General features: G+C 71.2%; 52 protein-coding genes (1 of these 52 running past the window's edge). 30 read left to right on the forward strand and 22 right to left on the reverse strand.

From position 1 onward, the window contains the following. Positions 1–325 precede the first annotated feature (325 nt). Together ABH941_RS26720 and ABH941_RS26725 are read right to left on the reverse strand one after the other, a co-directional pair. Positions 326–895: an O-methyltransferase gene (locus ABH941_RS26720; RefSeq protein WP_370132069.1), complete on the reverse strand. Its 570-nt coding sequence runs from the start codon at positions 893–895 to the stop codon at positions 326–328. A gap of 42 nt (positions 896–937) precedes the next feature. Then, positions 938–1531, reverse strand: coding sequence for an AAA family ATPase (locus ABH941_RS26725; RefSeq protein ID WP_370132070.1), 594 nt, complete (start codon positions 1529–1531; stop codon positions 938–940). Between the two features lie 122 nt (positions 1532–1653). On the opposite strand from ABH941_RS26725, the gene ABH941_RS26730 reads away from it, so the two are divergent. The 3 genes from ABH941_RS26730 to ABH941_RS26740 all read left to right on the forward strand — a co-directional run bounded on the left by ABH941_RS26730 (position 1654) and on the right by ABH941_RS26740 (position 2748). Beyond that, on the forward strand, positions 1654–2031 hold the full coding sequence (locus ABH941_RS26730) for a tetratricopeptide repeat protein (protein WP_370132071.1): 378 nt from the start codon (positions 1654–1656) through the stop codon (positions 2029–2031). Between the two features lie 103 nt (positions 2032–2134). Beyond that, entirely contained in the window at positions 2135–2353 is a 219-nt protein-coding gene (locus ABH941_RS26735; RefSeq protein ID WP_030265696.1) for a toxin-antitoxin system HicB family antitoxin, read from the forward strand. 14 nt (positions 2354–2367) lie between these two features. Further along, positions 2368–2748 carry a hypothetical protein gene (locus tag ABH941_RS26740; RefSeq protein WP_042409810.1) on the forward strand — a complete coding sequence of 127 codons (381 nt, stop codon included), beginning with the start codon at positions 2368–2370 and terminating at the stop codon, positions 2746–2748. On the opposite strand, the gene ABH941_RS26745 is transcribed toward ABH941_RS26740, so the two are convergent. Then, entirely contained in the window at positions 2749–3393 is a 645-nt protein-coding gene (locus ABH941_RS26745) for a hypothetical protein (protein WP_370132072.1), read from the reverse strand. It abuts the gene before it with no gap. A 288-nt stretch (positions 3394–3681) separates the two neighbouring features. Here ABH941_RS26745 and ABH941_RS26750 point away from each other — a divergent pair, with 288 nt between their 5' ends. Further along, a complete protein-coding gene (locus ABH941_RS26750) occupies positions 3682–4992 on the forward strand; it encodes a hypothetical protein (protein ID WP_370132073.1) in 1311 nt (436 codons plus the stop codon). A 65-nt stretch (positions 4993–5057) separates the two neighbouring features. Here the strand turns inward: ABH941_RS26750 and ABH941_RS26755 are convergent, their stop codons facing one another. Further along, entirely contained in the window at positions 5058–5594 is a 537-nt protein-coding gene (locus tag ABH941_RS26755) for a hypothetical protein (protein WP_370132074.1), read from the reverse strand. Positions 5595–5904: 310 nt separating this feature from the next. Here ABH941_RS26755 and ABH941_RS26760 point away from each other — a divergent pair, with 310 nt between their 5' ends. After that, positions 5905–7698, forward strand: a complete 1794-nt coding sequence (locus tag ABH941_RS26760; RefSeq protein WP_370132075.1) for a phosphatidylglycerol lysyltransferase domain-containing protein — start codon at positions 5905–5907, stop codon at positions 7696–7698. Positions 7699–7737: 39 nt separating this feature from the next. Here ABH941_RS26760 and ABH941_RS26765 read toward each other — a convergent pair whose 3' ends face one another. Together ABH941_RS26765 and ABH941_RS26770 are read right to left on the reverse strand one after the other, a co-directional pair. Then, positions 7738–9000 (reverse strand): sensor histidine kinase, encoded by a 1263-nt coding sequence (locus ABH941_RS26765; protein ID WP_370132076.1) that lies wholly within the window; start codon positions 8998–9000, stop codon positions 7738–7740. Positions 9001–9021: 21 nt separating this feature from the next. Next, a complete protein-coding gene (locus tag ABH941_RS26770; protein ID WP_370132077.1) occupies positions 9022–9684 on the reverse strand; it encodes a response regulator in 663 nt (220 codons plus the stop codon). Between the two features lie 146 nt (positions 9685–9830). Here ABH941_RS26770 and ABH941_RS26775 point away from each other — a divergent pair, with 146 nt between their 5' ends. Next, positions 9831–10652 (forward strand): trans-aconitate 2-methyltransferase, encoded by an 822-nt coding sequence (locus ABH941_RS26775; RefSeq protein ID WP_370132078.1) that lies wholly within the window; start codon positions 9831–9833, stop codon positions 10650–10652. A gap of 42 nt (positions 10653–10694) precedes the next feature. Here the strand turns inward: ABH941_RS26775 and ABH941_RS26780 are convergent, their stop codons facing one another. After that, a complete protein-coding gene (locus ABH941_RS26780; RefSeq protein ID WP_370132079.1) occupies positions 10695–13250 on the reverse strand; it encodes a DEAD/DEAH box helicase in 2556 nt (851 codons plus the stop codon). A 160-nt stretch (positions 13251–13410) separates the two neighbouring features. On the opposite strand from ABH941_RS26780, the gene ABH941_RS26785 reads away from it, so the two are divergent. From ABH941_RS26785 to ABH941_RS26825, 9 genes are all read left to right on the forward strand, one after another. Continuing rightward, positions 13411–15240 carry a bifunctional UDP-sugar hydrolase/5'-nucleotidase gene (locus ABH941_RS26785; protein WP_370132080.1) on the forward strand — a complete coding sequence of 610 codons (1830 nt, stop codon included), beginning with the start codon at positions 13411–13413 and terminating at the stop codon, positions 15238–15240. 131 nt (positions 15241–15371) lie between these two features. After that, positions 15372–16085 (forward strand): molybdopterin-dependent oxidoreductase, encoded by a 714-nt coding sequence (locus ABH941_RS26790; RefSeq protein WP_370132081.1) that lies wholly within the window; start codon positions 15372–15374, stop codon positions 16083–16085. Continuing rightward, positions 16066–16728, forward strand: coding sequence for a cytochrome b/b6 domain-containing protein (locus ABH941_RS26795; protein WP_370132258.1), 663 nt, complete (start codon positions 16066–16068; stop codon positions 16726–16728). Before ABH941_RS26790 ends, ABH941_RS26795 begins: the two co-directional genes overlap by 20 nt. A 33-nt stretch (positions 16729–16761) precedes the next feature. Further along, on the forward strand, positions 16762–17148 hold the full coding sequence (locus tag ABH941_RS26800) for a hypothetical protein (RefSeq protein WP_370132082.1): 387 nt from the start codon (positions 16762–16764) through the stop codon (positions 17146–17148). A gap of 213 nt (positions 17149–17361) precedes the next feature. Next, entirely contained in the window at positions 17362–17634 is a 273-nt protein-coding gene (locus tag ABH941_RS26805) for a hypothetical protein (RefSeq protein ID WP_084715467.1), read from the forward strand. Between the two features lie 250 nt (positions 17635–17884). Next, a complete protein-coding gene (gene glgA / locus ABH941_RS26810) occupies positions 17885–19105 on the forward strand; it encodes a glycogen synthase (protein ID WP_370132083.1) in 1221 nt (406 codons plus the stop codon). Positions 19106–19171: 66 nt separating this feature from the next. Then, positions 19172–20389, forward strand: coding sequence for a glucose-1-phosphate adenylyltransferase (gene glgC / locus ABH941_RS26815; RefSeq protein WP_134010768.1), 1218 nt, complete (start codon positions 19172–19174; stop codon positions 20387–20389). 109 nt (positions 20390–20498) lie between these two features. Continuing rightward, positions 20499–21026: a hypothetical protein gene (locus tag ABH941_RS26820; protein ID WP_370132084.1), complete on the forward strand. Its 528-nt coding sequence runs from the start codon at positions 20499–20501 to the stop codon at positions 21024–21026. An 83-nt stretch (positions 21027–21109) separates the two neighbouring features. Further along, positions 21110–22531 carry a glutamate decarboxylase gene (locus ABH941_RS26825; protein WP_370132085.1) on the forward strand — a complete coding sequence of 474 codons (1422 nt, stop codon included), beginning with the start codon at positions 21110–21112 and terminating at the stop codon, positions 22529–22531. A gap of 6 nt (positions 22532–22537) precedes the next feature. Here the strand turns inward: ABH941_RS26825 and ABH941_RS26830 are convergent, their stop codons facing one another. Beyond that, positions 22538–23194, reverse strand: coding sequence for a pyridoxal 5'-phosphate synthase (locus ABH941_RS26830; RefSeq protein ID WP_370132086.1), 657 nt, complete (start codon positions 23192–23194; stop codon positions 22538–22540). Between the two features lie 172 nt (positions 23195–23366). Further along, complete coding sequence (locus ABH941_RS26835; RefSeq protein WP_370132087.1) at positions 23367–23999, reverse strand: TetR/AcrR family transcriptional regulator; 633 nt, start codon at positions 23997–23999, stop codon at positions 23367–23369. Positions 24000–24185: 186 nt separating this feature from the next. Between ABH941_RS26835 and ABH941_RS26840 the strand changes: the two genes are divergently transcribed. The 11 genes from ABH941_RS26840 (at position 24186) to ABH941_RS26890 (ending at position 38177) form a co-directional block, all read left to right on the forward strand. Continuing rightward, on the forward strand, positions 24186–25046 hold the full coding sequence (locus tag ABH941_RS26840) for an ABC transporter permease (protein WP_370132088.1): 861 nt from the start codon (positions 24186–24188) through the stop codon (positions 25044–25046). An 88-nt stretch (positions 25047–25134) separates the two neighbouring features. Next, positions 25135–25926 carry an ABC transporter ATP-binding protein gene (locus tag ABH941_RS26845; protein WP_370132259.1) on the forward strand — a complete coding sequence of 264 codons (792 nt, stop codon included), beginning with the start codon at positions 25135–25137 and terminating at the stop codon, positions 25924–25926. 234 nt (positions 25927–26160) lie between these two features. Then, complete coding sequence (gene hpnC, locus ABH941_RS26850; RefSeq protein ID WP_370132089.1) at positions 26161–27111, forward strand: squalene synthase HpnC; 951 nt, start codon at positions 26161–26163, stop codon at positions 27109–27111. An 8-nt stretch (positions 27112–27119) separates the two neighbouring features. Further along, positions 27120–28022, forward strand: coding sequence for a presqualene diphosphate synthase HpnD (gene hpnD, locus ABH941_RS26855; RefSeq protein ID WP_370132090.1), 903 nt, complete (start codon positions 27120–27122; stop codon positions 28020–28022). 107 nt (positions 28023–28129) lie between these two features. Continuing rightward, positions 28130–29527 (forward strand): hydroxysqualene dehydroxylase HpnE, encoded by a 1398-nt coding sequence (gene hpnE / locus ABH941_RS26860; RefSeq protein WP_370132091.1) that lies wholly within the window; start codon positions 28130–28132, stop codon positions 29525–29527. Between the two features lie 22 nt (positions 29528–29549). After that, positions 29550–30728: a polyprenyl synthetase family protein gene (locus ABH941_RS26865; RefSeq protein WP_370132092.1), complete on the forward strand. Its 1179-nt coding sequence runs from the start codon at positions 29550–29552 to the stop codon at positions 30726–30728. Between the two features lie 4 nt (positions 30729–30732). Then, complete coding sequence (shc, locus tag ABH941_RS26870; RefSeq protein WP_370132094.1) at positions 30733–32874, forward strand: squalene--hopene cyclase; 2142 nt, start codon at positions 30733–30735, stop codon at positions 32872–32874. Positions 32875–32902: 28 nt separating this feature from the next. After that, a complete protein-coding gene (locus ABH941_RS26875; protein WP_370132095.1) occupies positions 32903–33580 on the forward strand; it encodes a 1-hydroxy-2-methyl-2-butenyl 4-diphosphate reductase in 678 nt (225 codons plus the stop codon). Beyond that, entirely contained in the window at positions 33577–34734 is a 1158-nt protein-coding gene (gene ispG, locus ABH941_RS26880; RefSeq protein WP_370132096.1) for a flavodoxin-dependent (E)-4-hydroxy-3-methylbut-2-enyl-diphosphate synthase, read from the forward strand. The genes ABH941_RS26875 and ispG overlap by 4 nt, the downstream gene beginning before the upstream one ends. Before the next feature lie 55 nt (positions 34735–34789). Then, positions 34790–36736 carry a 1-deoxy-D-xylulose-5-phosphate synthase gene (dxs, locus tag ABH941_RS26885; RefSeq protein ID WP_370132098.1) on the forward strand — a complete coding sequence of 649 codons (1947 nt, stop codon included), beginning with the start codon at positions 34790–34792 and terminating at the stop codon, positions 36734–36736. A gap of 82 nt (positions 36737–36818) precedes the next feature. Further along, positions 36819–38177: an aspartate aminotransferase family protein gene (locus ABH941_RS26890; protein ID WP_243876920.1), complete on the forward strand. Its 1359-nt coding sequence runs from the start codon at positions 36819–36821 to the stop codon at positions 38175–38177. A gap of 17 nt (positions 38178–38194) precedes the next feature. Here ABH941_RS26890 and ABH941_RS26895 read toward each other — a convergent pair whose 3' ends face one another. From ABH941_RS26895 to ABH941_RS26930, 8 genes are all read right to left on the reverse strand, one after another. After that, the gene (locus ABH941_RS26895) at positions 38195–38569 is read right to left on the reverse strand and encodes a hypothetical protein (protein ID WP_134010792.1); all 375 of its coding nucleotides are present in this window, start codon (positions 38567–38569) and stop codon (positions 38195–38197) included. A gap of 395 nt (positions 38570–38964) precedes the next feature. Then, positions 38965–39795 (reverse strand): phosphatase PAP2 family protein, encoded by an 831-nt coding sequence (locus ABH941_RS26900; RefSeq protein WP_370132099.1) that lies wholly within the window; start codon positions 39793–39795, stop codon positions 38965–38967. Positions 39796–40226: 431 nt separating this feature from the next. Then, positions 40227–40982, reverse strand: a complete 756-nt coding sequence (locus ABH941_RS26905) for an SDR family oxidoreductase (RefSeq protein ID WP_370132100.1) — start codon at positions 40980–40982, stop codon at positions 40227–40229. A gap of 25 nt (positions 40983–41007) precedes the next feature. After that, a complete protein-coding gene (locus ABH941_RS26910) occupies positions 41008–42123 on the reverse strand; it encodes an acyl-CoA dehydrogenase family protein (RefSeq protein ID WP_370132101.1) in 1116 nt (371 codons plus the stop codon). After that, entirely contained in the window at positions 42120–43313 is a 1194-nt protein-coding gene (locus ABH941_RS26915; RefSeq protein WP_370132103.1) for an acyl-CoA dehydrogenase family protein, read from the reverse strand. Before ABH941_RS26915 ends, ABH941_RS26910 begins: the two co-directional genes overlap by 4 nt. Before the next feature lie 172 nt (positions 43314–43485). Next, entirely contained in the window at positions 43486–44247 is a 762-nt protein-coding gene (gene fabG / locus ABH941_RS26920; RefSeq protein ID WP_370132104.1) for a 3-oxoacyl-ACP reductase FabG, read from the reverse strand. Between the two features lie 37 nt (positions 44248–44284). Further along, entirely contained in the window at positions 44285–45526 is a 1242-nt protein-coding gene (locus ABH941_RS26925) for an acyl-CoA dehydrogenase family protein (protein WP_370132105.1), read from the reverse strand. Further along, positions 45526–46569, reverse strand: coding sequence for a phosphotransferase family protein (locus tag ABH941_RS26930; RefSeq protein WP_370132106.1), 1044 nt, complete (start codon positions 46567–46569; stop codon positions 45526–45528). The genes ABH941_RS26925 and ABH941_RS26930 overlap by 1 nt, the downstream gene beginning before the upstream one ends. 141 nt (positions 46570–46710) lie before the next feature. Here ABH941_RS26930 and ABH941_RS26935 point away from each other — a divergent pair, with 141 nt between their 5' ends. From ABH941_RS26935 to ABH941_RS26950, 4 genes are all read left to right on the forward strand, one after another. After that, positions 46711–47310: a TetR/AcrR family transcriptional regulator gene (locus tag ABH941_RS26935; protein ID WP_370132107.1), complete on the forward strand. Its 600-nt coding sequence runs from the start codon at positions 46711–46713 to the stop codon at positions 47308–47310. Positions 47311–47570: 260 nt separating this feature from the next. Beyond that, complete coding sequence (locus ABH941_RS26940; RefSeq protein ID WP_370132108.1) at positions 47571–48452, forward strand: MarR family winged helix-turn-helix transcriptional regulator; 882 nt, start codon at positions 47571–47573, stop codon at positions 48450–48452. Positions 48453–48669: 217 nt separating this feature from the next. Next, complete coding sequence (locus ABH941_RS26945) at positions 48670–50469, forward strand: ABC transporter transmembrane domain-containing protein (RefSeq protein WP_370132109.1); 1800 nt, start codon at positions 48670–48672, stop codon at positions 50467–50469. Continuing rightward, positions 50466–52244, forward strand: a complete 1779-nt coding sequence (locus ABH941_RS26950) for an ABC transporter ATP-binding protein (protein ID WP_370132110.1) — start codon at positions 50466–50468, stop codon at positions 52242–52244. The genes ABH941_RS26945 and ABH941_RS26950 overlap by 4 nt, the downstream gene beginning before the upstream one ends. Positions 52245–52337: 93 nt before the next feature. On the opposite strand, the gene ABH941_RS26955 is transcribed toward ABH941_RS26950, so the two are convergent. The 5 genes in view from ABH941_RS26955 to ABH941_RS26975 are tightly spaced (at most 20 nt apart) and all read right to left on the reverse strand, a layout consistent with a single transcriptional unit that may run on beyond the window. After that, positions 52338–53339 (reverse strand): Gfo/Idh/MocA family oxidoreductase, encoded by a 1002-nt coding sequence (locus ABH941_RS26955; protein ID WP_370132111.1) that lies wholly within the window; start codon positions 53337–53339, stop codon positions 52338–52340. 15 nt (positions 53340–53354) lie between these two features. Then, the gene (locus ABH941_RS26960; RefSeq protein WP_370132112.1) at positions 53355–54131 is read right to left on the reverse strand and encodes an SDR family oxidoreductase; all 777 of its coding nucleotides are present in this window, start codon (positions 54129–54131) and stop codon (positions 53355–53357) included. Further along, complete coding sequence (locus tag ABH941_RS26965; RefSeq protein ID WP_370132113.1) at positions 54128–55087, reverse strand: NAD(P)-dependent oxidoreductase; 960 nt, start codon at positions 55085–55087, stop codon at positions 54128–54130. The genes ABH941_RS26960 and ABH941_RS26965 overlap by 4 nt, the downstream gene beginning before the upstream one ends. Continuing rightward, the gene (locus ABH941_RS26970) at positions 55080–56339 is read right to left on the reverse strand and encodes a Gfo/Idh/MocA family protein (RefSeq protein ID WP_370132114.1); all 1260 of its coding nucleotides are present in this window, start codon (positions 56337–56339) and stop codon (positions 55080–55082) included. Before ABH941_RS26970 ends, ABH941_RS26965 begins: the two co-directional genes overlap by 8 nt. Before the next feature lie 20 nt (positions 56340–56359). Further along, positions 56360–56819: the 3' portion of an HpcH/HpaI aldolase/citrate lyase family protein gene (locus ABH941_RS26975; protein WP_370132115.1), read on the reverse strand. The gene runs 320 nt beyond the window's last position; 460 of the gene's 780 nt are visible here — the last part of the coding sequence; its start codon lies beyond the right edge, outside the window; it ends in the stop codon at positions 56360–56362.

Genomic DNA, 56819 nt, shown 5'->3' on the forward strand with positions numbered 1-56819 from the left:
ACATAGCGGGCAGAATCCGTCGGACCAGTGACCCGAACGTATGGGCAGTGACCCCAAAACCACCCCCGGCCCCGGCAGGAACGTTTCTGCACGCCACACCCCCAACCGACCCGCCGCCCGGCAACGGTGCCCTGCCCCTGCCCCGGCTCCTCGTAGTCGCCGCGAGCGGAGCGAGCCGCCCCAGCCACGCACGGACCTCCGTGCCCCATGGAAGTGATGGTGGTTCAGCGGGAGCGAACACGCACCGGACACCCGGCCACAGGAAGGGGGCTCGGCAGCCAAAGGGATCCCGCACCACCACTCACCGCCCACCCACCACCACCTCCTACCGCCGCACCGCCAGCACCGCCGACGTCGTGGGGGTGGTGAGGATCTCGGTGGCCTGGAGGTCGGGGTGGGTGAGGTAGAAGAGCCTGAGTTCGTCGACCGTGCCGGCGAAGCGGGGTGGCCACTCAGGGGACGGGGTGAAGTCGTCGAGGAGGAGGATGCCGCCGGGGGCGAGGAGGTCGACTACCTCCTGTGGGGCGTCGCGTTTGCCGCCGCCGTCGCAGAAGAAGACGTCGAAGGGTGCGTGCTGTTCGAGGAGGCGCCAGTCGCCGGCGAGGACGTGTACGCGTTCGTCGTCGGCGAAGAGGGCGGCCGCGGTGCGGGCCAGGGCTTCGTCGCGTTCGGCCGTGACCAGACGGGCTCCGCGGCCGAGGCCGCTGTGGAGCCAGGCGGTGCTGACGCCGCAGCCGGTGCCGCTCTCCGCGATGGTGCCGGCGGGCTTGGCCGCGGCGGCCAGGCTGAGGAGTCTGCCGACCTCGGGTGTGCAACTGAGCTTGAACCCCGCCGTTGCGGCGGCACGCTCCGCGGCCGCTACGCGGCTGGGGATGGCGGGCGCGGTGGTGGCCATGGCATTCTCCCTGGCTGGATGGGTGATTGGACAAGGGGGGGCTCAGACTGCTGCTTTCGGCAGGCTGGCCAGGACGGCGGCGACGGTCTGTTCGGGGGTGTGGGCGGAGGTGTCCAGCCAGAGGCCGATGCGTGGGGTGTGGTCACGGAGGTGGCGGTCAAACGATTCGACCGTCCAGGGGCCGTATCCGGTCTTGCTGCGTTGGCTGTCCCTGGCGGCGACCGTCTCCGGTGACGGGGCGAGGACGACGACGTACAGAGGCCTGGTGCGGATGCGGTGCACCCATGCGGTGAGGTCGGGGCCCAGGACGATGTCCTGGACGACGGCGGTGAAGCCGTGGGCGGCGTACTCGTCGGCTGTGAGGGCGGCCAGGCGATGGCGGAGGACGAGTTGGGCGCGGGCCTCGCTGCTGAGGTCGGAGTCGGCGTCGGCGTCGGGGGTCATCTCCGCCCGGCCGGAGACGATCATGCGGCGGAAGGCGTCGCCTCTGATGTGGGCCGCGCGTGGCAGTCGCTCGGCGAGGAGTGCGGCGACGGTGGACTTTCCCGAGGCCATCACGCCGGTGATCAGGATGACGGCTGGGGTCGCGGGAGTGGGCATGGGGTCAGCAGATCGCTGCCGGAGGTGATCACGCAACGGCTTTTGAGCCGGCGCCAGGAACACAGGAATAGTTGAGTGCTCAAGGATGCTGAGGCGGGTGACCGGGTGACCGGTCGACCGGTCACCCGGACCGAGAGGATCCGAGAGGAGCAGGGCGCATGGCGATGCAGTACGTGGAAGAGGCTGTGGCGGAGAAGTGGCGGCGTGCCGGGCTGTTCTTTGAAGCCAAGGATTATGCCGAGGCCGCGCGGATCATCGAGGAGATCGTGGCCGAGCTGCCGGAGCAGGTGGACGTGCGGTTGCTGCTGGCACGGGCCTACTACCACTCGGCCCAGCTGCGGCGGGCCGAGGCGCAGTTGCGCGAGGTCATCGAGCGGGATCCGGTCGAGCACTATGCGCACCTGATGCTGGGACGGACGCTGCAGCGGCAGGGCCGGGCGGAGGAGGCGAAGCCCTGGCTGCGGATCGCGGATGCCTTCGCGGGTGAATTTCCGGAGTCGGTCAGGGCCGTGGACGAGGCCGATGCGGCGCTCTGACCGGTGGGTTCGACGTTTCCGGGCGGCGGTGGCCAGTGCCGCGGCCCGGAGCGGGGGGCCAGGGGGCGTCGACCGTACAGCACGGGCGCTGTACGCTGATGCCATGTCGAAGCACATCACCATTCGGGTGGATGAAGAGTTCCACGCCCGTCTGGCGGCGCGGGCGGCAGCTGAGGGGACGACGATCACGGCACTCGTGACGGAGGTCGCGAAGCGGGAACTGGACGCCGATCGCCAGCGATCGCTCGATGCGGCTGCGGAGTTCAACACGGCTGAGAACTGGGCCTACTTCCAAGAGCGGTTCGGACGTAAGACCGCGTGACGAGGGAACTGAGTGTGAAGGCTGACGAGGCATGGGCGTGGAACGTCCTGGCACACCACCTTCCCTCCGACCCGACCGTGTGGGATCCCTCGGGGATCAGCGCGGCGATAGCCCGCCATGCGACCGACGTGGTGCTGGTGGCTGATGAGGAGCCGCGCGACATCTGCTGGCGCGCGGCGGCCCTGCTGCACACGCTGGCGGTGTGCCCGCCGCTCGACAGCCCGATGAACGAGTTCTATGCGGCGACGCTGACCCGCTCGTACCTCGCGATGGCGGGGATCAAGCAGCTGCCCAACAGTTTCGCCCTCGCCGATCTGGTCGAGCACGCGAAGGAGCGCCGCGCGGATGTCTTCGCGACGGCGGAGGCGCTGCGGCAGCTCACCGACCTCGACTAGTCAGCGCGGGTCCGGACGGTCGACGTTCCAGTGGCGGACGACCTGGCAGAACCACTCGTCCTCGTTCGCGCCCTCGCGCTTCGACATGAAGGAGAACCGGCTGATGGTGCGCTGTCCGCCCTCGCCGTCGCCGTACAGCAGGTCGATGTTGACGCGGTCGCGTTCCTTCATCTGCGCCAGCAGCGTCGCGTGGTCGGGGTCGGTGGTCTCGCGTACCGCCGCGTGCCAGAAGCCGGTGTCGCCCGGGGCGATGTAGAGGTCGCGGGCCTGGCGGTGGAAGTCGTTGACGGGCGGGTGCTCGTGCTCCGCGAACTGGGGGCGTTCGCCGATGCGCCAGCCGTGGATGACGGCGAGGCCCGGGCCGACGTTGCGGATCGACGCTGCGAGGTAGACGGCCTCGTTCGCCAGGGCGAGGTACCCGGCACTGCCGAGCAGATGGGCCCACTGGCCGTCCTGCCAGAGCACCTTCTGCTTCGGCGCCTCGGCCCGGGAGGTGATCAGCAGCGGCCGCAGGGAGGCCTGGACCGAGCGTTCGGCCGCGCGCGCGGAGCGCTCCGCCGAGCGGACCGCCGAGAAGGTGGCGGCGGCCAGGACGAGCGTGCCTGCTGCCGTGCCCAGGTTGGAAAGTGTCGCCCAGTCAGTCATGGGGTGCCCCCGCCCGGACCGGAGGGTGAACTCCTGGGGGCGACGTGTGTGCGATCGGCGAGGTGAAGACAGGCATAAAGGCAGGGTAAAGGAACACGAGGCGGGCCACCGACGGGTTTGGGTGCTCGGTACAGCGATTCTATGTGCGTACTGTGGGGTCCGAGTGAGATCGTCGGCCCGCAATCCGGGACGAAACCGGCTGGCTGTTCTCTGCGTCTCAGCCGTCAGACTCCTCCCAGTAATCGCACAGCAATGCAGTCGAACTAGCCGGAAGGCCTGGTGACCCCCATGGGCGCTCTGTCCCGCAGGAACGTACTCTCCGGAGGTGCCGTCGCGGCGGCCACTGCTCTGGGGGTGACCGCCTGCGCGGACGGTTCCGGTTCGGCGAGAGGTTCGGCCGGGGACGGCAAGCCCGGCGGGGCTACGGTCTCGGCGCGTCCCGGCTCCGCCGACGGTTCCGCGGGGCCCAGCTCCGCGGGCGCCGTTCCGATCGGTGACGGCTCGACCTCCGACACCGGGCCGCAGCCGCACCAGCCGGTCGCCGAGCGGCTGAAGCCCGGTCAGCGGCCGCCGCAGTTCGTCATCTTCTCCTGGGACGGCGCGGGCGAGGACAGCAAGAAGCTGTTCTCGCACTTCCGCCAGGTGGCCCAGGAGACCAAGGCGACCATGTCGTTCTTCCTCTCCGGCATCTACCTCCTGCCCGAGAGCAAGAAGGATGTCTACCTGCCGCCCGGCCACCAGCCGGGAGCGTCCGACATCGGCTACCTGGCCGACGACCACATCCGGATGACGCTGCAACAGGTCGGTGCGGCCTGGCTGGAGGGCCATGAGATCGGGACCCACTTCAACGGCCACTTCTGCAGCCCCAGCAACGGCGTCGGCACCTGGAACTCGGCCCAGTGGCGCAGCGAGCTGGAGCAGGCCGTCGGCTTTGTCACCAAGTGGCGCACCAACACCGGCTTCCATGACCTGCCGGCGCTGCCCTTCGACTACCACAAGGAGCTGATCGGCGGGCGCACCCCCTGCCTGCTGGGCCGGGACGCGATGCTGCCCGCAGCCAAGTCCATGGGCTGGAAGTACGACGCCAGTTCTCCGGGCGGCAACCAGGTCTGGCCCGGGTTCTACAAGGGGCTGTGGGAGTTCCCGCTCCAGTCCATCCCGTTCCCCGGGCACAGCTTCCAGGTTCTGTCGATGGACTACAACATGCTCGCCAACCAGTCCAACGCCAGCGTCAACGGCGACCCGGCCAAGCGACCCGGCTGGCAGCAGCAGTCCTACGGCGCGTACATGGCCGGATTCAACCGCGCGTACACCACCAATCGCGCCCCCTACTTCATCGGCAACCACTTCGAGAGCTGGAACGGCGGCATCTACATGCGGTCGGTCGAGGCGGCGCTGCGCGAGATCGCGTCCAAGCCCGACGTCCGGCTGGTGTCCTTCCGGCAGCTGGTGCAGTGGCTGGAGGCGCAGGACCCGGCCGTGCTCGCGAAGCTGCGCACGCTGGACGTCGGGCAGACGCCGACCAGTTGGGCGGACTACACCACTCCCGCCGCGGCCAGGTCCAGCGCCTCGGCCAAGCCGTCGCCCTCGCACGCCTGACACGGTCCGCCCCGCACGCCCCGCACGCCCCGCACGCCCCGCACGCCCCCGCCCGGCCTGATCCGTCAGGCCGGGCCCGGGCCGCCCCTGCTGACTTGCACGAGGCCCGTGCCGTAGCGGGCGTCGAAGGCGCGCTGGTCGGCGCCGGTGCCCCGGACGGTGGTGACCAGGACCGCGCAGCGGACGCCGTTGCTGGCGGTCCAGGAGGTGATCCGGATGCCCTGGCGCCGCCAGTAGCCCAGGTCGGCGCCGATCCGGTCCAGCAGTTCGTGCTGGCGGCCGTAGGGGTAGTGGGAGTCCACGAAGAACAGCCGGGTGCGGCCCGCCACCGAGTGCGCGGCCGCGTCCAGAGCCGGGTCGGGGACGCGGTAGACGACCAGCCGGTCGTGCGGGCTGTCGATCACCACCGTGGTGTAGCTGCCGGCGAAGTGCCGCTCCAGATAGGGAGCCAGGCGCAGCACCACCGGGTCGAGCCGGCTCGGACGGCGGTCCCTGGAGTGCCCGCCGCGCGAGCCGCCGTCGGGGGACCCGCCTGCCGCGCCGGTGTGGGCGCAGGCGCCCGCGCCCATGGTCAGCAGAGCCGCGATGAGTGCTGCTGCCACGGCCCGTCTCGTCGTCCCCGGGTCGTCCATGCTCCCCCGTCCCTGTGTTCCTGCAGGCAGCGTCGAGCCCCCCGCGCCGCCTGTATCGCACTCCGGTTCGATGGTCGAACCGAGGCGAGTATGGGACGAATCCGCCGCCCCCCACGGTTCCGCCTGCCTGCGGTAAAAGCACTCAGGGGGTGCAGGACCAGCCGATCGGCGGGGGCCCGAGCAGGACTCTGGAGGGACGTCCGACCAAGATCGACGCGGCAGTATTCAACCTGACCGTCCTTCTGTCGCAGTCCAGTTGTGTCCGCTATGGAGCCGTAGCATGCATCGAGCCCCAGTCCCAGCCTCAACCCCGGCAGCGCCGCGCACGCGGCGCATCGCTGCCCGATCCGTCGTCTGGTACCTGAGAGCGGTCGGCTTCCTCAATCTCTTCGCCGCGGTCTCGGTGACCCTGCGGGAGCAGGTGCGGCACCACAACACAGGTGACTACTACACCCCCTACCTGCTCACCGCGGGGTTCACCTCCGGTGTGTTCGCGCTGCTCATGGCGGTGATGATGAACCGCCGCAAGCGCGCGGCCTGGATCGCCAACGCGGTGATCTGCGGACTGCTGCTGGTCGACCTGCTGGTCGCGATGGTGCGGCGCCCGGAGATCAGGGAACACGGCTTCAACTGGGCCACCGCGGTGGTCACCGCGCTGTTCGCGGTCGCGCTGCTGGTGGGCCGCCGCGAGTTCCGGGCCAAGGGCGACCGGGCCAATCCGCGGCTGGCCGCAGGGGTGCTGGTCGGCGGCGGCCTGCTGACCCTGCTGGCCGGCACGCTGCTGGTGGGCGCGGCCAACACCGAGGCCGGCTCCTCGCTGCCCGGCCGGATGCACTACGTGCTGCTGCGCGCGATCACCCTGGGCTTCAACAGCGACGTCGACCTGCATGTGGACGTGCCGGGCTGGGTGGACGTCACAGTCAACGTGCTGGGCGTGGGAGTGCTGCTGCTGGTGCTCTACGCGCTGTTCCGCTCGCCGAAGGGCAAGGAGTTCCTCGGCGACGAGGACGAGGCACGGCTGCGGGCGCTGTTGGAGCGGCACGGGGAGCGCGACTCGCTGGGGTACTTCGCGCTGCGCCGCGACAAGTCGGTGGTCTTCTCCCCGTCCGGCAAGGCCGCGGTGACCTATCGGGTGCTCGGCGGGGTGTCACTGGCCTCGGGGGATCCCATCGGTGATGTGGAGGCGTGGCCCGGCGCGATCGAGGCCTGGCTGGCGCAGGCGCGGGAGCACGCCTGGGTCCCCGCGGTGACCGGCGCCAGCGAGGAGGGCGGCACCGTCTACGCACGGCATGGATTTGACGCCCTCGAACTGGGGGACGAAGCCATCGTCGAGGTGGACCGGTTCAGCCTCGAAGGGCGCGCGATGCGCGGCGTGCGCCAGGCGCACAACAAGGTGCGGCGCGCCGGCTACAGCGTGATGCTGCGCAGGCACGGCGACATCGCCGAGGCCGAGATGGAAACCCTGGTCCGCCGGGCCGACCAGTGGCGCGACGGCCAGACCGAGCGCGGCTTCTCGATGGCCCTGGGACGACTCGGCGACCCTGCCGACGGCCAGTGCGTGATGCTGGAGTGCCGGGACGCCGACGGCGAACTGCGGGCGCTGCTGAGCTTCGTCCCCTGGGGCGAGCACGGCCTGTCGCTGGACCTGATGCGCCGTGACCGGGAGGCCGACAACGGCCTGCTGGAGTACATGGTCATCGAACTGCTCCAGGGCGCCGGGCAGTTGGGCATCGAGCGGGTGTCGCTGAACTTCGCGGTGTTCCGGGCGGTCTTCGAACGGGGATCCAGGCTCGGCGCGGGACCGTTCCTGCGGTCCTGGCGCTCGGTGCTGATGTTCTTCTCGCGCTGGTGGCAGATCGAGTCGCTGTACCGGGCCAACGCCAAGTACCGGCCGCAGTGGGAGCCGCGCTACGTGCTGTTCGAGCGCACCCGGGACCTGCCCAGGATCGCCATGGTCAACGCCTGCGCCGAAGGCTTCATTGCCGCGCCCCGGCTGCCATCGCTGCTCGGCCGCCGCCGTCGCGGCCAGGCCGCGCTGCCGGAGCCGGACCGGGAGCTGGAGCGAGTGGCCTGACCCGGCCTGACGGGCACCATCCCGCCAGTCGTCGGCCCGCTAGTCGTCGGCCCGCTGGTCGTCGGTCGGCTGGGCCGGGATCTGGCCCTCGGGGCGCAGCGGGAGGACGGCGCTGACCAGGTAGCCGCCCTCCTGGGTGGGCCGGGCCAGCAGGCTGCCGCCGAGCTGCTGGGCCCGTTCGCGCAGGCCCACCAGGCCGTGGCCGCCGCTCGGCAGGACCAGCGGCTCGGCCCCGGGCGCGGCCGGGCCGTTGCGGACCTCGACCTGCAGCCTGCCGCCGTCCGCCCGCACTCGCACGGTCACCGAGGCCCCGGGCGCGTACTTGCGGATGTTGGTCAGCGACTCCTGGACGGTGCGGTAGGCCGCCCGCTCCACCGGCTCGGGCCAGACCGCCAAGTGCTGTTGCTGTGAAACGGCGTCCAGGACTGCGGCGTCCAGGACCGCGTCCAGCCCGCTGGCGGCGACCAGCCGCGGCAGGTCGGCCAGGGTCGGCTGGGGCGAGAGCTCCCGTCCGTCGCCGCCGGCCGCCCGCAGCACCCCGACCATCTGCCGCAGCTCCTCCAGGGTCTTCACCGCCAGCTGGCGGATCGCCCGGGCGCCCTCGGCGGTGGCCGCCGGGTCGTCGGCCCGTACCTGCAGCGCGCCCGCCTGGATGGAGATCAGACTGACCTGGTGCGAGACCACGTCGTGCATCTCCCGGGCCAGCCGGGCCCGCTCGGTGGACAGCACGCTGTGCGCCAGCAGCCGCTGCTCGCGCTCCTGGCCCCGGGTCAGCTCGTCCAGCCTGACCGCCAGCTCGCGACGGGTCAGCACCAGCAGGCCGAGCACCACCGGGGCGATCGCGGTCATCAGCGAGTACATCGCCGCCAGCGCGGTGGTCCGGTCCCACTGCACCGGTACATCGCTGTACGGCCAGGGCAGGAACTGGGCCACGGCCAGCAGCAGCGCGCAGCCGCCCACCACCCAGCGCCGGCGTTCGGCTGCGGCCAGGGTGTAGAGCGCGATCATCGGGGCCAGCCAGATGTAGCTCAGCTGCAGACCGGGCAGGGTCAGCAGCATCACGGCCAGCGGCCAGCGGCGGCGGAACAGCAGCGCCGCCGCGGCCAGCAGGGAGGTCGACATCTGGAGCACGGAGGTGAGGTCGTTGGCGAGCAGCGCGTCGAAGACGGACAGCACCACGGGGACCGGGACGGTGAGCCAGGGACTCAGGTACCAGTGGCCCGGGTACTGGGGGTTCGGGTACTGAGGGTTCGGGGACAGCGGGTTCGGTGAACGACGGAGCGGCTCGGCGGTGGTGCTCATCCGGTCACATCACATCCGTGGTCATGCCCGCGGCGCTGATCCGCCGCCGAGCAGTCCGGCCTGGTGGGCGAAGACAGCGGCCTGCACCCGGTTGGAGGTGCCGAGCTTGGCGAGGATCGCGCTGATGTGGTCCTTGACCGTGCCGGTGCTGAGAAACAGCCGGGCGGCGATCTCCGCATTGGACAGGCCCTCGCCGAGCAGCGCGAGCACGTCCAGCTCCCGGGTGGTCATGGTGCCCAGCCTGGCCGCGGTCTGACGGTCGGGCCCGGCGTCCAGGTATCCGGCGATGACGGTGTCGGTCACCGCGGGGGAGAGCACCCGGCCGCCGCCGGCCAGCACCCGTACCGCGTGCATCAGCTGTTCCGGGTCGGTGTCCTTGAGCAGGAACCCCGCCGCCCCGCCGCGCAGCGCCGTCCCGATGTACTCGTCGGTGTCGAAGGTCGTCAGCATCGCCACGGCGGGCGGCCGCAGCAGCGCCCGCAGCGAGCGGAGCACGGTGATGCCGTCCACGTCCGGCATGCGGATGTCGAGCAGGACGACCTGCGGGGCGTGCCGGTCCACGGTCTCCAGGGCCTCGGCGCCGGAGCAGGTGGCGACGACTTCGATGTCAGCCGCCGAGCCGACGATCAGGCTCAGGCCCGACCGTACGAGTGTCTCGTCGTCGACGATGACCACACGGATCAACTCGGTGACCTCTTCTTCTGGATGGACCTCTGGGACGAGAGTACGAGAGGCAGGGGCTGCAGGGAGCACGGGCTTGCCGAACGCTCACCTGACCGGGGCGGCTATGTTGTCTGTCCATCGATCATATGGACGAACGGATGGTGGGGATGACGACGGAACAGCGGGACGACTCGGCGCGCAACACGGTCTTCGGCGAGGTCGCCGATCTCTATGACGCAGTCCGTCGCGACTATCCGGCCGAGCTGGTGAGCGAGGTGCTGCGCTACGCGGACCCGGGTGACCGGGGTGCGGTCGAGATCGGGGCGGGGACCGGGAAGGCCACCGTCGCCTTCGCCGAGCGGGGTGTGCCGATCGTCTGCGTGGAGCCGGACCCGCGGATGGCGGAACTGCTGCGCCGCAAGACCGCGGGCTACCCGGGGGTGCGGATCGAGCAGGCCGGGTTCGAGAGCTGGGAGCGCGACGGCAGGACCTTCGGGCTGCTCTTCGCAGCCACCGCCTGGCACTGGGTCCCCGAGGAGGTCCGCTGGGACCTGGCCTACGCGGCGCTGGCCCCGGGCGGTGCGGTCGCGCTCTTCTGGAATCACCACGGCGTGATGGACCCGGAGATGCACGCCGGGCTGGCGGAGATCGACGCGCGCTACGAGCTGACCTTCACCCCGCACACCATGGCGGGCTGGAACATGAGCGACACCATCGAGCCCCCGGACGGCGACGAGTCCGTCTGGTCCTCGCAGGAGGCGCTGATGCGGGGGCGCTTCACCGATCTGCGGGACCTTCGGTTCAAGACGCCGGTCCACTATCCGACAAAGCGTTATATCGACTACCTGACCTCGATCTCCGCCTACCGGATCATGAGCGCCGAAGCCCGCGCCGCCGTCCAAGCCGAGGTGGCGGCGTTGCTGGACGCCCATGGCGGCGGCATCGAGATGGTCACCCGTAGCGACCTGCTCCTGGCCAGGGTCGTCTGAATCCTGCGGCGACCCCGCCCGCCGTCAGCGCCGTCTGAACCGTCAGAGCCGGTTGACCCCGGTGACCCGCAGCACCGTGCGTCCCTCCTCGTCGGAGGAGGCGAGGTCGACCTCGGCGCTGATGCCCCAGTCGTGGTCCCCGGCCGGGTCATCGAAGATCTGCCGGACCAGCCAGGCGCCCTGCACCGACTCGTCGTCGATGATCAGCATCTTCGGTCCGCGGGCGTCCGGTCCGGTGCCCAGGTCCTCGTGCTCGTCCCAGTAGGCGTCCAAGGCGTCCGCCCAGGCGTCCTGGTCCCAGCCCCCGTCCTCGGCATCGAGCTCACCGAGGTCGTAGTAGCGCTCCAGCGCGGCCAGCTCCACCCGGCGGAACATCGCGTTGCGGACCAGCACCCGGAAGGCGCGGACGTTGGCGGTGACCGGCGCGGTCTTCTCGTCCAGCATCTGCTGCTCGCGCTCCTCCTCGTCCTCCGGGTTGGCCAGCTTCTCCCACTCGTCCAGCAGGCTGGAGTCGACCTGGCGGACCAGCTCGCCGAGCCAGGAGATGAGGTCGCGCAGGTCCTCGGACTTCAGGTCGTCCGGGATGGTGTGCTCCAGCGCCTTGTAGGCGCCGGCCAGGTAGCGGAGCACCAGGCCCTCGGTCCGCGCCAGCTCGTAGAAGCCGACGTAGTCGGTGAAGGTCATCGCGCGCTCGTAGAGGTCGCGGGCGACGGTCTTGGGGCGCAGCGGGTGGTCGCCGATCCAGGGGTGGACCCGCCGGTAGACCTCGTAGGCGTGGCCCAGCAGCTCCTCCAGCGGCCTGGGGTAGCTGATCTCCTGGAGCCGCTCCATCCGCTCCTCGTACTCGACGCCGTCGCGCTTCATCTCGGCGACGGCCTCGCCGCGGGCCTTGTTCTCCTGGGCGGCGACGATCTGGCGCGGGTCGTCCAGGGTGGCCTCGACCACGGACAGCACGTCCAGGGCGTAGGAGGGGGACTCCAGGTCCAGCAGTTCGAACGCCGCCAGGGCGAAGGTGGAGAGCGGCTGGGTGAGCGAGAAGTCCTGCTGGAGGTCGACGGTGAGCCGGACGATGCGCCCGGTCTCGTCGGGGGTGTCCAGCCGCTCGACCACGCCGCCCGCCAGCAGCGAGCGGTAGATGGCGATGGCCTCGCTGATGTGCCGGCGGCGGGCCTTCGGGTCGTCGTCGTTGTCCATCAGCAGGTGCCGCATGGCCTCAAAGGCGTTGCCGGGGCGGTTGATGACGGACAGCAGCATCAGATGGCTGACCCGGAACTTGGACACCAGCGGCTCGGGCTGGGCGTCGATCAGCTTGTTGAAGGTCTCCTCGCCCCAGGAGATGAAGCCGTCGGGGGCCTTCTTCCGGACCACCTTGCGCTTCTTCTTGGGGTCGTCCCCGGCCTTGGCCAGGGCCTTCTCGTTCTCGGTGACATGCTCGGGGGCCTGGGCGACGACCGTGCCGACGGTGTCGAAGCCGGCCCGCCCGGCCCGCCCGGCGATCTGGTGGAACTCCCGGGCCCGCAGCAGCCGGACCCGCTGCCCGTCGTACTTGGACAGGGCGGTGAACAGCACGGTGCGGATCGGGACGTTGACGCCGACGCCCAGGGTGTCGGTGCCGCAGATGACCTTGAGCAGCCCGGCCTGGGCCAGCCGCTCCACCAGCCGCCGGTACTTGGGCAGCATCCCGGCGTGGTGCACGCCGATGCCGTGCCGGACGAACCGCGACAGATTGCGGCCGAACTTGGTGGTGAAGCGGAAGTTGCCGATCAGCGAGGCGATGGCGTCCTTCTCGGCCTTGGAGCACATGTTGATGCTCATCAGCGCCTGCGCCCGCTCCACCGCGGCGGCCTGGGTGAAGTGAACCACATAGACCGGTGCCTGCCCGGTGGAGAGCAGCTGCTCCAGGGTGTCGTGGATGGGGGTGCGCTGGTACTCGTAGAACAGCGGGACCGGGCGGGTCACCGAACTGACGGTGGTGGTGGGGCGGCCGGTGCGGCGCTTGAGGTCGGCCTCGAAGCGGCGGACGTCGCCGAGGGTCGCCGACATCAGCAGGAACTGCGCCTGCGGGAGCTCGATCAGCGGCACCTGCCAGGCCCAGCCCCGGTCCGGCTCGGCGTAGAAGTGGAACTCGTCCATCACCACCTGGCCGACGTCGGCCTGGGCGCCGTCCCGCAGCGCGATGCTGGCCAGCACCTCGGCGGTGCAGCAGATGATCGGCGCCATCGGGTTCACGCTGGCGTCGCCGGTCATCATGCCGACGTTCTGGGTGCCGAACATCTTCACCAGGTCGAAGAACTTCTCCGACACCAGTGCCTTGATCGGGGCGGTGTAGAAGGTCCGCTGCCCGTTCGCCAGCGCGGCGAAGTGGGCACCCGCTGCGACCAGGCTCTTCCCCGAGCCGGTGGGGGTGTTCAGGATGACGTTGGACCCGGAGACGATCTCGATCAGCGCCTCCTCCTGCGCCGGGTAGAGGGTGATTCCGCGCTCCTCCGCCCAGCCCGCGAACGCGGTGAAGAGATCGTCGGGCTGGGGATCGGCGGGGATGAGATCAGTCAAGGTCACTGGTCCATCTTGCCTGGTTCCCGTCGGTCCGTGGTCCATCGGTGCGCCACGGGACGTTCCATGATCTGAAACCTGACGGCAACATCCCGGGTCTATCGCGGCGCAGGGGTGGCGGTGCAGACTTCTACGCGCGTCCATCTACGCGCGTCCGGCGAGATGGTGCCTACCTCATCCTGCCCTCCTCTCCTCTGGAGACCCAGTGCCCCTGAACCGCCGTGACTTCGTGGCCCGCTCCGCGGCCGTGGCCGCCGGAACCGCCGTCGTCGCGGGAGCGACCTCGGCCAGCGCCGAGGCCGCCTCCCCCGAGCTCCAGTCCGCGGGGAAGCAGCCCAAGCCCAACCCCACCTACAGCTTCACTGTGCTGGGCACCACCGACGTCCACGGCAACTGTGTGAACTGGGACTACTTCAACAACGCCGAGTACGACGACAAGGCCCAGAACGACGTCGGCCTGGCCAAGATCTCCACCATGGTGAACGGCCTCCGCGACGAGATCGGCCACCACCGCACGCTGCTGATCGATGCCGGCGACATCATCCAGGGCACCCAACTCAGCTACTACTTCGCCCGGGTCGACCCGATCACGGTCGGCGGCCGGAAGGCGCCCAAGCACCCGATGGCGCTGGCGATGAACCACATCCGTTACGACGCGGCGGCCCTGGGCAACCACGAGTTCAACTACGGCATCCCCACCCTGCGCGCCTTCGAGCGGCAGTGCGACTTCCCGCTGCTGGCCGCCAACGCCCTGGATCCCAAGACCAACAAGCCCGCCTTCCGTCCCTTCGTCATCAAGCGGATCTGCGTCCCGAACCTGCCGGACATCAAGGTCGGCATCGTCGGTCTGACCAACCCCGGCATCGCGATCTGGGACAAGGCCAATGTCAGCGGCAAGATGACCTTCGGCGGCATCGCCGAGCAGGCCGCGATCTACGTGCCCAAGGCGCGCAGCGCCGGCGCCGATGTCGTGGTCGTCTCCTCCCACACCGGGATCGACGAGGCCAGCTCCTACGGCGACCAGATCCCCTGGCCGGAGGACGCCGCCGCGGAGATGGCGCAGCAGGTGCCCGGCATCGACGCGATCCTGGTCGGCCACACCCACAAGGAGGTGGACCAGCGCCTGGTCACCAACACCGCGACCGGCAAGACCGTGGTGCTCTCCGAGCCGCTGAAGTGGGGCATGCGGCTGAGCCGCTTCGACTTCGAGGTCGAGCTGGTGCACGGCAGCTGGGAGGTCACCTCCTGCGTGGCCAGTGTGCTCAACTCCAACGCCTACGAGGAGGACCCGAAGGTCGTCAAGCTGCTGGCCGACGAGCACGCGGCCGTGGTCGCCTACGTCAACCAGGTCATCGGCACCTCCACGGTGGATCTCAGCATCGCCCGCGCGCCGTTCCAGGACGTGCCGATCGTCGACCTGATCGGCAAGGTCATGGTGGACGCGGTGACGACCGGGCTGGCGGGCACCTCCTACGCGAGCCTGCCGGTGCTGGCCCAGGCCGCGCCGTTCAACCGGACCGCCGACATCCCGGCCGGCACGGTCCGGCTGCGCGACGCCGCCGGCCTCTACATCTACGAGAACACCCTGGCCGCCATGGTCCTGACCGGCGCCCAGCTGGTGGACTACATCGAGTTCTCGGCGAACTACTACAACACCCTGGCGGTGGGCGCCCCGATCGTGGAGTCCGCGCTGACCAACGCCAACAACCTGCCCGACTACAACTACGACGAGGTGTACGGGCTCAGCTACGACATCGACGTGTCGCAGCCGGCCGGCTCCCGCGTCCTCAATGTGACCTACAAGGGTGCGGCGCTGGACCTGACCCAGCAGTTCGTGCTGGCGATCAACAACTACCGCGCCAACGGCGGCGGCAACTTCCCGCACGTGGCCACGGCCACGCAGATCTGGACCAGCTCGGACGAGATCCGCAACACGATGATCACCTGGGTCAAGGCCAAGGGGCAGATCAACCCGGCCGACTTCGCGGCCAGCCCCGGCTGGCGCCTGGTCCGCGCGGGCGTGCCGCTGTACTAGCCGTACCAGGGGACGGAGAGGTGTCCGGTCCTGCCTTGAACAGGGGCATGGCAGGACCAGACACCTTACCGAATCCTGAAAACGGCCCGTTTTTGCTGGTTGTGCCCGGTCCCGCGTGGTGAACTTGAAACATGAACAAGGACGGCAGGCCGGTCGGGCGCAGGGTCGTGCTCGGCGTGGCCGCGCTCGGGGCCGCCGGGGTGGCCTTCGGGGCGCGGTTCCAGAACGGCATCGACAGTGTCCTCGCCACGATCGAGACCAAGGACCCCACCGGACTGACCGGGCTGCTGCCCGGCGGCGGGGGCTTCCAGATCTACAACGTCGCGAACTCGCTGCCGCACAAGAGCGACCAGGACTACCGGCTCACCGTCGACGGCCTGGTGGACCGCCCCGCCACCTACACCCTGGCCGAGCTGCAGGCGATGCCGCAGACCACCCTGGTCAAGGATGTGCAGTGCGTGACCGGCTGGCGGGTGCCCAACACTGAGTTCGGCGGGGTGCTGCTGTCGCACCTGCTGGACACGGCCGGGGTGCGGCCGGAGGGCAAGGCGCTGCGCTTCACCTGCTTCGACGGCGTCTACAGCGAGAGCCTGACCCTGGACGAGGCCCGGCGCCCCGACATGATGGTGGCGCACCGGATGAACAGCGCGCCGGTCACCGACGCGCACGGCGGTCCGGTACGGCTCTACGCCGCGCCGATGTACTTCTACAAGTCGGCCAAGTGGCTGTCCGGCATCACCGTCACGGACCGGGTCATGCCCGGCTACTGGGAGCAGTACGGATATGACGTCGAAGCCTGGGTCGGGAAGTCCAACGGGCGTGACGATGCACCGACCTCCGGCTGACCCCGGCGAGCGCTATCGGTTCACCACCGTGGAGCGGTGGGTGCACCGGACCACCTCCACCCTGATGATGACCGCGATCATCACTGCCGCCTGTCTCTATCTGCCGTTCCTGGCCGAGATCGTGGGGCGGCGCCGACTGCTGGTGATCATCCATGAGTGGTCCGGGATCCTGCTCCCGGCGCCGCTGCTGGCCGGGATCTTCTTCCGCTCGCTGCGCGCCGACCTGACCCGGTTGAACCGGTTCGGCACACAGGACAAGGGCTGGGCCTGGCGGGCGGTGCGCCACGGCACCAGGGCGGCCGGACCGGCCGGGAAGTTCAACGCCGGGCAGAAGCTGTTCTCGGCCTTCATCGCCGGCGCGGTGCTGGTGATGGTCGGCACCGGTCTGATCATGTGGTTCCCGCACCTCTCCGCGCTGACGGTGCGGACCGGGGCCTCCTTCGTCCACGACTGGCTGGCGCTGGTCGTCGGCATCCTGGTCATCGGGCACATCCGGATGGCGCTCAAGGACCCCGAGGCCCGGTACGGGATGCGCACCGGGCGGGTCTCCCGCGCCTGGGCCAGGCGCGAGCACGCGCTGTGGACCGAGGAGGACGGTGAGGAGCGCGACTCCGACCGGACAAGCAGCAATGTCGACCTGTAGTCCTGCCGACATGTCGAAGGGCCCCAGGCCCGGGTGAGCGTCCTCAGCTCCTCACTGTTCATGGTGCTGATGCTGGCGGCCCTGCTGCTCGGCCGGGGCACCCTGCACCTGCGCTCCGGCGAGCTGGTCGGGGTGCTGGCGGCGTGGGGATGGCTGTCGGTGCACCTGGCCGCGCCGATGCTGGCGTCCGGTGCCGTGCTGGGCGGGCTCGGGGTCGCGCTGTTCGCGGCCCCGGCCGCTGCGGCCCGCCAGTGGCCTTGGCAGGTCAGCCAGTTGAACGTCCGGGCGCTCGGGGCGTGGCCGCTCCCCTTCGGTGCGGCGACGCTGCTGGACCTGCTGGGGCTGGGGCTGTCCGGATTCGGGATCTCCGCGCTGCTGTCGGGGCCGGAGCCCGCGCGTCTGCCGGCGAAGCGGGCGTGAACTTCCGGTCCGCACGCCCTGGGCGGAGGTCAAGCGCCCCCGCGCGGAGGGGTTTCCGCAGCTGGGATCGGGCCAGGATCCATGCCGAGGGGACCTCCCGACGCCGCCCTGGACAGGACGGGTAAGGTGCTCCTGGACGGAACAGTTGCACACCGACCTCACTAGGCGGATAGTCTTCGCTCCACGGCCCTGGTGCCTTCCAAGGGGTGGGATATGAATCAAATGCAGCATGCGCGCAGTAGGCCGCGGGTTCCCGCGGTCCAGTGCGGCGTTGGAGCGGCGAGCCGACGGCTCGACCGTCATCTCGCCGTACTCGGCGCGCCTGCGCTCCCGCAGGTGGATGTGGCGGAAGCGGTCGGCCTCATAAGGGAGCTGACGCCCCGTGGGGTCAGCACTCCGGCGGCGCGCCCCAATCAGGGTGCCCGTATGGTGCTTCTCGCGCCGCTCAAGCGTCTTACCCGCTCGCTCTTCGGCGGCCGCAAGTAGTTCGCCGTCAGCCCGGCCATGACCACTCAGGTCCTGGCCGGGTTTGGCATGCCCGGGGAGGTACCGGCCCCGTCCTTCTGAGTCGGCCTTGTGAGTCGGCCTGATGAAACCCGTGTGAACAGAGTCGATCTACCCCTCGGTATCCGAAAGTATGGATCAATCGGGCGGCATGGGGATCGAACACCCGTCTGCTGGGCAAGGGTATCCCTGCACGGACGGCGGCCTCGGTCATGCGGAGGTGGGGCGGGCGATGGACGGCACGGCGCGCGGGGAGCGGCTCAGGGTCGGGCTCCTCACCAGGGAGTTCCCACCCGATGTGTACGGCGGGGCCGGCGTCCACGCCGAGTTCCTGGCAAGGGAGTTGCGCGGAATCGTCGACCTGGACGTGCACAGCTGGGCGCTGGGCGGCACGGCGTGGCCGGGGCAGACCCCGGACACGCGGGGACTGCACCGGCACGCCCCGGCCCCGGATCTCGCCGACGCCAACGCCGCGCTGCGCACCCTCTCCGTCGACCTCGCCCTGACCGCGGCCGTCGCCGACCGCCAGCTGGTGCACTCGCACACCTGGTACGCCAACCTCGGCGGCCACCTCGCGAAGCTGCTCTACGGCATCCCCCATGTGCTGACCGCACACTCGCTGGAGCCCCTGCGTCCTTGGAAGGCCGAGCAGTTGGGCGGCGGCTACGCGGTCTCCAGCTGGGTCGAGCGCACCGCCGTCGAAGCCGCGGACGCGGTCATCGCGGTCTCCCACGGCATGCGCAGGGACCTGCTCGCCTGCTACCCGGCCCTGGACCCGGCCCGGGTCCCGGTCGTGCACAACGGCATCGACACCGTGCTCTACCACCCCGACCACGGCACCGACGTGCTCCGGCGGCTGGGCATCGACCCGGACCGGCCAACCGTCCTCTTCGTCGGCCGGATCACCCGGCAGAAGGGCGTGCCGCATCTGCTGCGCGCCGCCCGGAGGTTCGACCCGGACGTGCAGCTGGTGCTGTGCGCGGGCGCCCCCGACACCGAGGAGGTGGACCGCGAGTTCCGGGAGCTGTTCGCCGAGTTGAGCGCGGCCCGGGAGCACGTGCACTGGATCGCCGACATGCTGCCGCGTCCGGATGTGGTGCAACTGCTCTCCAGGGCCTCGGTGTTCGTCTGCCCCTCGGTCTACGAGCCGCTGGGCATCGTCAATCTGGAGGCCATGGCCTGCGGCACCGCCGTGGTCGCCTCGGCCGTCGGCGGCATCCCCGAGGTGGTCGACGACGGCCGGACCGGCCTGCTGGTGCCCTACGAGGGCCGGGACGCCGAGGAGTTCGAGAAGGCGCTGGCGACCGCGGTGGACAGCCTGGCGCTGGACCCAGAACGCGCGGCCCGCTTCGGCGCGGCCGGGCGGGAGAGGGCGGTCGCCGAGTTCGGCTGGGACGCCATCGCCCAGCGCACCGTGCAGGTCTACCAGGACGCGCTGGGACGGGCGTCTTGAGCAGCGGCGTCTTGATCTTCGGCGTCCTGAGGGACAGCTGTGTCGACACCAACAGAGGGAGCGCCCATGGCCGGTAGCCCGTCAGTTCTCGGCATCGTCCTCGCCGGCGGCGAGGGCAAGCGGCTGATGCCGCTCACGGCCGACCGCGCCAAGCCCGCGGTGCCCTTCGGCGGCGCCTACCGCCTGATCGACTTCGTGCTCTCCAACCTGGTGAACGGCGGCATCAACCGGATCTGCGTGCTCACCCAGTACAAGAGCCACAGCCTGGACCGCCACATCACCCAGACCTGGCGGATGACCGGGATCCGCGGCGACTACGTCACCCCCGTCCCGGCCCAGCAGCGGCTCGGTCCGCGCTGGTACCTGGGCAGCGCCGACGCCATCTTCCAGTCGCTCAACCTGGTCTACGACGAACAGCCGGACTACATCGTGGTGTTCGGCGCCGACCATGTGTACCGGATGGACCCGCAGCAGATGCTGCGCCGCCACCTCGAGTCCGGCGCCGGGGTGACCGTGGCCGGGATAAAGGTCCCGCGCAGCCAGGCCTCGGAGTTCGGGGTGATCACCACCGCCGCCGACGGCCGCTCGGTCGAGGGCTTCCTGGAGAAGCCCGCCGCGCCGCCCGGGCTCCCCGGCGACCCCGACCGGGTGTTCGCCTCCATGGGCAACTACATCTTCACCACCAAGGTGCTGCTGGACGCGCTCCAGCGGGACGCCGAGGACGAGGGCTCGGTGCACGACATGGGCGGCAGCATCCTGCCGATGCTCACCGCGAACGGCCAGGCCGAGGTCTACGACTTCGACGACAACCAGGTCCCCGGCGAGACCGACCGCGACCACGGCTACTGGCGCGACGTCGGCACCCTGGACGCCTACTACGACGCCCACACCGATCTGATCTCGGTGCACCCGGTGTTCAACCTCTACAACCGGCACTGGCCGATCTTCACCCACCCCGCGCAGCGGCCGCCGGCCAAGTTCGTCGCCGGCGGGATCGCGGCCGAGTCCATGGTCTCGACCGGGTGCATCATCAGCGGTCAGGTCACCGGCTCGGTGCTGGGCCCCGGCGTGGTCGTCGAGTCCGGCGCGGTGGTGCAGGAGTCGGTGCTGATGGACGGGGTCAGGGTGGGCCGGGGCGCGGTGGTGCGCAAGGCGATCCTCGACAAGAACGTCGTGGTGCCGCCCGGGGCCGTGATCGGCGTGGACCCGGGCCGGGACCGCGAGCTCTACACCGTCTCGTCCGGGGGAGTGGTGGCTCTGGGGAAGGGGCTGCAGGTGCGCTGAGGGCGTCACCGGACCGGCGTAACGCGCCGAGCGGCGGGGTGGCGGCGCGCCTACGTTCGAGGAGTCACGCCCGGTGTCCGGGCATCCGGCTCTGAAAGGGCGTTACCCCATGCGCAGTCCCCGCCGTTCGGTCGCAGCCGCCTCAGTGGGGCTGGCCGCGCTGGTCCTCACGGCCACGGTCGGCTGCTCCAGCAGCACCAAGAACAGCGTCAGCAGTGCGGTGAGCGGCCAGGCCAGTGCCGCCGTCTCGGCCGCCAAGGCCAAGGCGGCCGGCGCCGCCGCGAGCGTGGCCGCGAGTGTGTCGGCCAAGGCCGCCGGGGCCGCCGCCACCGCCTCGTCGAAGCTGGCCTCGGCCAAGGCCGGCGCCTCCTCGTCCGCGACGGTGGCCAAGAACGTGACCGCCGGCGCCTACTGCTCCACCGCCGGGGCCTCCGGGGAGACCGCCAAGGGCCTGGCCGTCACCTGCGCGGCGGACAGCAGCGGCAAGGACCGCTGGACCTCCGCCGCGGTCTCCGCCACCAACGCCAAGGCGGGAGCCTTCTGCGCCACCACCGGCGCCAAGGCGACCGGCAGCAACAGCACCGCCCTGGTCTGCAAGGCCGGCTCGGACGGTCGCGACCGCTGGACCAAGCAGTAGGAGTTTCCTGTCCGTTCCTGGGGAGGGAAGGGGGGGTGGAGCCCGTCCATGGGTGCCACACGGAGCAGAAGGAGAGCACGCGGATGGCGCTGCACACGGGTCGTCAGGAGAGCCACGACGGCAAGGGCGGGCACCGGGTCTCGGTGAACCCGTTCCTGGGGGCGGCCAACCCGGAGGTGGGCAGCATGGTGACGGCGCCGCCCAAGCACCGGCTGCCCTCCGGCCCGATGGCGGCGGACATCGCCTATCAGATCGTCAGGGACGAACTGATGCTCGACGGCAACGCCCGGCTGAACCTGGCCACCTTCGTCACCACCTGGATGGAGCCGCAGGCGACTCTGCTGATGGCCGAGTCGGTCGACAAGAACATGATCGACAAGGACGAGTATCCGCAGACCGCCGAGCTGGAGCGCCGCTGTGTCGCCATGCTCGCCGACCTCTGGAACGCCCCCGACCCCGCCGGCGTCGTCGGCTGTTCGACCACCGGGTCCAGCGAGGCATGCATGCTCGCCGGGATGGCGCTGAAGCGCCGCTGGATGCTCCGCAACGCCGAGCGCTACGCCGCCGGCGCCCGCCCCAACCTGGTCATGGGCGTCAACGTCCAGGTGTGCTGGGAGAAGTTCTGCAACTTCTGGGAGGTCGAGGCGCGCACCGTGCCGATGGAGGGCGACCGCTACCACCTGGACGCCGCCTCGGCGGTCGCGCTGTGCGACGAGGACACCATCGGCGTGGTCGCCATCCTCGGGTCCACCTTCGACGGCAGCTACGAGCCGGTGTGGGACATCTGCGCCGCCCTCGACGAGTTCCAGGGCAGCACCGGGCTGGACATCCCGGTCCATGTCGACGGGGCCTCCGGCGCGATGGTCGCGCCCTTCCTCGACCCGGAGCTGCGCTGGGACTTCCGCCAGCCCAGGGTCGCCTCCATCAACACCTCGGGCCACAAGTACGGACTGGTCTACCCCGGGGTCGGCTGGGCGCTGTGGCGCGACCGCGCGGCGCTGCCGGAGGAACTGGTCTTCAGGGTCAACTACCTGGGCGGCGAGATGCCCACCTTCGCCCTCAACTTCTCCCGCCCGGGGGCCGAGGTCGTCGCGCAGTACTACACCTTCCTGCGGCTGGGTCACGGCGGCTACCAGGCGGTCCAGCAGGCCAGCCGGGACATCGCGGTCTCGCTGGCCCGCCGGATCGAGGCCATGGGCGTCTTCCGGATGCTGAGCTGGGGCGACGAGCTGCCGGTCTTCGCCTTCACCACCACGGACGACGTCACCGCCTTCAATGTCTTCGACGTCTCCCGGCGGCTGCGCGAACGGGGCTGGCTCGTCCCGGCCTACACCTTCCCGGCGAACCGCACCGACCTGGCGGTGCTGCGCATCGTCTGCCGCAACGGCTTCTCCAGCGACCTGGCCGACCTGCTGGTCGAGGACCTGAGCCGGCTGCTCCCGGAGCTCCAGGCCCAGCCGGGGCCGCTGCAGGGATCAGGCGGCCCCTCGGGCTTCCACCACTGAAGCCTTCTACGGCCAGAGCTGCTCGCGGGTCCAGCCCGCGTCGGTGGCGCCGTAGCGCAGCCGGGTGTGGCCCCGGCCGGGGGAGCCCTGCCAGAACTCGGCGCTGACGGGTCGTAGCACGAACAGGGCGTGGGCCGGGGTGGTGAGGTCGGGGTCGGCCGTGACCCGGGCCAGGGCCTCGGCGTAGGCGTCGGCCAGCAGGGTGCGGTCGGGCAGCGGATCGCTCTGGTGGCCGACCAGGATGGCCGCGCGGGAGCCGGGCAGCCGGGAGCGGAAGTCCTCGGCGGCGGTGACGTCGTCGGCGCGGACGACCGGGCCGCGGAGCCGGATCTGCCGGCCCTGCTCGCGCCAGTGGAAACCGAGGGCCGCCTGCGGGCAGTCGGTGAGCTGACGGCTCTTGGGGCTGTCCGCGTCGGTGGCGAAGACCCAGCCGTCGGCGGTGGCGTCACGCAGGGCGACGATCCGCAGGTCCGGGCGGCCGTCCCGGTCGACCGTGGCCAGGGTCATCGCATGGGGCTCGCTGACGCCGCTGCGGATCGCTTCGCTCAGCCAGTCGAGGAAGAGCGGAAACGGTTCAGCGGGGGCTGCCGCGGGGTCGAAGGACGGCAGCGGTTCGCTGAGCATGGGGACACCGAACAGCAGGGCGCGTACGGGTGAGGGCACGGGGCTCAGCGTACCCAGGGGCGGGACTTTGGCTGCGGCGTCTGCATGGCTGGTCGCGCAGTTCCCCGCGCCCCTAGGTAGGTGCAACTTGCTCTCAGCGGTTCAGTTGCAGCCCCCAGGGGCGCGGGGAACTGCGCGACCAACCATGCACAACCCGCAGTCGACAACCGGCCTACGCCCGTGCACCCAACGCCGCCGCGATGGATGCGGCGAGGCGGTCCAGGTAGTCGCCGTTCACCGGCGTCCGCACCACCGCCAGGCGCCAGTACAGCGGACCGGCGATGAGGTCCAGGGCCAGGTCGGGGTCGGTGGACTCGGGCAGCTCGCCGCGGGCCACCGCCTTGCGCACCAGAGCGGCGCTGCTCTGCCGCTGGGCCGCGTCCAGCGCCGCGGCCAGGGTCTCCGCGATCTCCGGGTTGCGCGCCGCCTCGGCCAGCAGGTCCGGGACGATCTGCGCGGCCAGCGGGTGCCGCAGCACCCGGGCCAGCACATGGACGAACATCCGCAGGTCGTTGCGGAGCGAGCCGGTGTCGGGGAGGACCAGGCCCAGCGCGGCGACCTCGGAGACCACCTCGATGACCATGGGGAGCTTGGAGCGCCAGCGGCGGTAGACGGCGGTCTTGCCCACCCCGGCCCTGCGGGCCACGGCCTCGATGGACAGGCGTCCGTAGCCGCTCGCGGCGAGTTCCTCGAAGACCGCGCTGCGGATAGCCTCGGTGACGTCGTCGCGGAGCACCGCCGCGCCGGCCGGGGCCCGTTTGACCCCCTCCGACCTGTCGGTTCTCTTTGAATCCCCAGTCAGCATGGCGTCATTGTAGCGTCAGGACGATACGGTTGCGTTCTCACGTGGGACCCCCTAGTTTTTCTCTTATCTACGACGAGACGCTACCGTTCCGTCGTATCGGTCGGGGGCAAAGGGCTTGGGAGTAGCGTGTCCACGGTGTACGAGCAGCGGCTGGTAGGTGTCGCCGGTCCCGATGGGGACTCGGGCTTGAGCCCTGGCGACTTGGCGGCCAAGTACGGACTTGCAGTCAGCGGTAAGCGGCCGTCGCTGGGTGAGTACACCCGGCGACTGTGGTCGCGGCGCCATTTCATCGTTGCGTTCGCCACCGCCCGGCTGACCGCGACCTACACGGCCGCGCGGCTGGGTCAGATCTGGCAGGTGATGACGCCGCTGCTGAACGCGGCCGTGTACTACCTGATCTTCGGCCTGCTGCTGGGGACCAGTCGTGGAATCCCGAACTTCATCGCGTACCTCTGTACCGGTGTGTTCGTGTTCCAGTTCACCCAGTCGGCGGTGCTTTCGGGCACCCGTTCGATCGCCGACAACCTGGGTCTGATCCGGGCGCTGCACTTCCCGCGGGCCTGCCTGCCGATCGCCTTCACCGTGATCCAGCTCCAGGAGCTGCTGTTCTCGATGGGCGTGCTGGGCGTGATCATCCTGGCCTCCGGCGAGCCGCTCACCCTGCGCTGGCTGCTGGTCCTGCCGATCCTGTTCCTCCAGTCGGTCTTCAACGCCGGGTTGGCCATGTTCATGGCCAGGATCGGCGCCAAGACCACGGACATGGCCCAGCTGATGCCCTTCATCATCCGGACCTGGATGTACACCTCGGGCGTGTTCTGGAGTGTCAGCACCTTCACCCACAAGGCCCCGCACTGGGTCGCGGTGATCCTGGACAACAACCCGGCACTGATCTTCAACGACCTGATGCGCTACGCGCTGATGGACTCGGTGTCGTCGAGCAGCCTGCCGCACCATGTCTGGATCATCACACTGGCCTGGGCTGCCGTGGTCGGTCTCGGCGGCTACATGTTCTTCTGGAAGGCCGAGGAGGAGTACGGACGTGGCTGAGACCTCGACGAACGAACGCAGTCTCGCGGCGGACGGGGCCGAGGCCCTCGACCCGGACGAGCTGGCGCGACAGGCGAAGGAGGAGGAGCTGCGGAAGGACGCGGCCTCCAAGCGCGCCGAGAAGATCCCGACCGTGATCGTGGACGACGTCCACATCATCTACAAGATCTACGGGGCCGGCGCCGGTCGCGGGTCGGCCACCTCGGCGCTGTCGCGGATGGTGCGCCGCAAGGCGTCCCCGGCGATCTCGGAGGTGCACGCGGTCCGCGGCATCAGCTTCACCGCGTACAAGGGCGAGGCGGTCGGCCTGATCGGCTCCAACGGGTCCGGCAAGTCGACCACCCTGGCGGCGGTGGCCGGGCTGCTGCCCACCGCCTCCGGTTCGATCTACACCGACGGCCAGCCGTCGCTGCTGGGCGTGAACGCGGCCCTGATGAACGACCTGACCGGTGAGCGCAACGTGGTGCTGGGCTGCCTGGCGATGGGCATGTCCTACGCCGAGGTCCGCGAGAAGTACCAGGGCATCGTGGACTTCTCCGGGATCCAGGAGCGCGGGGACTTCATCTCGCTGCCGATGCGCACCTACTCCTCGGGCATGGCGGCGCGGCTCCGGTTCTCCATCGCCGCGGCGAAGACCCATGACGTGCTGCTGATCGACGAGGCGCTGTCCACCGGCGACAGCGCCTTCCAGAAGCGCAGCGAGGACCGGATCCGGGAACTGCGCAAGGAGGCCGGCACGGTCTTCCTGGTGTCGCACAACAACAAGTCGATCCGGGACACCTGCGACCGCACCATCTGGCTGGAGAGCGGCGTGATCCGGGCCGACGGTCCGACCGAGGAGATCGTCGCCGAGTACGAGAAGTACATGAAGAGCCGGTAAGCGCAGGTAAGCGCAGGTAAGAGCCGTACCGGCCGGATCTGACGCCGTGACGAACCCGCCGCCGCCACCCCCCGGAGGCGGGTTTGTCACACCGCAGTCCTAAGCTATGAGCAAGATCCCCGGGATCGCCCCGGGTGGAGCCGACCGGATGCGGCGCGGGCGCGGCAGTGGGAGGCTGGCGTGTCCGCTGTGGGCAGGCCGTGAAGATCGGTGTAGAACGGGGGGGTGGCGGTCATGACAGTGCGTCGACAGGCAGAAGGCAAGAAGCGGGCGACGGGCGAGCAGTCGGGGAGTCAGCAGTCCTCCGCGGTCGTGCTGGACAAGGCGGCCCGGGAGAACTTCCCGGTGGCCCCGTTCTTCATGCCCGCCGCCATGCGGGCCGGGCTGATGGCCGTCTACGGCTTCGCCCGGCTGGTCGACGACGCCGGCGACGGCGACCTGGAGGACCCGGCGGCCACCGCGGCCGTGCTGGGCGCCGCGGACGCCGGGGCCCTCGCGCTGCTGGACGCGCTGGAGGCCGACCTCGACCGGGTGTTCGAGACGGTGCTGGGTACCCCGGGGGCGGAGCCGCCGCGGCATCCGCTGCTGGCCGACCTGGTGCCGGTGGCCGACCGCCATGCGCTCACCCCGGAGCCCTTCCGGGCGCTGATCCAGGCCAACCGGGTCGACCAGACCACCAGCCGCTACCCCGACATCGACGCCCTGATGGGCTACTGCGAACTCTCGGCCAATCCGGTGGGCCTGATGGTGCTGCAGCTCGCCGGGCTGGCCACCCCGGAGCGGGTCCGGCAGTCCGACGCGGTCTGCAGCGCGCTGCAGATCATCGAACACCTGCAGGACGTCGCCGAGGACCGCGCCCGGAACCGGATCTACCTGCCCGCCGCCGACATGGCAGCGTTCCGGGTCACCGAGGCCGACCTGGACGCGGAGCACGCCGGACCCGCGCTGCGCGCCTTGGTGGGCTTCGAGGCGCAGCGGGCCCGGGTGCTGCTGGACCAGGGCGCGCCCCTGGTCGGAACGGTGGGAGGGCGGCTGCGGCTGCTGCTGGCCGGCTTCGCGGCCGGCGGCTACGCGGCCCTCGACGCGATCGCGGCGGCCGACAACGATGTGCTGGCCGGGGCGCCCAAGCCCCGCAAGAGCCGCCTCCTTCGGGAGGCGGCGGCGACTCTGGTGAGAGGACGGTGAGTCGGCGCATGGAGGTGGCCTCAGAGCTTTCCCTGCCGGTGTCCCCGCAGGCGGCAGCGGCGTACCGATACTGCGAGGCGGTGACCGGGGCGCAGGCCCGCAACTTCTCCTACGGCATCAGACTCCTCCCCGCCGACAAGCGCATGGCCATGTCCGCGGTCTACGCGCTGGCCCGCCGGATCGACGACATCGGCGACGGCGAGTGGTCCGACGAGCGCAAGGCCGAGCACCTGGGTCTGACCCGGGCGCTGCTGGACGAGATCCGCGAAGGCACGGTCGAGGCCGAGGACACCGATCCGGTGAAGGTCGCCCTCGCCGACGCCTGCTCCCGTTTCGCCATTCCGCTGGACGCCTTCGACGAGCTGATCGACGGCGTGGAGATGGACGTCCGCGGCGCCGAGTACGAGACCTTCGACCAGCTGCGGGTCTACTGCCGCTGCGTCGCCGGCACCGTCGGCCGGCTGTCGCTGGGCGTGTTCGGCTGCACCGACCCCAAGCGCGGCGCCGAGTTCGCCGACACCCTGGGCCTGGGGCTGCAGCTCACCAACATCCTGCGCGACGTCCGCGAGGACGCCGCCAACGGGCGCACCTACCTGCCCGCCGAGGACCTGGCCAGGTTCGGCTGCGAGCAGGGCTTCCTGGGCCGTCCCGCCGCCGGGGCGGACTTCACCGGCCTGGTGCTCTTCGAGGCCGCGCGCGCCCAGGAATACTTCGACGAGGGCCTGTTGCTGCTGCCGATGCTGGACCGGCGCAGCCGGGCCTGTGTGGCGGCGATGGCGGGCATCTACCACCGGCTGCTGCAGCGCATCATCAGCGACCCCGAAGCGGTGCTCCGCGGAAGGGTGTCGTTGCCGGGCTGGGAGAAGGCGTATGTGGCACTCTCGGGGCTGGCCGGAAGGCATCCTTCTTGAATGACCGTCGGATTGCGACGACGGAACGTGGCGCGTTTGTCACACAGGGTCGTTGGGGAGTCACAGAGGCAGGCGCGCAGGCGCGCCGGCACGGAGCGGAGAGGCACATGAACGGGCGGACGGCGGTGGTCGTCGGCGGGGGGCTCGCGGGGATCACGGCCGCGCTTCGCCTCGCCGACGCGGGTGCGGCGGTGACCCTGGTCGAGGCCCGCCCGCGACTCGGCGGCCTGGCCTTCTCGTTCAGGCGCGGGGAGCTGTGGGTCGACAACGGCCAGCATGTGTTCCTGCGCTGCTGCACGGCCTACCGGGGCCTGCTGCAGCGGCTCGGGGTCACCGACCAGGTGGAGATCCAGCCGCGGCTGGACGTCCCGGTGCGGGATGTGACGACCGGTCGGACCGGATCGCTGAGCCGGGCCGGGCTGCCGGTGCCGCTGCACCTCGCCAAGAGCCTGGCCCTGTACCCGCACATGAGCACGCGGGAGAAGCTGGCCACCGGCCGCGCCGCGCTGGCGCTGCGCGGTCTCGACCTGGACGATCCCGATCTCGACCGGCACTCCTTCGGCGACTGGCTGCGCCGGTACGGGCAGTCGCCCCGGGCCGTCGACGCGCTGTGGGACCTGGTCGGTGTGGCCACCCTGAACGCGACCGCCGACCACTCGTCACTCGCGCTGGCGGCGATGGTCTTCAAGACCGGCCTGCTCAGCGATCCGGGCGCGTCCGACATCGGCTTCGCCAAGGTCCCGCTCGGGGCGCTGCACCACGACGCCGCGCATGCGCAGCTGGAACGCGCCGGGGTGCGGATCCTGCTGCGCACCAAGGTGACGCAGCTGAAGTCCGCGGAGGGCGGCGGCCACCGGGTGGAGCTGGCCGGCGAGCGGCTGGACGGCGGCTCGGAGCTGCTGGACGCCGTGGACGCGGTGATACTGGCGGTGCCTCAGGACGCCGCCCACGGACTGCTCCCGGCCGGCAGCATCGACCGCCCCGAGCGGCTGCAGGAGCTGGACCACGCGCCGATCCTCAACGTCCACGTCATCTACGACCGGAAGGTCCTGGACCGTCCGTTCCTGGCCGCGCTCGGCTCGCCGGTGCAGTGGGTGTTCGACCGCACCGCGCACTCCGGGCTGCGCGGTCCCGGGCAGTACCTGGCCCTGTCCCAGTCCGCCGCGCAGGACGAGATCGACCTGCCGGTGTCCGAGCTGAGGAGTCGCTACCTACCGGAACTGGAGCGGCTGCTGCCCGAGGCGCGCGGCGCCCGGGTCACCGAGTTCTTCGTCACCAGGGAGCGGACCGCGACCTTCGCGCCCGCGCCGGGCTCCGCGCGCCTGCGCCCCGCCGCCCGTACCCGTACCCCCGGCCTCTACCTGGCGGGCGCATGGACGGCCACCGGCTGGCCCGCGACCATGGAGAGCGCCGTCCGCAGCGGCAACGCCGCCGCCGGGGCCGCGCGGGCCGACCTCGCCGGGGCGCACGGCCCGGCAGCAAGCAGTGCCGCCCGAACCGGCTGACGAAACCGCAGACAGGTTGGTTATGACAGCGACAGCAAAGCCCCGGACGAACAGTCAGAACGGAGAGGGAGCCAGCGTGGTTTCGAGCCCTGAGGAGACTCGCCCGGCACGACCGGCGGAGCCGTCCGTCGACTCTGTCGGCGCCGTCGATGCTGGAGACTCTGCAGATGTGCGGTTCCTGCTCGAACGTGGCAGATCGCTCTGTACTCCCGTGCTGCGGGAGGCCGTCGGACGACTGGCGCCACCCATGGACCGGGTATCCGCCTACCACTTCGGCTGGACCGACGCCGAGGGCAGGCCGACCGAGGGCGACGGCGGCAAGGCCGTGCGCCCGGCGCTGGCCCTGCTCTCCGCCCAGGCGGCGGGCGCGCCGGCCGAGATCGGCATTCCCGGCGGTGTTGCCGTCGAACTGGTGCACAATTTCTCGCTGCTCCACGACGACCTCATGGACGGCGACGAGCAGCGCCGCCACCGGGCCACGGTCTGGACCGTGTTCGGCCCGGCCCAGGCGATCCTGGTCGGCGACGCCATGTTCGCGCTGGCCAACGAGGTGCTGCTGGAGGCGGCGGACAAGGGCGGAGCCACCGGCGTGGACGCGGGCCGGGCCGTGCAGCGGATCACCCTGGCCACCCGCAAGCTGATCGACGGTCAGGCCCAGGACCTCTCCTTCGAGCACCGGGACCGGGTCAGCGTCGAGGAGTGCCTGGAGATGGAGGGCAACAAGACCGGCGCCCTGCTGGCGGCCTCCGCCTCGGTCGGCGCCGTGCTGGCCGGCATCGACGACGCCGGGGCCGACGCGCTGGAGCGCTACGGCTACCACCTGGGGCTGGCCTTCCAGGCGGTGGACGACCTGCTCGGCATCTGGGGCGCCACCGAGGTCACCGGCAAGCCCAACTTCGGCGACCTGCGCCAGCGCAAGAAGTCCCTTCCGGTCTCGGCGGCGCTGGCCGAGGGCGGCCCCGCCTCGGTGCGGCTGGCCGAGCTGCTGGCCGACCCGGAAGGACGCGGACACGAGGACGAGGAACAACTCGCGGTCCGCGCGGCTTTGATCGAGGAGGCGGGCGGACGCGCCTGGACCGCCGAGGAGGCGCGCCGGCAGCACCGGACCGCGCTGGCGGCCCTCGACGAGGTGCCCATGCCCGCCCAGATTCGGGAGCAGTTCGCAGCGCTCGCCGAATTCGTCGTGGTCAGGGAGAGGTGACGAGATGACAGCAACCGCGGACGGCCGGCTCGACCCACAGTACGAGGCAGAGCCGGCCGCGGAGAGTGGACAGGCAGCCGGGGGAAAGGCGGCCACCAAGGCCGGAAAGAACGTTCCGGTGGTGGGAGAGGAGGTGGCGCCCGACGAAGAGCCGGGGGAGTCACAGACCCCGTCCCCGGAGAGCCTGCCGGAGGACGTGCGCGCGCTCGCCGCGCAGACCCTGGAGCGTGCCACCGCGCACCTGCTCGGCCTCCAGGACGAGCAGGGCTGGTGGAAGGGCAACCTGGAGACCAATGTCACCATGGACGCGGAGGACCTGCTGCTCCGTCAGTTCCTGGGGATCAGGACCGAGGAGCAGACCAGGGCCACCGCCGACTGGATCCGCTCGCAGCAGCTCCCGGACGGCACCTGGGCCACCTTCTTCGGCGGCCCGCCGGAGCTGTCCACCACCATCGAGGCCTATGTCGCGCTGAAGCTGGCCGGGGACGACCCGCAGGCCCCGCACATGCGCCGGGCCTCGGCCCACATCCGCAGGAACGGCGGCATCGCCGCGGCCCGGGTGTTCACCAGGATCTGGCTGGCGCTGTTCGGCTGGTGGCCCTGGGACCGGCTGCCCGAGCTGCCGCCCGAGGTCATCTTCCTGCCCCGCGGCTTCCCGCTGAACATCTACTCCTTCGGCTGCTGGGCCCGGCAGACCATCGTGCCGCTGACCGTCGTCTCCGCGCACCGCCCGGTACGCGAGGCCCCGTTCGACCTGGACGAGCTGCACACCGACCCGGCCGACCCCTACCCGGTCCGGCCCTTCGCGGCCGCGCACACCTGGGACGGCTTCTTCGAGCGGCTCGACCGGGTGCTGCACCTGTACCACCGGATGCCGGTGCGGCCGGTCCGCAACCTGGCCCTGCAGCAGGCCGCCCGCTGGATCGTGGACCGCCAGGAGGCCGACGGCTGCTGGGGCGGCATCCAGCCGCCCGCCGTCTACTCGCTGATCGCCCTGCACCTGCTCGGCTATCCGCTGGACCACCCGGTGATGAAGGCCGGCCTGGCCGCCTTCGAGCGCTTCACCGTGCACACCGACGAGGGCCACCGCTGGATCGAGGCCTGCCAGTCACCCGTGTGGGACACCTGCCTCGCGGTGGTCGCGCTGGCCGACGCCGGGCTCCCCAAGGACCACCCGGCGCTGGTCCGGGCCAGCGACTGGATGCTCGACGAGGAGATCGTCAAGCGCGGCGACTGGGCCGTGCAGCGGCCCCGGCTGCAGCCCGGCGGCTGGGCGTTCGAGTTCGACAACGACAACTACCCGGACATCGACGACACGGCCGAGGTCGTGCTCGCCCTGCGCCGGGTGGAGCACCCCAGGCCCGAGCGGGTCGAGGCGGCGGTCGGACGCGGCGTCGACTGGACCCTGGGCATGCAGTCCAAGAACGGCGCCTGGGCCGCCTTCGACGTCGACAACACCAGCACGCTGCCCAACAAGCTGCCGTTCTGCGACTTCGGCGAGGTGGTCGACCCGCCGTCGGCCGATGTCACCGCGCATGTGGTGGAGATGCTCGCGTCGGTCGGCATGACCGACGACCCCCGGGTCCGGCGCGGCGTCGACTGGCTGCTGCGCGAGCAGGAGGAGGACGGCTCCTGGTTCGGCCGCTGGGGCACCAACTACATCTACGGGGTGGGCTCGGTGGTCCCGGCGCTGGTGTCGGCCGGCATCCCGGCCTCGCACAGCTCGGTCCGCCGGGCCGTCAGCTGGCTGGAGCAGCACCAGAACGCGGACGGCGGCTGGGGCGAGGACATGCGCTCCTACAGCGACCGCAGCTGGGCCGGGCGCGGCACCTCCACCGCCTCGCAGACGGCCTGGTCGCTGATGGCCCTGCTGGCGGCCGGCGAGACCGGGGAGACCGTGGACCGGGGCGTGCGCTGGCTGGCGGCCACCCAGCTGCCCGAGGGCAGCTGGGACGAGCCGGAGTTCACCGGCACCGGCTTCCCCTGGGACTTCTCCATCAACTACAACCTCTACCGCCTCGTGTTCCCGGTGACGGCCCTCGGCCGCTATCTGCACGGAACCCCGGAGCTGCACGCGGGCGTCCCCGTACAGGAGGAGCGGATCCGCCATCAGCGGCCGCTGCTGACGGGGAGGCGATCGCGGTGACAGTCCTGGACACCGCCCGGGGCACCGGATGAGCAGGGAGCCTGCCAGACCGGGCCGTCCGGACGGGCGGCCGCTGCTGCTCGCCTGCGCGCTGGGGGCCGAGCAGGCCGCCCTGCGCGCGGGCGTGCGCGCGGCGCCGTCGGTACGGCTGATCCGTACCGGCATGGGCGGGGAGAAGGCCCTTCGCTCCGTCAGCAGGGCACTCACGCAGGAGGAGTACCCGCCGGGGGCGTTCCTCTTCGCGGGATTCGGGGCGGCGGTCGGACCGGGAATACGCCCCGGAGACGTCCTGGTTGCCACTGAGGTGCGCGATGCCAGCAGGGGCGCCAGCAACGGCCGGGGCGGCGTGACCGGGCTGCCGCGTCCGGACGCGCTCGCCGCCGCGCTGCGCTCGGTCGGGCTGACCGTGCACACCGGACCGCTGTTCAGCGCGGACGCCGTGGTGCGCGGTGACCGCCGGGCGGAACTGAACGCCGCCGGGGTGCTGGCCGTCGACATGGAGACCGCCGGGGCGCTGCGCGCCCTGCCCGCCGGGCTTCCCGCCGCGGCCGTCCGCGTCGTCGTCGACACCCCCGAGCACGAACTGCTGCGTCCCGGCACCCTCTTTCACGGCCTGCGCGCCTGGCGCGCCCTGCGCACGGCCGCACCCGTACTCGCCGCTTTCGGCTCGCCGTTCTCAGAAAGGGCTCTGGTGACCTCCTCATGACCGCGATCTCGCTCGGAATGCCGTCCGCTCCGCTCAAGCCGCTTGCCGTGCGGCGTAGGAGTCGTCAGATCATGGTGGGGAGTGTGGCGGTCGGTGGTGACGCGCCGGTGTCGGTGCAGTCGATGACCACGACGGTGACCTCGGATGTGAATGCGACGTTGCAGCAGATCGCGGAGCTGACGGCGTCGGGGTGTCAGATCGTGCGGGTGGCCTGCCCCTCGCAGGATGATGCGGATGCGTTGGCGACCATTGCGCGCAAGTCGCAGATCCCGGTGATCGCGGACATTCACTTCCAGCCGAAGTACGTGTTCGCGGCGATCGATGCGGGGTGTGCGGCGGTGCGGGTGAATCCGGGCAACATCCGGCAGTTCGACGACAAGGTGAAGGAGATCGCGAAGGCGGCGTCGGGGGCGGGGGTGCCGATCCGGATCGGGGTGAACGCGGGGTCGTTGGACCGGCGGTTGCTGGAGAAGTACGGGAAGGCGACGCCGGAGGCGTTGGTGGAGTCGGCGTTGTGGGAGTGCTCGCTGTTCGAGGAGCACGGGTTCCGGGACATCAAGATCTCGGTGAAGCACAACGATCCGGTGGTGATGATCGCTGCGTACCGGCAGCTGGCGGCGGCGTGCGACTATCCGCTGCATCTGGGGGTGACCGAGGCGGGTCCGGCGTTCCAGGGCACGATCAAGTCGGCGGTGGCGTTCGGGGCCCTGCTCAGTGAGGGGATCGGGGACACGATCCGGGTGTCGTTGTCGGCGCCTCCGGCGGAGGAGGTGAAGGTCGGCAATCAGATCCTGGAGTCGTTGAACCTGCGTCAGCGGGGTCTGGAGATCGTGTCCTGCCCGTCCTGCGGGCGGGCGCAGGTGGATGTGTACAAGCTGGCGGAGGAGGTCACCGCGGGGCTGGAGGGCATGGAGGTGCCGCTCCGCGTCGCTGTGATGGGCTGTGTGGTCAACGGTCCGGGTGAGGCGCGTGAGGCGGATCTGGGGGTGGCGTCGGGCAATGGCAAGGGGCAGATCTTCGTGAAGGGCGAGGTGATCAAGACCGTGCCGGAGTCGAAGATCGTGGAGACGCTGATCGAGGAGGCCCTGAAGCTGGCCGAGCAGATGCAGGACGAAGGCATCGCGTCCGGCGAACCCGTCGTCGCCGTCAGCTGATCGCAGCCCCCAGCCGAACCGGCCAACTGCCCGCCTGCTGAACGAAGGTGATCACATGTCGCTGCTGGAGTCCATTCAGAGCCCCGCCGATCTGCGGCTGCTCCCCGCCGACGAGCTGCCGCGCCTCGCCGAGGAGATCCGCGACTTCCTGATCGAGGCCGTCACCCGAACGGGCGGACACCTCGGACCGAACCTGGGCGTGGTGGAGCTCACCATCGCGCTGCACCGGGTGTTCGACTCCCCGAAGGACCGGATCCTCTTCGACACCGGCCACCAGAGCTATGTCCACAAGCTGCTCACGGGCCGTCAGGACTTCAGCCGACTGAAGGCTTTCGGCGGTCTGTCCGGCTATCCGTCCAGGGCCGAGTCCGAGCACGACGTGATCGAGAACTCGCACGCCTCCACCGTGCTCGGCTACGCCGACGGCCTGGCCAAGGCCAACGAGCTGCAGGGCCGGGAGGACCGCAGCGTGGTCGCGGTGATCGGCGACGGCGCGCTGACCGGCGGGATGGCCTGGGAGGCGCTGAACAACATCGCCGAGGCCAGGAACCGGCCGCTGGTCATCGTGGTCAACGACAACGAGCGCTCCTACGCGCCGACCATCGGCGGCATGGCCAACCACCTCGCCACCCTGCGCACCACCCAGGGCTACGAGCGCTTTCTCTCCTGGGGCAAGGAGGCGCTGCAGCGCACCCCCGGCGTCGGCGCCCCGATCTACGATGCGCTGCACGGGGCCAAGAAGGGCTTCAAGGACGCGGTCGCCCCGCAGGGCATGTTCGAGGACCTGGGCCTGAAGTACATCGGCCCCATCGACGGCCACGACCCGCAGGCCCTGGAGTCGGCGCTGAAGCGCGCCAAGGGCTTCGGCGGCCCGGTCATCGTGCACTGCCTCACCGAGAAAGGCCGCGGCTACCGTCCGGCCGAGCTGGACGAGGCCGACCACTTCCACCAGGTCGGGGCGATCGACCCGATCACCTGCGAGCCGCTGCGCCCGTCCAGCGGCATCTCCTGGACCTCGGTGTTCGGCGCTGAGCTGGTGGAGATCGGCAAGGAGCGCGCCGACGTGGTGGCGATCACCGCGGCCATGCTCCAGCCGGTCGGCCTGGGCAAGTTCGCCAAGGAGTTCCCGGACCGGATCTACGACGTCGGGATCGCCGAGCAGCATGCCGCGGTGAGTGCGGCCGGCCTGGCCACCGGCGGGCTGCACCCGGTGGTCGCGGTCTACGCGACCTTCCTCAACCGGGCCTTCGACCAGGTCCTGATGGATGTCGCGCTGCACAGGTGCGGGGTCACCTTCGTGCTGGACCGGGCCGGGGTCACCGGCACCGACGGCGCCAGCCACAACGGCATGTGGGACATGTCCATCCTCCAGGTCGTCCCCGGCCTGCGGATCGCCGCGCCGCGCGACGCCGATCAGCTCCGCGCGGAGCTGCGGGAAGCGCTGGAGGTGCACGACGCGCCGACCGTGGTCCGCTTCCCCAAGGCCGAGGTCGGTCCGCCGATCCCGGCCATCGAGCGGATCGGCGGCGTGGACGTGCTGATGCGCACGGCCGAGCCGGGCACCGCGCCGGACGTGCTGATCGTCGCGGTCGGCACCATGGCCCCGGCCTGCCTGGACGCGGCGGCGCTGCTCACCGCGGATGGACTGACCGCGACCGTGGTCGACCCGCGCTGGGTGAAGCCGGTCGACCCGGCGCTGACAGAGCTGGCGGCCCGGCACCGGCTGGTCGTCACGGTGGAGGACAACGGCCGGGTCGGCGGTGTGGGCTCGGCCGTGGCGATGGCGCTGCGGGACGCCGAGATCGACATTCCGACGCGCGAGCTGGGCATCAGCCAGGAGTTCCTGGCGCACGCCTCACGCAGTGAGATCCTGGACCGACTCGGCCTCACCGGCCCCGGCGTCGCCGCCCAGACCGCGGGCTTCGCCAAGGCGATCGGGCTCGGACGGCACCGGCAGCAAGCAGTCGTACCGACTGGAGGGGAAGCCCCACGTGGCATCTGACATCGTGACTCCTGACCACAAGACGCCCGGCTCCGCCGAGGACGGGCCGACGGCAGGCGCCAAGCCCTTCGACGTCGCGGCGCTGCTCGCCGAGCGCGGGGCCGAGCGCTACCAGCTGCACAGCGACCACCTCAACCACCAGCTGCCGCGGATGCTGCACACCATCGGCTTCGACAAGGTGTACGAGCGGGCGCAGGGCGCCTACTTCTACGACGCCGAGGGCAACGACTACCTCGACATGCTGGCCGGCTTCGGCATCTTCGCCCTCGGCCGGCACCACCCGGTGGTCCGTCAGGCCCTGCACCAGGTGATGGACCTGGAGCTGGCCGACCTCACCCGTTTCGACTGCCAGCCGCTGCCGGGCCTGCTCGCCGAGAAGCTGCTCTCCTACGCCCCGCACCTGGACCGGGTCTTCTTCGGCAACAGCGGCACCGAGGCCGTGGAGACCGCGCTGAAGTTCGCCCGCTACGCCACCGGCAAGCCCCGCGTCCTCTTCGCCGACCACGCCTTCCACGGGTTGACCACGGGCTCGCTCTCGGTCAACGGCGAGGAGGGCTTCCGCAAGGGCTTCGCCCCGCTGCTGCCGGACACCGCCCTGGAGCTCGGCGACCTCGCCGCGCTGGAGCGCGAGCTGAAGAAGGGCGACGTCGCGGCGCTGATCGTGGAGCCGATCCAGGGCAAGGGCGTCCACCCCACGCCCCCCGGCTACCTCAAGGCGGCCCAGGACCTGCTGCACCGTCACAAGGCGCTGCTGATCGCCGACGAGGTGCAGACCGGGATCGGCCGCACCGGCGACTTCTTCGCCTACCAGCACGAGGAAGGGGTGGAGCCCGACCTGGTGTGCGTGGCCAAGGCCCTCTCCGGCGGCTACGTACCGGTCGGCGCCACCCTGGGCAAGCAGTGGATCTTCGAGAAGGTCTACTCCTCGATGGACCGGGTGCTGGTGCACTCCGCCAGCTTCGGCTCCAACGCCCAGGCCATGACGGCGGGGCTCGCCACCCTGCACGTCATGGAGGACGAGCAGGTGGTGGCGAACGCCCGCCGGGTGGGGGACCTGTTCCGCGAGCGGCTGGCCGAACTCAAGCCGAAGTACGAGATGCTGGCCGATGTGCGCGGCCGGGGCCTCATGATCGGCATCGAGTTCGGCCGCCCCCAGTCGCTCAAGCTGCGTACCGGATGGATGGCTCTGCAGGCGGCCCGCAAGGGGCTGTTCGCGCAGATGGTGGTGGTTCCGCTGATGCAGCGGCACCGGATCCTCACCCAGGTGTCCGGGGACTACCTGGAGGTCATCAAGCTCATCCCGCCGCTCACCATCACCGAGACCGAGGTGGACCGCTTCGTCGCGGCCTTCACGGAGATCATGGACGAGGCCCACAGCGGCACCGGCCTGATGCGGGACTTCGGCAAGACGCTGATCAAGCAGGCCGTCGCCAACCGGTAGGTTCGCGGGCCCGGCCGTCAGACCTCCAGGTGCTCCTCGATCTGCTTCATCCGGTGCCGCGCCATCGCCAGATTGGCGCGGTGCCGGTCGAGGGCCAGGTAGAGGAAGATCCCCTTGCTGCTGTGCCGGGTCAGCGGCCGGATGATGTGGTACTGGTTGGTGAGCGTGATCAGAATGTCCTCGATCGTCTCGTTATGGAGATTGAGCATCTCCATGGTGCGCATTTTGGCGCGGACGACGTCGGTGTTCCCGGCGGCTGCGACGTTGAGGTCCAGCTCCTTGCTGGCGCCGAGGGTCCCGAGGGCCAGGCCGCTGCTGTAGTCGACGATCGCGACGCCCAGGGCTCCCTCGACACTCATGGCCTCTTTGAGCGCGGTCTCCATGTTCGGCATGTGCGGGCATCCTCCTGAACGGGGTCGGACGGGGGGACCCGTTCGTGGTCCCCGCAGTCCAAGACCCTAGGAGCCGAGGACGGGGGCACATGCCGCTTGGTCGAAAGTGATCAGGAGAGGGTGATGGATTAACCTCATCGGATCACTGCTCGGCTCTTTATGATCGATGAAAGTCCGATGGGGATCGCGGAATCAGCGGGTCCGCCCTCCCGAAGATCATCGGTACCGCCACGAAAACGCTGCAGAACTGCGCCGGTATTCAGCGGTCCGAGCGAATTGACGGCGGCTCGGGTTGTCGCCGGAGTGACGAACGCCATATCTGCGCGACCGTGCGAAGTGACGAAGGCAACAGTTTGCAGCGGGGAGTGGGCCGTGTTTCACGGGGTCGATCCCGGTCAGGCCCGCCACTTCGGGGTTTCGCAGGGGTGCGGGGCCTCCCCGAGCTCTTCGAGCTGGGGGATACCCCACCGCCCCGAAAGGTTGGAGTGGTCGCTGGAATGAGAATGGGAGCGGGATGCCGACAGGGATATCGACCGGCTCGGTTCCCTGCGCGCCTCGGCAGGGGTCTCGGTTCGGGCCTCGGTGAGCCAGGCCGGGTGCGACGGCGCGGTCACGGTGGCGTAGAGCGCCCGGCGCCGGGTCCACAGGGCGCGCATCCGTCCGTCCGCCGTGGTGATCACCGGCTCGAACAGCGGCAGCGCCAGCAGCACCAGGACCCCGGCCGCCCAGCCGGCCAGCACGTCGCTGACCCAGTGCGTGCCCAGGTACACGGTCGTCAGGCCGACGGTGGCACCCAGGAATCCGGCCAGCACCGCCGCGATCCGGCGGTGCCGGACCGCGAGGTAGGCCAGCACGCCCCAGGTCACCACGGCGTTGGCGGTGTGCCCGGAGGGAAATATGCCGCCGCCCTGGAACAGCGCGCTGGAGTCGATGACATGGGCGTAGTGCGGACCCAGTCGCCCCATGCCGATCTTCACCGCGCCCACCGTCATGTTCAGCAGGACCAGCGCGACGCCCAGCACCAGCAGCGGCCGCCAGCTCCGGGTGCGCCGGCTGCGCCAGCCCAGCCACACCGTGGCGATGATCGCCGAGGGGCCGCGCTGGCCCAGCACCACATAGGAGTTGAGGAACCCCTGGGCGTCGGGCCAGTGCTCGTACGGCTTGTAGAGCATCACGTCCCAGTCGAGCGCGACCAGGCGCGAGGTGGCCAGCACGGCGACGATCACGGCCAGATAGAAAGCGGATGTGAAGAGAAAGAGGGCTTTGTGTGCGCGACTCAGCGGGGTCCACGGATTCGCCGCTGAGGCGGGCTGTCGCGGGGCTGCTGACCTGGTGGACTCTGCTCGGGAGGCCTCTCTCTGCTGATTGCGCACCTCTTCGACATTACATGGGCCGTCCGGGGTGGTCCGCAGCCGGTGGGCCTTCTTAATAACGCTGTTACCTGTCCGGTCGTAAGTTCCGTATAAATGGTCCAGGAGTGATGGGAGTGACGTGAGAGATGACTTGAATAGTGATCAGAAGCGAATGCAATCGGCTCTTCGAAGGTTTGACCGGGGAATTTTGGGGCAGCCGGAAATGATTAGCGCGGGAAATGCGAGGGGCCCCGGACCAGGTCGTCTGGTCCGGGGCCCCTCGCGGCCGGCAGCGGAGGCGGGTGTCAGACCGTGCCGCCGCCCAGCGTCAGTCCGCCGTCCAGCACCAGGATCTGACCGGTGATCCAGGACGCCTGCTCCGACAGCAGGAAGGCCACCGTGCCGCCCACGTCCTCGGGCACCCCCAGCCGCTTCAGCGGGTAGGTCGCCGCCACCTGCTCCTCGTGGCCGGCGAACAGGGCCTCCGCGAACTTGGTGCGCACCACCGCGGGCGCCACCGCGTTCACCCGCACCGTGGGGGCCAGCTCGTAGGCGAGCTGCTGGGTGAGCTGGACCAGCGCCGCCTTGCTGGCTCCGTACATGCCGATACCGGGCGCCGGGCCGAGCGCGCTGACCGAGGAGACATTGACGATCGCGCCGCCCCGCTCGCGCAGCGAGGCCTTGTGGACCAGCTGCACCCAGCCCAGGGTGGAGACCAGGTTGATGTCCAGGATCTTCCGGGCCGCGTTCAGGTCCAGATCGACCATCGCGCCGAAGGCGGGGTTGGTGCCGACATTGTTGACCAGGTGGTCGATCCGGCCGAAGCGCTCCATGGTCCGGTCCACGACCTCGGCGCGGTGCGCCTCGTCATGGCTCTTCCCGGCGATGCCGAGGGCCACGTCCGGGCCGCCGAGCCGCTCCACGGCGGCGGCCAGGCTCTCCGCGTCCCGTCCGGTGATCACCACTCGCTCGCCCCGGGCCACCAGCGCCTCGGCCACGGCGAAGCCGATGCCACGGCTGGCTCCGGTCACCAGCGCGACCTTGTCGTCCGTCCCAGTCATGCGTCCATCCCTTTTCTCAGAGTGTTCAGAGTGTGAGGTCGACCAGCTGCGCGAGCGCGGCCCGGTGCCGGTCCGCGGTGCCGAGCGCGATCGAGGCGCTCTTGGCCCGCTTGAGGTACAGATGGGCCGGGTGCTCCCAGGTGAAGCCGATGCCGCCGTGCAGCTGCACCGCCTCCTCCGCGGCGACCACCGCGATCTGTGAGGCGAAGGCCTGCGCCAGCGCCGCCGACACCGGCAGGTCCGCCGATCCGGCCGCCGCGGCGCCGGCGGCGCTGCGGGCCACGGCGCGCAGCTGAGCCACCGAGACCCAGAGGTCCGCCAGCCGGTGCTTCACCGCCTGGAAGGAGCCGACCGGACGGCCGAACTGGTGACGCTCCTTCACATAGGCGGTGGTGGTCTCCAGCGCCCACTCGGCGACCCCCAGCTGCTCGGAGGCCAGCAGCGCGGCGCCGGTGGCGAGCGCCGCCTCCAGCGTGGCGACCGCGCCGTCCCCGGCGGCGATCCGGCGGCCGGCCGTCCCGTCGAGCGTGAGGTCGGCCAGCGGCCGGGTCATGTCCAGGCTCACCACCGGCGTGGCGGTGAAGTCGGTGACGACGTAGAGGCCCGGCTGCCCGTCCTGGTCCAGGGCCGGGACGAGCAGGGCCCCCGCCGTGCGGGCGTCCGCGACCAGGTGGAGCGTCCCATGCAGCAGACCGTCGGCCTGCTGCCGTACGGACGAGGGAAAGGGCGAGCGCGGCGCGGTGGCGAAGGGCACGGCCAGGGCGGCCACCAGCTCGCCGGAGGCGACCCGGGGCAGCAGCTCGGTCTCCTCCGCCGCCAGCAGCGCCGCCGTGGCGAGCACGGCGCTGCCGAGGTACGGGACCGGCGCGGCGGCGCGGCCCAGCTCCTCCAGCACCACGGCGGTCTCCCGCCAGCTCGCCCCGGCGCCGCCCCACTTCTCCGGCACGGCAAGGCCGGTGACGCCCAGTTCGTCCGCCAGCGCCCGCCACAGCGCGGTGTCGACGGGCTGCTCGCTCTCGGTCCTGGCGAGCGTCGCCGACTGCGGGGCGCGGGCCGCCAGCAGCGCCCGCACATGGCCGCGGAGCTCCTGCTCAACCTCGGAGTACTGCAGGTCGGTCTGCGTGTCGGTCGAATCGCTCATCGCGGCAGGTCCTTCCAGGCGACATCCTTGTCGACGCGGATCTCCTGGGGCAGTCCCAGGACCCGCTCGGCGACGATGTTCCGCAGGATCTCGGAGGTCCCGCCCTCGATCGAGTTGCCCTTGGCCCGCAGGTAGCGGTAGCCGGGGGTGCCGCCCTCCATGGAGGGGTGCGAGGGACGGCGGAAGGTCCAGTCGTCGTAGACCAGGCCCTCGCCGCCGAGCAGCTCCAGCTCCAGGCCGGAGATCTGCTGGTTCAGCCGCGCGAACGCGAGCTTGGCGGCGGAGCCCTCCGGACCCGGCTGCCCCGCGGCGAGCTGCTGGCGCAGCCGTTCGCCGGTGAGCCTGGCCGCTTCGGCGTCCACCCACAGCCGCAGCAGGCTGTCCTGCAGCCCGGGGGTGCGCAGTTCGGGCCGCTCGCGCCAGGTGCGGGCGACCGTGCCGATGAGTCCTCCCTCGCGGGGGAGCGCGCTGCCGCCGATGGCGACCCGCTCGTTCATCAGCGTGGTCTGGGCGACCCGCCAGCCGTCGCCGACCTCGCCGAGCCGCCGGCTGTCGGGGATCCGCACACCGGTGAGGAAAACCTCGTTGAACTCGGCCTCGCCGGTGGCCTGCCGCAGCGGGCGCACCTCGACGCCGGGCGCGGTCATGTCGCAGATGAAGTAGGTCATGCCGCGGTGCTTGGGCACGGTCGGGTCGCTGCGGGTGACCAGGATCGCCCACTGCGCCTCGTGTGCCAGCGAGGTCCACACCTTCTGGCCGTCCACCACCCAGGAGTCGCCGTCGCGGACGGCGCGGGTGCCGAGGGCGGCGAGGTCGGAGCCGGCGCCGGGTTCGCTGAACAGCTGGCACCAGACCTCCTCGCCGGTCCACAGCGGGCGCAGGAAGCGCTGGTGCACGGCGGCGTCGCCGAAGGCCAGGAGGGTGGGCGCGGCCATGCCGAGGCCGATGCCGTGCCGGCCGGGGTCCAGGGTGGGGGCGCCGGCGGCGGCGAACTCGTCGTTGACCGCTTGCTGCAGTGAACGCGGCGCCGCGAGCCCGCCGAGGCCTTCGGGGAAGTGGATCCAGGCGAGGCCGGCGTCGTAGCGGGCGCCCAGGAACTCTGCGACGGGGGTGCGCACCGGGTCGTGCTCGGCCAGCAACTTGCGCACGGCGGTGCGGAGGCCCGTCTCGGTGATTTCAGCTGTGCTCATGGTGGGTGGAACCCTCTCGACGGTGAGCGGGGGATCTTTGGCTGCGGACCGTAGCTGGCTTGGCGCGCAGTTCCCCGCGCCCCTGACTGAACCTCTGAGGGCAAGTTGCACCTACCCAGGGGCGCGGGGAACTGCGCGACCAGCCAACTACGGTCCGCAGCCGACAAACTGCCTAGTCCAACGGTCCACCGGCGACGTACACAACCTGGCCGGACACAAACCCGGCCCCCTCGCTGACCAGGAAGGAGACCGTGTGCGCGATGTCGTCCGGGACACCGACCCGGGCCACCGGGATCTGCGTAGCGGCTGCCGCCTTGAAGTCCTCGAAGCCCATGCCCACCCGCTCCGCGGTGGCCGCGGTCATGTCGGTGGCGATGAACCCGGGGGCGACGGCGTTGGCGGTGACGCCGAACTTGCCGAGCTCGATGGCGAGGGTCTTGGTGAAGCCCTGCAGTCCGGCCTTGGCGGCGGAGTAGTTGGCCTGGCCCCGGTTGCCCAGCGCGGACGAGGAGGACAGGTTGACGATGCGTCCGTAGTGCGCGTCCACCATGTGCTTCTGGACCGCCTTGGACATCAGGAACGCGCCCTTGAGGTGCACGTTCATGACGGTGTCCCAGTCCGCCTCGGACATCTTGAAGAGCAGGTTGTCCCGCAGCACGCCGGCGTTGTTGACCAGCACGGTCGGCGCGCCCAGCTCGGCGACGATCCGCTCGATCGCGGCGGCGACCTGCGACGCGTCGCTGACGTCCGCGCCGACGGCGAGGGCCCGGCCGCCGGCGGCGGTGATCTTCTCGACGGTGTCCTTGCTGCCGGCCTCCTCCAGGTCCACCGCCGCCACGGCGAAGCCGTCGGCGGCGAGGCGGATCGCGGTGGCGGCGCCGATGCCGCGGGCCGCTCCGGTGACGATGGCGACGCGGGGGGTCTGTTCGGTCATGGCTGCTGTCATTCCTTCGGTGAGGGGAGGTCTGCGGTCAGTTGTCGGCTTGTGCGGCTGCCGCGGCGAGGTACGGCTTCAGCTCGCGGTGGGCCAGCGAGCGACGGTGCACCTCGTCGGGGCCGTCCGCGAATCGCAGCGTACGGGCCGAGGCCCACAGGTTGGCGAGCGGGAAGTCCTGGGAGATCCCGCCGCCGCCGTGCGCCTGGATCGCCTTGTCGAGGATCCACTCCACGGTGGACGGCGTGGCGATCTTGATGGCCTGGATCTCGGTGTGGGCGCCCTTGTTGCCGACGGTGTCCATCAGCCAGGCGGTCTTCAGCACCAGCAGGCGCAGCTGCTCGATCCGGACCCGGGACTCGGCGATCCACTCCTGCACCACGCCCTGCTCGGCCAGCGGCTTGCCGAAGGCGGTGCGGGAGACGGCCCGACGGCACATCAGCTCCAGGCCGCGCTCGGCCATGCCGATCAGCCGCATGCAGTGGTGGATCCGGCCGGGGCCGAGCCGGGCCTGGGCGATGGCGAAGCCCATGCCCTCCCCGGCGATCAGGTTCTCGGCCGGGACCCGGACGTCGTCGAAGACGATCTCGGCGTGGCCGCCGTGGGCGCCGTCGGTGTAGCCGAAGACGTGCATGCCCCGGAGGACCTTCACCCCGGGCGTGTCGCGCGGTACCAGGATCATGCTCTGCTGTCGGTGCTTCGGCGCGTCGGGGTCGGTCCGGCCCATCACGATGAGGATTTCGCAGGTGGGGTCCATGGCGCCGGAGGACCACCACTTGCGGCCGTTGATCACGTAACTGTCGCCGTCGCGCTCGATCCGGGTGGCGATGTTGGCGGCGTCGGAGGAGGCGACCTCGGGCTCGGTCATGCAGAAGGCGCTGCGGATCTCGCCCTCCAGCAGCGGCTCCAGCCAGCGCTTGCGCTGTTCGGGGGAGCCGAACTCGGCCAGCACCTCCATGTTGCCGGTGTCGGGCGCGGCGCAGTTGAGCGCCTCGGGCGCGAGGTGCGGCACATGGCCGGTGATCTCCGCCAGCGGCGCGTACTGGAGGTTGGTCAGGCCAGCGCCGCCGTGCTCCGTACCCGGCAAGAAGAGATTCCACAGGCCACGACGGCGAGCCTCGGCCTTCAGCTCCGCCATCACCGGCGGCCGGCTCCACTCGCTCTCGGCCTCGGCGGCCTGCCGCGCGGCGACCGCCTCGGCCGGGTGGACCATCTCGTCCATGAAGGCGAGCAGTCGTTCCTGCAGTTCAACGGTGCGTTCGTCGTACCGGAAGTCCATCAGTCTGCCTCCAGCTTGAGAAGGGTCTCCAGGGCGGAGGTGACCAGCGGCGCGACCAGCGCGCCCACGTGCGAGAAGCCCTCGCCGACGGTCTTGCCCTGGGTGTAGCGGAAGTGGATGCCCTCGGCGATGACCGCCAGCTTGTAGCCGGCGAAGGCCGTGTACCAGGGGAGCGGGGCGAGGTCCAGGCCGGTGCGCCCGGCGTAGCGGTCCAGCAGGTCGTCCATGGCGGGGAAGCCGGCCGCGGCGCTGACCGCCCCGGCGACCGGGTTGCCGGGCAGGTCGCGGGAGATGTCCCAGTAGACCTTCATCAGGCCGACGTCGGCGAGCGGGTCGCCCAGGGTCGCCATCTCCCAGTCGAGCACCGCGGCGACGCTGTCGTCCTCGGCGATCACGGTGTTGTCCAGGCGGTAGTCGCCGTGCACGATCGCGGGCCGCTGGCTCGCCGGGACACCCAGGCCGAGCCGCCGCTGCAGCTCGTCCATGCCGGGGATCTCCCGGCTCCGGGACGCCTCGAACTGCCGGAACCAGCGTGCCACCTGACGTTCGAGGTAGCCCTCCGGGCGGCCGAACTCGGCCAGCCCCACCGCCGCCGGGTCGACGGCGTGCAGCTCGGCCAGCACGTCGACCAGCCGGTAGGAGAGCGCCCTGGCCCGCTCGGGGCCGAGGCCGGCCGAGTCCCCGGCGAAGCGGTAGACCCGTCCGGGGACCTCGTCCATCAGGTAGAAGGGCGCGCCGAGGACCTCGGCGTCGGCGCACAGCAGGTGCACCCCGGGCACCGGGACCCGGCTGTCCGCCAGCGCGGCTATCACCTGGTACTCGCGGGACATGTCGTGCGCGGTCGCCAGCACATGGCCCAGCGGCGGGCGGCGCAGCACCCAGCGGTGCCTGTCGTCGTGCAGCCGATAGGTCAGGTTGGACTTGCCGCCGGTGATCAGCTCCGCGCCGAGCGGCCCTTCGACCAGTGCGGGACGAACCCGGTCGAGGTGGTCGCGCAGGCGGCCCAGGTCGAGGCCGGGGGGATCGAGCGATTGCTCGGGCATGCGTACCTCCTGGCTCGGGATGCGGCAGAGTGGTGCGCATGGTGGGGCACCGGTGCCGCTGCCCGCCACCATACCGACTGGTAGGTATGTCGGCTAGAGTGGTCCCGGACACACGCCGGGGGCACGCCGGAGAGGAAGGCCATGGCCACAGCAACACGCGGTACGGCCGCGCCCGTGCAGGAGCGGCTGCTCGCCGCCGCCAGCAGGCTGTTCGCCGAGCGCGGCTTCGCCCTGACCTCCGTGCAGGAGATCGTCGAGCGTGCCGGGGTGACCAAGGGGGCGATGTACCACTACTACGCCTCCAAGGACGACCTGCTGCAGCAGATCTACACCCGGCTGCTGGACGTGCAGTCGGCCAGGCTGGAGGCGATAGCCGGCACCGACCTGCCGGTACGCCGGCGGCTCCGCGCCGCCGCCGCCGACGTGGTGGTCAGCACCCTGGAGAACCTGGACGACGCGATGGTCTCCTGGCGATCCATGCACATGCTCCCCCAGGAGCGGCTGGCGCAGGTGCGGCTGGAGCGGCGGCGCTACCACGAGCGGTTCCGGGCGCTGATCGAGCAGGGGCAGGCCGAGGGCGTGCTCAGGACCGACGTCTCCGCCGACCTGGCCACCCACCAGTTCTTCGGCGGGGTGCACCACCTCGGCAGCTGGTACCACGCCGACGGCGAGCTCACCCCCTCCTCCATCGGCGAGACCTTCGCCGATCTTCTGCTCCGTGGACTTGATCCGTCCGGATGATCGCGTATGACCGGAACGGACCATCCCGGATCACGATTAGGCTGCAGGTCCGATCGGCGTGTCGTCTGGCTTCGGTTGGTTTGTATAGTGTGCGCCAGCAGCCGTCGGTTGCTCGGTGAAACCTCCCCGCAGAACCGGCCCCGGCCGGGAGCATGCGGGAAGCGGGTACGCCGCTGCCATGCCGCGTGTCACCCTCCCACAGGGGGCGTGCGAAGGCGTTTTACGAGGGACGGTTCTCTATGGTGCTGGGGGAGATCGATATGACGGGTGCTCCGCTCCGCCTCTCCCAGTCACCGGGACAGCTGCTTCGGATAGCCCAACAGGTACATACCAGGCTCTGGGCCGAGCACGTCGGCCAGGACCTGACCGCGCCGCAGTACGCCGCGCTGATCGCCCTGGCCGTCGAGCCCGGCGCGGACCAGCGCACGGTGGGCGAGCGGGCGTCGCTGGACAAGGCGACGATGGCCGAGATGGTGGGCCGGCTGGTGCGGCGCGGCCTGGTGCTGCGCCGCCGCGACCCGGCCGACGGGCGGCGCAAGCTGCTCACCCTGTCCCCGCTGGGCGTCCGGATCGTCGACGAGGTGTCCCCGGGCGTGGCCCGGGTGCAGCAGGGGCTGCTGGAGCCGCTCACCGAGCCGCAGCGCAGCGACCTGATGTCGGCGCTGGCCCGGATGGCCCGGATGGAGGACGTGGCGCTGGAGACCATGGTCGAGGCCAGGCCCATCCTGGACGCGCCCAGGGTCGTCGGCTACCTGATCCGGGTGGCCCAGCAGGTGCACACCCGGCTGTGGACCGAGCTCGCCTCCGGCGAGCTCACCGCGCCGCAGCACGCGGTGCTGGCGGCCCTGGCCGAGGAGCCCGGGATCGACCAGCGCACGGTGGGGGAGCGCGCCTCGCTGGACAAGGCGACGATGGCCGAGCTGATCAGCCGGCTGGTACGCCGCGGCCTGGTGCTGCGCCGCCGCGACCCCTCGGACGGCCGCCGCAACCTGCTGGCGCTGGCCCCGGCCGGGGCCCAGCTGCTGGAGCAGGTCAGCCCCGGGGTGACCGAGGTGCAGAACCGGATGCTCGCCCCGCTGGAGCCCGCCGAGCGGGAGCGCGTCGTCGAGCTGCTGGCCGTGGTGGCGCGCATCGCGCAGTAGCGGAGCGGCAGAGCAGTAGCGCGGCAGTGAGCAAGTGCGGCCCCGGTACCGGATCGGTACCGGGGCCGCGCCGCGTTTAATTCGGTTGCCGGAGGGCGGCGGCAGGCGTCATCGTCAATGGCTATGCGCAGCTTCTGACGTGATGTCAACCCCGCCCTCCCCGTGACCACTCCGGCGAGCGGCTGTTCCTGCCCGCACACCGCATCGACGGAGCGTCATGCCGCTTGTCACACTTCCGCTGTCCGATCCGGGCAGCCCCGATCTGCGTTCCCCGGGCCGGTTCCTGGCCTGGCTGGCCCGCTCCCAGCGCCGGGGCCAGTGGATGTCCATGCTGTGGGGAACGCTGTTCCTCGGCTGCCGCAGCGCGGTCCCGTTCTGCATCGGCGCCGGCATCCAGGCCGTCGTCGAGCACCGCCGCGGCGAACTGTGGGCGGCTGGGGCCGCCGCGCTCGCGCTCGGCGTCGTCCAGACCGTCGCCTCCTCGCTCTGGCACCGCCAGGCCGTGTGGAACTGGATCCATGCCGCCGCCCAGACCCGCCAGCTCGTCGCCCGCCAGGCCTCCCGGCTGGGCTCGGGCCTGGCCCGCCGGATCGCCACCGGTGAGATGGTCGCGGTCAGTTCCGGCGACGTGGAGAAGATCGGCTGGTTCGTGGAGACCAGCTCCCGCTGCGCCGCGGCGCTGACCACCTGGCTCGGCCTGTCCGCAGTGGTGCTCTACCGCGAGCCCAGGCTCGGCCTGGCCGTGCTGCTGGGCGTCCCGCTGCTGGCCGTCGCCGTCTGGCCGCTGCTGGGACCGCTGGAGCAGCGCTACACCCGTCAGCGCGAACTCGGCGGCAAGGCGGCCGAGTTGGCTGCCGACACGGTCGCCGGACTGCGGGTGCTGCGCGGGATCGGCGGCGAGCAGCTGTTCCTGGAGCGCTACCGGGCCGCCTCGCAGCGGGTCCGCGGCGCGGCCGTCCGCACCGCCCGGACAAGCTCCCTGATGCAGGCTCAGCAGCTGCTGCTGCCAGGTCTGTTCATCCTCGGGGTGACCTGGTACGGGGCCCGGCTGGTGGTCTCCGGCGACATCGGCGTCGGTGAACTGGTCGCGGTCTACGGGGCCGGCGCCTCGCTGTCCTGGCCGCTGATGCTGATCGGCGAGACCGCGGAGTCCTGGACGGCGGCCCGGGTCGCCGCCGCGCGCGCCGTCCGGGTGCTTGCGGTGACCCGCGACGACGCCGTCGCCGACACGCCGACGGACCTGGCGCCGCTGTCCGCGCCCGAGCGGTCCGACCTGCACGACCCGGTGACCGGTCTGACCGCCGTCGCGGGCCGACTCACCGCGGTGGTCTGCGGCGACCCGGACCAGGCCGGCGCGCTGGCGGCCCGGCTCGGCGGGCATGTGGCCGGCAGCGGCGGTCCCGAAGGCGGCGAGCCGTCGGTGACCCTCGGCGGGCGCGCGCTGGACCGCGTGCCGCTGGGGGTGGCCCGAGCGGCCGTCCTGGTCCACGACAAGGACCCGGTGCTGCTCTCCGGGACCCTCGCCGAGCTGTTCGACGTCCCCCGGTCCGGCGCGGTCACGCCCGGGCGCGCCCTCGCCGCCGCCTGCGCCGACGACGTCCTGGCCGCCCTGCTCGACGCCTCGCCGGATGGCGGTCCTGTCGGTGGCGTGGGCGACCCGATGCGGGCCAGGATCACCGAACGCGGTCGCTCCCTCTCCGGCGGCCAGCGCCAGCGCCTCGCCCTGGCCCGCTCGCTGGTCGTCGACCCGCCGGTGCTGGTCCTGGACGAGCCCACCAGCGCCGTCGACTCCCACACCGAGAGCCGGATCGCCGTCGGCATCGCCGAACTGCGCCGGGGGCGCAGCACCGTGGTGCTGGCGACCAGCCCGCTGCTGCTGGACCGGGCCGACCAGGTCGTGCTGATCCAGGACGGCCGGGTCGCGACCCGGGGCACCCACCGCGAACTGATGCACGACGAACCGCGCTACCGCGCGGTGGTGACCCGCGAGAGCACTGAGGACCAGGTGACCGCATGAAGGCCCCGGAACGGCACGCGACCCAGACCACGGCGCTGCTCCCGGTCGGCTCGCCCGCCTCGGTGCGCCGCTACCTGCTGCTGCTGGCCCGCCGCCACCGCGGCGGCTTCGGCACCGCCGTCGGCCTGCACGCCGTCGGCGCGGCGGCCGGCCTGGTCGGCCCCTGGGTGCTGGGCGAGGTGGTGCAGAGCCTCAGCACCGGCAGCACCGACGCGTACATCACCCGCGCCGTCCTCTTCTATCTGGCCGCGCTGCTGGTGCAGTCCGTGTTCACCGGGCTGTCCCGGCTGCGCGGCGGCATCCTCGGCGAGGAGATCCTCGCCGACCTGCGCGAGGACTTCCTGGTCCGCTCGATCGCGCTGCCGCCCGGGGTGCTGGAGCGGGCCGGCACCGGCGACCTGGTCTCCCGGGCCACCACCGACGTGGACCGGCTCGCCACCACCGTCCGCGACGCCGTCCCCGAACTGTCGGTCGCCGTGGTCTCCCTGGTGCTGATGCTCGGGGCGCTGTTCGCCACCTCCCCGCTGCTGGCGGTCACCGCGCTGGTGGGCACGCCGGTCATCGCCTGCGGCTGCCGCTGGTACTTCCGCCGGGCCCCGCAGGCCTACCGGGACGAGTCGGCGGCGTACGCGGCGATCAACACCGTGCTGGCCGAGACCGTGGACGCCGGGCACACCGTCGAGGCGCTGCGGCTCGGCCCGGAGCGGGTCGAGTTGACGGACCGCCGGATCAGCCACTGGATCGACTGGTCCCGCTACACGCTGTGGCTGCGGGCCAACGTCTTCTTCCCGTCCATCGACTTCCCCTACGCGCTGAGCCTGGTGGCCACCCTCACCCTGGGCGGCCTCTACACCCTGCACGGCTGGACCACCCCGGGCCAGCTGACCACCGGTGTGCTGTACGCGCAGATGCTGACCGGGCCGATCGACCTGATCCTGCGCTGGTACGACGAGATCCAGGTCGGGCAGGCGTCGATGGCCCGACTGGTCGGCGTCCGGGAGATCCCCGACGCCGAGGCCGACGACACCCTGCGGCCGCAGGGCCGGGCGGTACGGGCGGACCAGGTCAGCTTCGGCTACCGCGAGGGCGCCGACGTCCTGCACGACATCACCCTCGGCGTGGCGCCGGGCGCGCGGATCGCCCTGGTGGGCCCGTCCGGCGCGGGCAAGTCCACGCTGGGGCGGCTGCTCGCGGGCATCTACACGCCGCGGGCGGGCGAGGTCACCCTGGGCGGGGCGAGGCTCTCCGAGATGCCGCCCGAGCGGGTGCGGGCCGAGGTGGCCCTGGTCAACCAGGAGCATCATGTCTTCGTCGGCACGCTGCGGGACAACCTGCGGCTGGCCCGTCCCGGCGCGGACGACCAGGAACTGCGTGCGGCGTTGGACGCGGTGGACGCGGGGCACTGGGCGGACGCTCTTCCCGACGGTCTCGACACCGCGGTCGGCTCCGGCGGCACCCAGCTCACCCCGGCCCAGGCCCAGCAACTGGCCCTGGCCCGCCTGGTCCTGGCCGACCCGCACACCCTGGTCCTCGACGAGGCCACCTCCCTGCTGGACCCCCGCGCGGCCCGCCACCTCGAACGCTCCCTGGCCCGGGTCCTGGACGGCCGCACGGTGATTGCCATCGCCCACCGCCTGCACACCGCGCACGACGCGGACCACATCGCCGTCGTGGAGGACGGCCGCATCACCGAGTACGGCAGCCACCCCGACCTCATCGCCGCCGGCGGCGCCTACGCTGCGCTGTGGCAGAGCTGGCGCGACGACGGCACGTGAACGGAGGTGCTCCAGGTTCCGCGTGACGGTGCGCACCGTGCACCTTGCTCGCGCCGTCGGAGCGCAAGAACGGGCGGACGCTGTCCGCCCGGGTCACTGGCGTACCTCCTTGATGCGGACCGGTCGGTGTTCGCGGAGCGAGGCGGTGGCGGCTTCGGCGACCCAGCCGGTTTCGACGGCGTCCGTGATGGTGCAGGGTGAGGGACGGTCGCCGCGGACGACCTCGATGAAGGCGGCGAGTTCGGCTCGGAAGGCGGCGGCGAAGCGGTCCATGAAGAAAGTGTGCGGGACACCGGACGGGAAGGTGGCGCCGGGCTCGGCGGAGCGGAGCGGGAGCTTGTCCTCCAAGCCGGCGGCGATGCTGTCGCGGGAGCCGTGGAGTTCCAGGCGGACGTCGTGACCGCGAGCGTTGTAGCGGGTGTTGGAGACGACGGCGAGGGTGCCGTCGTCCATGGTGAGGATGGTGGCGGCCGAGTCGACGTCGCCCAGGTCGCGGATCCACTCCTCGCCGCGGTTGCCGCCGGTGGCGTAGACCTCGACCACCTCGCGCCCGGTCACCCAGCGCACGGCGTCGAAGTCGTGGACGCTGCAGTCGCGGAAGATGCCGCCGGAGACGGCCGCGTAGGCGCGCGGCGGCGGGGCCGGGTCAAGGGTGGTGGAACGGATCGTGTGCAGCCAGCCGAGGGCGCCGCTGTGCAGGGCCTCGCGGGCGGCGACGAACCCGGCGTCGAAGCGGCGCGGGTAGCCGATCTGGATGGGGACGCCCCGGTCGGCGAGCAGGCGGGCCGTCCGGGCGGCCTCGGCGGCGTTCGCGGCGACCGGCTTCTCGCAGAAGACGGGCAGTCCGGCCTCGACCGCGGCCTCCAGCAGGGCGGGGTGGGCGTCGGTGGCAGCGGCGATGACGACGCCGTCCAGCCCGGCGCCCAGCAGGTCGGTGGCGGAGTCGACGGCGTGCGCGTCGAGCTTCCCGGCGATGTCGTCAGCCCGGCCGGGAACGGCGTCGGTGACCACGAGGGTGTCCACCGACGGCAGGCTGCTGAGCGTCCGGGCATGGAACGCGCCGATCCGGCCCAGCCCGATGAGTCCAATTCTCATGGCGTGTGCACCCTTTCAGTCGATGGCGCCGATGACGTTCTGGTCCCAGTCGATGACCGAGCCGGTGACCACGCCGCTGCGCTCGGAGAGCAGGAAGACGACGAAGTCGGCGATCTCGTCCACCCGCCCGAGCCGGCCCATGGGCAGGCTCTTCCCGGCCTCTTCGCGCCAGTCGTCACCGCCGCCGTGGAAGGCGCGCTGGATCGTGTCCTCGCCCTCGGTGTCCGTCCAGCCGAGGTTCAGTCCGTTGATGCGGATGCGGTCGAAGCGGTGGGCGTGGGCCGCGTTGCGGGTGAGGCCGGTCAGCCCCGCCTTGGCGGTCGCGTACGGCGCGAGATAGGGCTGCCCGCAGTGCGCCGAGGTGGAGGAGATGTTGACGATCGTCCCGGTGGCCTGCCGGGAGAGCATGTCGGCGACGGCGCTCTGCATCAGGAAGAACGGCGCTCGGAGGTTGACAGCGATGTGCGCGTCGAACAGCTCCGGTGAGGTGTCCAGCAGCGAACCGCGTGTGGTCAGGCCCGCGCAGTTGACCAGGGAATCCACCCGCCCGAATCGGCTCACCGTGGCGGCCACCGACGCCCGTGCCTGCGCGACGTCGGCGACGTCGGTCCGCACGAAGAAGGCCTCGGCCCCGGTGGCGGTGAGCTCCGCGACCAGCGCCTGGCCGGGCCCGGCACGGCGACCGGTGACGGCCACCGACGCGCCCTCCCGGGCCGCGGCCCGGGCGACGGCGGCGCCGAGGCCCTGACTGCCCCCGCTGACCAGTACGACCTTGTCGTCCAGCAGTGTCATCGTGATCTCTCCTCTGAAGGATCGGTGGCCGCCCACTCGGGGTTGGCCAGCGCCGCCGGACGCCGTCCGGCAAGTACATCGGCGACGCCCCGGGCCGCGTCGGCGAAGGTCGCGGCCGTGGCGCGGGTGCTCAGTCCCATCAGGTGCGGGGTGAGCAGCACGTCAGGGTGGTCGAAGAGCGGGTGGTGGACGGGCGGCTCGGGGTCGTAGACGTCCAGGCCGACACCGGAGAGCCGGCCCTCGACGAGCGCGTCCAGTACGGCGTCCAGATCCACCAGCCCGCCGCGACCGCAGTTCACCAGCACCGCCCCGGGCTTGACGGACGCCAGGAATCGGCGGTCCACCAGCTGGCGGGTATCGTCGGTGAGCGGCACATGCAGGGTGATGACGTCGCTGCTCGCGGCCAACTCGTCCAGATCGGGGCAGTTGACCGCGTCCGGCGGCGCGGCGAACGGGTCGTGGGCGAGCACCCGCATCCCGAACGCCTCCGCGAGCGCGGCGACCCGACGCCCGATGCGGCCGTAGCCGACGATGCCGATGGTCGCCCCGCACAGGTCGCCGACGGCGACGTCCGCGCGCCGCGCCCACTGCCCGTCCCGGACCAGCCGGGTAAGCGGTCCGAAGCGTTTGACCAGGTGCAGCGCCATGCCCAGGACGCCCTCGGCGACCGCTTGGGAGCCGCTGTCCGGGGTGATGACGACCGCGATGCCGCGCGTACTCGCCTCGGCCATGTCCACCAGGTCAACGCCGACCCCGGTGCGGGCCAGCACACGGAGGTTGGGCATCCGGTCCAGCGTGTCCTGGTCGACCACGGCGTCGGCGCGGACGATCGCTCCGACGGCCGCGGCCAGGTCGTCCGGCCCGGGGTGGGCCACGAAGGCGGCACTTCCCCGCAGGGGTCCTGCCACCAGGACGGGATCGACATTGCCGAGGGCTACGACGGTGGGACTAGACACGGGTCGCCTCGCTGTGCGGCTGCCGCCCGTAGGTGGCGTCCGGGACGGTACTGACGGGGTGCCAGCGTCCGTCCTCGGCCGAGGCGGCGACGGCGGCGAGGACCTCGGCGTCCTGATGGGCGTCGTGGATGGTGGCGTTGCGCCGTTCGCCGCCGCTCAGCGCGGTGAGGAACTTCTTCGCCTCGATCACCTTGAGGTCGTCGAAGCCCATGCTGTTCGCCGGTCCGGGCTGGAACCGGGCGTAGTCGCCCATCGAGGCGTTGGCGAGGACCGTGGTGTAGCCGATGTTGGGTCCGCCGCGCCCGAGGCAGAGCCGGAACTCGTTCAGCTGCTCGAAGTTCCAGGACGCGGAGCCATCGGTGCCGTAGACCTCGATGGCGAGTCCGCACTGCGGGCCGACGATGACGCGGGAAGCCTCGATGGTGCCGACGGCGCCGGTGGTGTACGGGCCGGGGGCGAAGCGGACCAGCGCGGCGGCGTGGTCGTCGTTCTCGACCGGCGCCATCTCGCCGTCCTCGATGACGGCGAAGTGCGTGCCGGAGCCCATGGGCAGCACCGGCCGCTCGGTGTGCACGGTGGAGAGCAGCGAGCTGACCTCGCCGATCGGTCCGACGACGTACTGGACCAGGTCGACGACGTGGCTGAGCAGGTCGCCGAGTGCGCCGCTGCCGGCCAACTCGCGGCGGAAGCGCCAGGAGAGAGCGCCCTTGGGCTCGGCCGCGTAGCCGCAGTAGAAGACGGAGCGGATGTTGGTGATCCGGCCGAGCGTGCCGTCCGCGACCAGTGCGCGGATGCGCTCGACGGCGGGTGCGCCACGGTAGTTGTAGCCGATGGAGGTCTCGACGCCGGCCGCCCGCGCGGCGGCGGCGACCTCGGCGGTCTCGGTGACGTCCCGTCCGACCGGCTTCTCGATCCAGAACGGCTTGCCCGCCCGCGCGGCGGCGACCGCGACCTCGCGGTGCACATGGTTGGGCGCGCAGATGGAGACGATGTCGACCTCGGGGTCGGCGAGGACGGCCCGGTAGTCGGTGGAGACGCGGGCGTAGCCGAGCACGTCGCGGGCGTAGGCGGCCCGGTCGGGTGCGGTGTCGGCGGCGTGCACCAGCCTGGGCCGGACGCCGAGTTCGGGGTAGACGACGGGGAGGGACTGGTAGGCGCGGGTGTGCAGCTTGCCCATCCAGCCGGCGCTGATCAGACCCACGCCGAGCGTTGCCGCGCCGTCGGAGCCGTCGGGGTGGTGACCGTTGACCATGGTTGTTGCTCCAGAGGTGGTCAGGACGCGGTGCGTGCCTGGGCGAGGTGGGCGGTGACGGCGGCGGCGAGGAGTGTTGCGTCGGAGCCGATACCGACGAAGGTCCAGCCTTCGGCGATCCGGGCCGCCGCCCCGGCGCCGTCGTTGACCAGCAGGCCGCATGCCTTGCCGTGCGCGGCGGCGGCCGCGCGGACCCGGTCGAGTGCGGCGAGGTAGCGGGGGGCGGTGAGCTGTCCGGGGAGGCCGAGGTCGTGGCTGAGGTCGCGCGGGCCGACGAACAGTACGTCGGCGCCGTCCAGTGCGGCGATCTTGTCGACCTCGTCCAGGGCGGCGACCGACTCGATCTGCACCACGCCGAGGAGTTCGCTGTCGCTGCGCTCCAGCGCGGCGGGGTCGAGGCCGAAGCGGCAGGCGCGGTTGTAGGTGGCCACGCCCCGGTCGCCGAGCGGTGGGTAACGCAGGTGCCGCAGCGCGGCGGCG

It is taken from the genome of Streptacidiphilus sp. EB103A (genome assembly GCF_041261405.1).
In the GTDB taxonomy this organism is placed as follows: Bacteria; Actinomycetota; Actinomycetes; order Streptomycetales; family Streptomycetaceae; genus Streptacidiphilus.

Bases quoted from the DNA above. Each gene is read 5' to 3' on its own strand.
- ABH941_RS26915 (WP_370132103.1), bottom strand. From the start codon at position 43,313: ATGAGCACAGCTGAAATCACCGAGACGGGCCTCCGCACCGCCGTGCGC.
- ABH941_RS26775 (WP_370132078.1), top strand. From the start codon at position 9,831: ATGACGACGGAACAGCGGGACGACTCGGCGCGCAACACGGTCTTCGGC.
- ABH941_RS26720 (WP_370132069.1), bottom strand. From the start codon at position 895: ATGGCCACCACCGCGCCCGCCATCCCCAGCCGCGTAGCGGCCGCGGAG.
- ABH941_RS26955 (WP_370132111.1), bottom strand. From the start codon at position 53,339: ATGAGAATTGGACTCATCGGGCTGGGCCGGATCGGCGCGTTCCATGCC.
- hpnC (WP_370132089.1), top strand. From the start codon at position 26,161: ATGACAGTGCGTCGACAGGCAGAAGGCAAGAAGCGGGCGACGGGCGAG.
- ispG (WP_370132096.1), top strand. From the start codon at position 33,577: ATGACCGCGATCTCGCTCGGAATGCCGTCCGCTCCGCTCAAGCCGCTT.
- ABH941_RS26765 (WP_370132076.1), bottom strand. From the start codon at position 9,000: ATGAGCACCACCGCCGAGCCGCTCCGTCGTTCACCGAACCCGCTGTCC.
- shc (WP_370132094.1), top strand. From the start codon at position 30,733: ATGACAGCAACCGCGGACGGCCGGCTCGACCCACAGTACGAGGCAGAG.
- ABH941_RS26950 (WP_370132110.1), top strand. From the start codon at position 50,466: ATGAAGGCCCCGGAACGGCACGCGACCCAGACCACGGCGCTGCTCCCG.
- ABH941_RS26745 (WP_370132072.1), bottom strand. From the start codon at position 3,393: ATGACTGACTGGGCGACACTTTCCAACCTGGGCACGGCAGCAGGCACG.
- ABH941_RS26825 (WP_370132085.1), top strand. From the start codon at position 21,110: ATGGCGCTGCACACGGGTCGTCAGGAGAGCCACGACGGCAAGGGCGGG.
- ABH941_RS26930 (WP_370132106.1), bottom strand. From the start codon at position 46,569: ATGCCCGAGCAATCGCTCGATCCCCCCGGCCTCGACCTGGGCCGCCTG.
- ABH941_RS26905 (WP_370132100.1), bottom strand. From the start codon at position 40,982: ATGACTGGGACGGACGACAAGGTCGCGCTGGTGACCGGAGCCAGCCGT.
- ABH941_RS26970 (WP_370132114.1), bottom strand. From the start codon at position 56,339: ATGGTCAACGGTCACCACCCCGACGGCTCCGACGGCGCGGCAACGCTC.
- ABH941_RS26865 (WP_370132092.1), top strand. From the start codon at position 29,550: ATGACAGCGACAGCAAAGCCCCGGACGAACAGTCAGAACGGAGAGGGA.
- ABH941_RS26960 (WP_370132112.1), bottom strand. From the start codon at position 54,131: ATGACACTGCTGGACGACAAGGTCGTACTGGTCAGCGGGGGCAGTCAG.
- ABH941_RS26945 (WP_370132109.1), top strand. From the start codon at position 48,670: ATGCCGCTTGTCACACTTCCGCTGTCCGATCCGGGCAGCCCCGATCTG.
- ABH941_RS26795 (WP_370132258.1), top strand. From the start codon at position 16,066: ATGCACCGACCTCCGGCTGACCCCGGCGAGCGCTATCGGTTCACCACC.
- glgA (WP_370132083.1), top strand. From the start codon at position 17,885: ATGGACGGCACGGCGCGCGGGGAGCGGCTCAGGGTCGGGCTCCTCACC.
- ABH941_RS26940 (WP_370132108.1), top strand. From the start codon at position 47,571: ATGACGGGTGCTCCGCTCCGCCTCTCCCAGTCACCGGGACAGCTGCTT.
- ABH941_RS26910 (WP_370132101.1), bottom strand. From the start codon at position 42,123: ATGAGCGATTCGACCGACACGCAGACCGACCTGCAGTACTCCGAGGTT.
- ABH941_RS26820 (WP_370132084.1), top strand. From the start codon at position 20,499: ATGCGCAGTCCCCGCCGTTCGGTCGCAGCCGCCTCAGTGGGGCTGGCC.
- ABH941_RS26925 (WP_370132105.1), bottom strand. From the start codon at position 45,526: ATGGACTTCCGGTACGACGAACGCACCGTTGAACTGCAGGAACGACTG.
- ABH941_RS26750 (WP_370132073.1), top strand. From the start codon at position 3,682: ATGGGCGCTCTGTCCCGCAGGAACGTACTCTCCGGAGGTGCCGTCGCG.
- ABH941_RS26730 (WP_370132071.1), top strand. From the start codon at position 1,654: ATGGCGATGCAGTACGTGGAAGAGGCTGTGGCGGAGAAGTGGCGGCGT.
- ABH941_RS26895 (WP_134010792.1), bottom strand. From the start codon at position 38,569: ATGCCGAACATGGAGACCGCGCTCAAAGAGGCCATGAGTGTCGAGGGA.
- ABH941_RS26835 (WP_370132087.1), bottom strand. From the start codon at position 23,999: ATGCTGACTGGGGATTCAAAGAGAACCGACAGGTCGGAGGGGGTCAAA.
- ABH941_RS26790 (WP_370132081.1), top strand. From the start codon at position 15,372: ATGAACAAGGACGGCAGGCCGGTCGGGCGCAGGGTCGTGCTCGGCGTG.
- fabG (WP_370132104.1), bottom strand. From the start codon at position 44,247: ATGACCGAACAGACCCCCCGCGTCGCCATCGTCACCGGAGCGGCCCGC.
- ABH941_RS26735 (WP_030265696.1), top strand. From the start codon at position 2,135: ATGTCGAAGCACATCACCATTCGGGTGGATGAAGAGTTCCACGCCCGT.
- ABH941_RS26805 (WP_084715467.1), top strand. From the start codon at position 17,362: ATGAATCAAATGCAGCATGCGCGCAGTAGGCCGCGGGTTCCCGCGGTC.
- ABH941_RS26760 (WP_370132075.1), top strand. From the start codon at position 5,905: ATGCATCGAGCCCCAGTCCCAGCCTCAACCCCGGCAGCGCCGCGCACG.
- ABH941_RS26935 (WP_370132107.1), top strand. From the start codon at position 46,711: ATGGCCACAGCAACACGCGGTACGGCCGCGCCCGTGCAGGAGCGGCTG.
- hpnD (WP_370132090.1), top strand. From the start codon at position 27,120: ATGGAGGTGGCCTCAGAGCTTTCCCTGCCGGTGTCCCCGCAGGCGGCA.
- dxs (WP_370132098.1), top strand. From the start codon at position 34,790: ATGTCGCTGCTGGAGTCCATTCAGAGCCCCGCCGATCTGCGGCTGCTC.
- glgC (WP_134010768.1), top strand. From the start codon at position 19,172: ATGGCCGGTAGCCCGTCAGTTCTCGGCATCGTCCTCGCCGGCGGCGAG.
- hpnE (WP_370132091.1), top strand. From the start codon at position 28,130: ATGAACGGGCGGACGGCGGTGGTCGTCGGCGGGGGGCTCGCGGGGATC.
- ABH941_RS26875 (WP_370132095.1), top strand. From the start codon at position 32,903: ATGAGCAGGGAGCCTGCCAGACCGGGCCGTCCGGACGGGCGGCCGCTG.
- ABH941_RS26780 (WP_370132079.1), bottom strand. From the start codon at position 13,250: ATGGACCACGGACCGACGGGAACCAGGCAAGATGGACCAGTGACCTTG.